Annotated in this window: 52 protein-coding genes and 1 rRNA gene (1 of these 53 only partly in view); 14 read left to right on the top strand and 39 right to left on the bottom strand. The window is 73.7% G+C overall.

Annotated features, from left to right (window positions below):
* Positions 1-229: the 3' portion of a DUF4231 domain-containing protein gene (locus ACZ5D2_RS02855; protein WP_371681322.1), read on the top strand. The gene continues 668 nt to the left of window position 1, outside the view; the window shows 229 of its 897 coding nt (coding positions 669-897); its start codon lies beyond the left edge, outside the window; the stop codon is at positions 227-229.
* 19 nt (positions 230-248) lie between these two features.
* Here the strand turns inward: ACZ5D2_RS02855 and ACZ5D2_RS02850 are convergent, their stop codons facing one another.
* From ACZ5D2_RS02850 to ACZ5D2_RS02835, 4 genes are all read right to left on the bottom strand, one after another.
* Positions 249-728 carry a hypothetical protein gene (locus ACZ5D2_RS02850; RefSeq protein WP_371679229.1) on the bottom strand — a complete coding sequence of 160 codons (480 nt, stop codon included), beginning with the start codon at positions 726-728 and terminating at the stop codon, positions 249-251.
* Positions 729-868: 140 nt separating this feature from the next.
* Positions 869-1,738, bottom strand: a complete 870-nt coding sequence (locus ACZ5D2_RS02845; RefSeq protein WP_371679228.1) for a S1 family peptidase — start codon at positions 1,736-1,738, stop codon at positions 869-871.
* Positions 1,739-1,913: 175 nt separating this feature from the next.
* A complete protein-coding gene (locus ACZ5D2_RS02840) occupies positions 1,914-2,723 on the bottom strand; it encodes a DUF1684 domain-containing protein (protein WP_371679227.1) in 810 nt (269 codons plus the stop codon).
* A gap of 93 nt (positions 2,724-2,816) precedes the next feature.
* Positions 2,817-4,157, bottom strand: a complete 1,341-nt coding sequence (locus ACZ5D2_RS02835; RefSeq protein ID WP_468926763.1) for a DUF5685 family protein — start codon at positions 4,155-4,157, stop codon at positions 2,817-2,819.
* A gap of 286 nt (positions 4,158-4,443) precedes the next feature.
* On the opposite strand from ACZ5D2_RS02835, the gene ACZ5D2_RS02830 reads away from it, so the two are divergent.
* On the top strand, positions 4,444-4,902 hold the full coding sequence (locus ACZ5D2_RS02830) for a cell division protein SepF (protein ID WP_280918095.1): 459 nt from the start codon (positions 4,444-4,446) through the stop codon (positions 4,900-4,902).
* A 36-nt stretch (positions 4,903-4,938) separates the two neighbouring features.
* Here the strand turns inward: ACZ5D2_RS02830 and ACZ5D2_RS02825 are convergent, their stop codons facing one another.
* Both ACZ5D2_RS02825 and ACZ5D2_RS02820 read right to left on the bottom strand, forming a co-directional pair.
* Positions 4,939-6,123: an acyl-CoA dehydrogenase family protein gene (locus ACZ5D2_RS02825; protein ID WP_371679225.1), complete on the bottom strand. Its 1,185-nt coding sequence runs from the start codon at positions 6,121-6,123 to the stop codon at positions 4,939-4,941.
* Between the two features lie 118 nt (positions 6,124-6,241).
* Positions 6,242-7,951 carry an MFS transporter gene (locus ACZ5D2_RS02820; RefSeq protein WP_371679224.1) on the bottom strand — a complete coding sequence of 570 codons (1,710 nt, stop codon included), beginning with the start codon at positions 7,949-7,951 and terminating at the stop codon, positions 6,242-6,244.
* Positions 7,952-8,327: 376 nt separating this feature from the next.
* On the opposite strand from ACZ5D2_RS02820, the gene ACZ5D2_RS02815 reads away from it, so the two are divergent.
* Positions 8,328-9,377, top strand: coding sequence for a glycosyltransferase family 39 protein (locus ACZ5D2_RS02815; protein ID WP_371681321.1), 1,050 nt, complete (start codon positions 8,328-8,330; stop codon positions 9,375-9,377).
* Positions 9,378-9,617: 240 nt separating this feature from the next.
* On the top strand, positions 9,618-10,664 hold the full coding sequence (locus ACZ5D2_RS02810; RefSeq protein WP_371679223.1) for a phosphatase PAP2 family protein: 1,047 nt from the start codon (positions 9,618-9,620) through the stop codon (positions 10,662-10,664).
* Positions 10,665-10,951: 287 nt separating this feature from the next.
* Here the strand turns inward: ACZ5D2_RS02810 and ACZ5D2_RS02805 are convergent, their stop codons facing one another.
* Both ACZ5D2_RS02805 and ACZ5D2_RS02800 read right to left on the bottom strand, forming a co-directional pair.
* Complete coding sequence (locus ACZ5D2_RS02805) at positions 10,952-11,923, bottom strand: helix-turn-helix transcriptional regulator (protein ID WP_371679222.1); 972 nt, start codon at positions 11,921-11,923, stop codon at positions 10,952-10,954.
* A 112-nt stretch (positions 11,924-12,035) separates the two neighbouring features.
* Positions 12,036-12,878: a LysM peptidoglycan-binding domain-containing protein gene (locus tag ACZ5D2_RS02800; protein WP_371679221.1), complete on the bottom strand. Its 843-nt coding sequence runs from the start codon at positions 12,876-12,878 to the stop codon at positions 12,036-12,038.
* A 293-nt stretch (positions 12,879-13,171) separates the two neighbouring features.
* Here ACZ5D2_RS02800 and ACZ5D2_RS02795 point away from each other — a divergent pair, with 293 nt between their 5' ends.
* Together ACZ5D2_RS02795 and ACZ5D2_RS02790 are read left to right on the top strand one after the other, a co-directional pair.
* Positions 13,172-13,987: a hypothetical protein gene (locus ACZ5D2_RS02795; protein WP_371679220.1), complete on the top strand. Its 816-nt coding sequence runs from the start codon at positions 13,172-13,174 to the stop codon at positions 13,985-13,987.
* Between the two features lie 215 nt (positions 13,988-14,202).
* A complete protein-coding gene (locus ACZ5D2_RS02790; protein WP_371679219.1) occupies positions 14,203-14,598 on the top strand; it encodes a hypothetical protein in 396 nt (131 codons plus the stop codon).
* Positions 14,599-14,614: 16 nt separating this feature from the next.
* On the opposite strand, the gene der is transcribed toward ACZ5D2_RS02790, so the two are convergent.
* The 6 genes from der to ACZ5D2_RS02760 all read right to left on the bottom strand — a co-directional run bounded on the left by der (position 14,615) and on the right by ACZ5D2_RS02760 (position 19,317).
* The gene (gene der, locus ACZ5D2_RS02785) at positions 14,615-16,078 is read right to left on the bottom strand and encodes a ribosome biogenesis GTPase Der (protein ID WP_371679218.1); all 1,464 of its coding nucleotides are present in this window, start codon (positions 16,076-16,078) and stop codon (positions 14,615-14,617) included.
* Between the two features lie 75 nt (positions 16,079-16,153).
* Positions 16,154-16,741 (bottom strand): lysophospholipid acyltransferase family protein, encoded by a 588-nt coding sequence (locus ACZ5D2_RS02780; RefSeq protein WP_371681320.1) that lies wholly within the window; start codon positions 16,739-16,741, stop codon positions 16,154-16,156.
* 56 nt (positions 16,742-16,797) lie between these two features.
* Positions 16,798-17,526 (bottom strand): (d)CMP kinase, encoded by a 729-nt coding sequence (cmk, locus tag ACZ5D2_RS02775; RefSeq protein WP_371679217.1) that lies wholly within the window; start codon positions 17,524-17,526, stop codon positions 16,798-16,800.
* 152 nt (positions 17,527-17,678) lie between these two features.
* Positions 17,679-18,767 (bottom strand): prephenate dehydrogenase, encoded by a 1,089-nt coding sequence (locus ACZ5D2_RS02770; protein ID WP_266838283.1) that lies wholly within the window; start codon positions 18,765-18,767, stop codon positions 17,679-17,681.
* Between the two features lie 116 nt (positions 18,768-18,883).
* Positions 18,884-19,144: a YidB family protein gene (locus ACZ5D2_RS02765; protein ID WP_468926750.1), complete on the bottom strand. Its 261-nt coding sequence runs from the start codon at positions 19,142-19,144 to the stop codon at positions 18,884-18,886.
* Positions 19,138-19,317: a hypothetical protein gene (locus ACZ5D2_RS02760; protein WP_468926747.1), complete on the bottom strand. Its 180-nt coding sequence runs from the start codon at positions 19,315-19,317 to the stop codon at positions 19,138-19,140. The genes ACZ5D2_RS02765 and ACZ5D2_RS02760 overlap by 7 nt, the downstream gene beginning before the upstream one ends.
* A gap of 138 nt (positions 19,318-19,455) precedes the next feature.
* Here ACZ5D2_RS02760 and ACZ5D2_RS02755 point away from each other — a divergent pair, with 138 nt between their 5' ends.
* The 3 genes from ACZ5D2_RS02755 (at position 19,456) to ACZ5D2_RS02745 (ending at position 21,116) form a co-directional block, all read left to right on the top strand.
* Complete coding sequence (locus ACZ5D2_RS02755) at positions 19,456-19,797, top strand: DUF952 domain-containing protein (protein ID WP_371679215.1); 342 nt, start codon at positions 19,456-19,458, stop codon at positions 19,795-19,797.
* Between the two features lie 97 nt (positions 19,798-19,894).
* Positions 19,895-20,386, top strand: coding sequence for a Rieske (2Fe-2S) protein (locus tag ACZ5D2_RS02750; RefSeq protein ID WP_371679214.1), 492 nt, complete (start codon positions 19,895-19,897; stop codon positions 20,384-20,386).
* A gap of 28 nt (positions 20,387-20,414) precedes the next feature.
* The gene (locus tag ACZ5D2_RS02745) at positions 20,415-21,116 is read left to right on the top strand and encodes a nucleotidyltransferase domain-containing protein (protein WP_371679213.1); all 702 of its coding nucleotides are present in this window, start codon (positions 20,415-20,417) and stop codon (positions 21,114-21,116) included.
* Positions 21,117-21,141: 25 nt separating this feature from the next.
* Here the strand turns inward: ACZ5D2_RS02745 and ACZ5D2_RS02740 are convergent, their stop codons facing one another.
* From ACZ5D2_RS02740 to ACZ5D2_RS02675, 14 genes are all read right to left on the bottom strand, one after another.
* A complete protein-coding gene (locus ACZ5D2_RS02740; RefSeq protein WP_468926741.1) occupies positions 21,142-21,894 on the bottom strand; it encodes a nucleotidyltransferase domain-containing protein in 753 nt (250 codons plus the stop codon).
* A 3-nt stretch (positions 21,895-21,897) separates the two neighbouring features.
* On the bottom strand, positions 21,898-22,938 hold the full coding sequence (locus ACZ5D2_RS02735) for an ADP-ribosylglycohydrolase family protein (protein WP_371679211.1): 1,041 nt from the start codon (positions 22,936-22,938) through the stop codon (positions 21,898-21,900).
* The gene (locus tag ACZ5D2_RS02730) at positions 22,935-23,786 is read right to left on the bottom strand and encodes an NUDIX hydrolase (RefSeq protein ID WP_371679210.1); all 852 of its coding nucleotides are present in this window, start codon (positions 23,784-23,786) and stop codon (positions 22,935-22,937) included. The genes ACZ5D2_RS02735 and ACZ5D2_RS02730 overlap by 4 nt, the downstream gene beginning before the upstream one ends.
* Entirely contained in the window at positions 23,783-24,871 is a 1,089-nt protein-coding gene (locus ACZ5D2_RS02725; RefSeq protein ID WP_371679209.1) for an AAA family ATPase, read from the bottom strand. Before ACZ5D2_RS02725 ends, ACZ5D2_RS02730 begins: the two co-directional genes overlap by 4 nt.
* On the bottom strand, positions 24,868-25,476 hold the full coding sequence (gene pnuC / locus ACZ5D2_RS02720) for a nicotinamide riboside transporter PnuC (RefSeq protein ID WP_371679208.1): 609 nt from the start codon (positions 25,474-25,476) through the stop codon (positions 24,868-24,870). The genes ACZ5D2_RS02725 and pnuC overlap by 4 nt, the downstream gene beginning before the upstream one ends.
* A 130-nt stretch (positions 25,477-25,606) precedes the next feature.
* Positions 25,607-26,944 (bottom strand): pseudouridine synthase, encoded by a 1,338-nt coding sequence (locus tag ACZ5D2_RS02715; RefSeq protein WP_371679207.1) that lies wholly within the window; start codon positions 26,942-26,944, stop codon positions 25,607-25,609.
* Entirely contained in the window at positions 26,944-27,564 is a 621-nt protein-coding gene (gene scpB / locus ACZ5D2_RS02710; protein ID WP_371679206.1) for an SMC-Scp complex subunit ScpB, read from the bottom strand. The genes ACZ5D2_RS02715 and scpB overlap by 1 nt, the downstream gene beginning before the upstream one ends.
* Positions 27,561-28,610, bottom strand: coding sequence for a segregation and condensation protein A (locus ACZ5D2_RS02705; protein WP_468926734.1), 1,050 nt, complete (start codon positions 28,608-28,610; stop codon positions 27,561-27,563). The genes scpB and ACZ5D2_RS02705 overlap by 4 nt, the downstream gene beginning before the upstream one ends.
* Before the next feature lie 446 nt (positions 28,611-29,056).
* Positions 29,057-29,569 (bottom strand): hypothetical protein, encoded by a 513-nt coding sequence (locus ACZ5D2_RS02700; RefSeq protein WP_371679204.1) that lies wholly within the window; start codon positions 29,567-29,569, stop codon positions 29,057-29,059.
* A complete protein-coding gene (locus ACZ5D2_RS02695) occupies positions 29,554-30,672 on the bottom strand; it encodes a ParA family protein (protein WP_371679203.1) in 1,119 nt (372 codons plus the stop codon). The genes ACZ5D2_RS02700 and ACZ5D2_RS02695 overlap by 16 nt, the downstream gene beginning before the upstream one ends.
* 368 nt (positions 30,673-31,040) lie before the next feature.
* The gene (ald, locus tag ACZ5D2_RS02690) at positions 31,041-32,156 is read right to left on the bottom strand and encodes an alanine dehydrogenase (RefSeq protein ID WP_371679202.1); all 1,116 of its coding nucleotides are present in this window, start codon (positions 32,154-32,156) and stop codon (positions 31,041-31,043) included.
* 152 nt (positions 32,157-32,308) lie between these two features.
* Positions 32,309-34,273 (bottom strand): tetratricopeptide repeat protein, encoded by a 1,965-nt coding sequence (locus tag ACZ5D2_RS02685; protein WP_371679201.1) that lies wholly within the window; start codon positions 34,271-34,273, stop codon positions 32,309-32,311.
* A gap of 161 nt (positions 34,274-34,434) precedes the next feature.
* Entirely contained in the window at positions 34,435-35,073 is a 639-nt protein-coding gene (locus ACZ5D2_RS02680) for an NUDIX domain-containing protein (RefSeq protein WP_285542019.1), read from the bottom strand.
* A 73-nt stretch (positions 35,074-35,146) separates the two neighbouring features.
* Positions 35,147-36,793, bottom strand: a complete 1,647-nt coding sequence (locus ACZ5D2_RS02675) for a CTP synthase (RefSeq protein ID WP_371679199.1) — start codon at positions 36,791-36,793, stop codon at positions 35,147-35,149.
* Positions 36,794-37,279: 486 nt separating this feature from the next.
* On the opposite strand from ACZ5D2_RS02675, the gene ACZ5D2_RS02670 reads away from it, so the two are divergent.
* From ACZ5D2_RS02670 to ACZ5D2_RS02660, 3 genes are all read left to right on the top strand, one after another.
* Complete coding sequence (locus ACZ5D2_RS02670) at positions 37,280-39,085, top strand: glycoside hydrolase family 15 protein (protein ID WP_371681319.1); 1,806 nt, start codon at positions 37,280-37,282, stop codon at positions 39,083-39,085.
* A gap of 69 nt (positions 39,086-39,154) precedes the next feature.
* Positions 39,155-40,537 carry an FAD-binding protein gene (locus ACZ5D2_RS02665; protein ID WP_468926726.1) on the top strand — a complete coding sequence of 461 codons (1,383 nt, stop codon included), beginning with the start codon at positions 39,155-39,157 and terminating at the stop codon, positions 40,535-40,537.
* A gap of 21 nt (positions 40,538-40,558) precedes the next feature.
* A complete protein-coding gene (locus tag ACZ5D2_RS02660) occupies positions 40,559-42,181 on the top strand; it encodes a PucR family transcriptional regulator (protein ID WP_371679197.1) in 1,623 nt (540 codons plus the stop codon).
* Between the two features lie 49 nt (positions 42,182-42,230).
* On the opposite strand, the gene ACZ5D2_RS02655 is transcribed toward ACZ5D2_RS02660, so the two are convergent.
* The 5 genes from ACZ5D2_RS02655 to ACZ5D2_RS02635 form a co-directional block, all read right to left on the bottom strand.
* Positions 42,231-43,373 (bottom strand): glycosyltransferase family 4 protein, encoded by a 1,143-nt coding sequence (locus ACZ5D2_RS02655; RefSeq protein WP_371679196.1) that lies wholly within the window; start codon positions 43,371-43,373, stop codon positions 42,231-42,233.
* A 237-nt stretch (positions 43,374-43,610) separates the two neighbouring features.
* Entirely contained in the window at positions 43,611-45,338 is a 1,728-nt protein-coding gene (gene recN, locus ACZ5D2_RS02650) for a DNA repair protein RecN (protein WP_371681318.1), read from the bottom strand.
* A gap of 93 nt (positions 45,339-45,431) precedes the next feature.
* Positions 45,432-46,331, bottom strand: a complete 900-nt coding sequence (locus ACZ5D2_RS02645; protein WP_356214615.1) for an NAD kinase — start codon at positions 46,329-46,331, stop codon at positions 45,432-45,434.
* 110 nt (positions 46,332-46,441) lie between these two features.
* Entirely contained in the window at positions 46,442-47,257 is an 816-nt protein-coding gene (locus tag ACZ5D2_RS02640) for a TlyA family RNA methyltransferase (protein ID WP_371679195.1), read from the bottom strand.
* Positions 47,258-47,264: 7 nt separating this feature from the next.
* On the bottom strand, positions 47,265-47,540 hold the full coding sequence (locus ACZ5D2_RS02635) for a hypothetical protein (protein WP_371679194.1): 276 nt from the start codon (positions 47,538-47,540) through the stop codon (positions 47,265-47,267).
* 65 nt (positions 47,541-47,605) lie between these two features.
* Here ACZ5D2_RS02635 and ACZ5D2_RS02630 point away from each other — a divergent pair, with 65 nt between their 5' ends.
* A complete protein-coding gene (locus ACZ5D2_RS02630; protein ID WP_371679193.1) occupies positions 47,606-47,953 on the top strand; it encodes an alkyl sulfatase C-terminal domain-containing protein in 348 nt (115 codons plus the stop codon).
* Between the two features lie 38 nt (positions 47,954-47,991).
* Here the strand turns inward: ACZ5D2_RS02630 and ACZ5D2_RS02625 are convergent, their stop codons facing one another.
* The 4 genes from ACZ5D2_RS02625 to ACZ5D2_RS02610 all read right to left on the bottom strand — a co-directional run bounded on the left by ACZ5D2_RS02625 (position 47,992) and on the right by ACZ5D2_RS02610 (position 52,160).
* On the bottom strand, positions 47,992-48,909 hold the full coding sequence (locus ACZ5D2_RS02625) for an ABC transporter ATP-binding protein (protein ID WP_371681317.1): 918 nt from the start codon (positions 48,907-48,909) through the stop codon (positions 47,992-47,994).
* Positions 48,870-49,961 carry a FecCD family ABC transporter permease gene (locus tag ACZ5D2_RS02620; protein ID WP_468926719.1) on the bottom strand — a complete coding sequence of 364 codons (1,092 nt, stop codon included), beginning with the start codon at positions 49,959-49,961 and terminating at the stop codon, positions 48,870-48,872. Before ACZ5D2_RS02620 ends, ACZ5D2_RS02625 begins: the two co-directional genes overlap by 40 nt.
* Positions 49,958-51,004, bottom strand: a complete 1,047-nt coding sequence (locus ACZ5D2_RS02615; protein ID WP_371679191.1) for a FecCD family ABC transporter permease — start codon at positions 51,002-51,004, stop codon at positions 49,958-49,960. The genes ACZ5D2_RS02620 and ACZ5D2_RS02615 overlap by 4 nt, the downstream gene beginning before the upstream one ends.
* 97 nt (positions 51,005-51,101) lie before the next feature.
* Positions 51,102-52,160 (bottom strand): HAD hydrolase-like protein, encoded by a 1,059-nt coding sequence (locus ACZ5D2_RS02610; RefSeq protein ID WP_371679190.1) that lies wholly within the window; start codon positions 52,158-52,160, stop codon positions 51,102-51,104.
* A gap of 137 nt (positions 52,161-52,297) precedes the next feature.
* On the opposite strand from ACZ5D2_RS02610, the gene ACZ5D2_RS02605 reads away from it, so the two are divergent.
* Positions 52,298-53,572 carry a DUF1015 family protein gene (locus ACZ5D2_RS02605; RefSeq protein WP_371679189.1) on the top strand — a complete coding sequence of 425 codons (1,275 nt, stop codon included), beginning with the start codon at positions 52,298-52,300 and terminating at the stop codon, positions 53,570-53,572.
* A gap of 70 nt (positions 53,573-53,642) precedes the next feature.
* Here ACZ5D2_RS02605 and ACZ5D2_RS02600 read toward each other — a convergent pair whose 3' ends face one another.
* Positions 53,643-55,853, bottom strand: a complete 2,211-nt coding sequence (locus ACZ5D2_RS02600) for a tetratricopeptide repeat protein (RefSeq protein WP_468926715.1) — start codon at positions 55,851-55,853, stop codon at positions 53,643-53,645.
* Positions 55,854-55,994: 141 nt separating this feature from the next.
* Positions 55,995-56,085 (bottom strand): 5S ribosomal RNA (gene rrf, locus ACZ5D2_RS02595); the annotation flags it as partial.

Here is a 56,085-nt window from a genome sequence, read left to right as displayed (position 1 = left end):
GCCGGCGGGGCTGCTGAGCGCGGCCGCGGCGGCGGCGATCGCCTGGAACGAGGTGCGGCGCCACCATCCGCTGATCGAGGCGCACACGCTGATCGAGCAGGACCTGGCGGCGATGATGGTCGTGATGCAGACGACGATCACGGAGTCGCAGTGGCCGTCGTCGGTGTACGAGACGGAGCGGTACGTCTCTCCGCAGCACACGGACTGGCTGGCCCGGCACAGCAGTTGAGGGGCGGGCGGGGCGTGGCTCAGTCCCGGGTCACGCCCGCGCGCCAGATGACGGTGACGGGTTTTCCGAGGGCCCGGGCGTAGGAGACGATCTCGGCCGTGCCGCCGTGCCCGCGTGCGGGGAGGCCGTCCCAGACGGCGACGAGCCGGTCGCAGGCGTCGGCGATGTAGGTGCCCGCCGCGTAGTAGGCCTCGTCGGTGGAGCGGGCGAAGGCCATGCGGACCTCCTGGGTGGCGCGGTGCTTGAGCCTGCGGTAGCCGGCGAGGGCGTCCGGGTCCTCGAAGGTGTCCTCGTAGTCCCCGCTGGGGATCACGACGGTGAGGTCGGCTCCGCATTCGAGGGCGATGTCGGCGAAGAGCTGGTCGGCGCCGTCGGCGAGGCTGGAGAGGGCCTCCAGCGGGCCCTGGTGGCCGCCGAGCACGGTGCGCAGGGCATCGCGGACGTGGCCCAGCAGCTCGTCGGGGATCGACCGGTGTCCGGTCACGCCGATGCGCTTCATGAGGGAACCTGCATGCGGAGACCTGCCTCCCCGTGGACCGGATGCCCTGGACATCCTCCCAGAAGGAGGGAGGACGTCCAGGGGGCCGACCGGGGCGCGTGGGCCGGCCGGACCGCGTGGACCGGGGGGGATCCCGCGGGTCAGTAGACGCTGACGCCGTAGGCGTTCAGCGCTTCGACGACGGGCTGGAAGAAGGTGGTTCCGCCCGAGGAGCAGTTGCCGCTGCCGCCGGAGGTGAGGCCGACCGCCCGGCTGCCGGAGTAGAGCGGGCCGCCGCTGTCGCCGGGTTCGGCGCACACGTTGGTCCTGATCATTCCGTAGACGACGTCGCCTCCGCCGTAGTTGACGGTGGCGTTGAGGCCGGTCACGGTGCCGCCGTGGACGCCGGTGGTGGAGCCGCGGCGGGTGACGGACATGCCGTTGGTGGCGTCGACGGCGCTGGTGATGTCCTGGCTGCCTACGGTGCCGGGCGGGACCGGGGAGTTGCTGGCGTACTTGATGAGGCCGTAGTCATTGGTGGGGAAGCTGGAGCCGACGGTGGATCCGATGGTGGTGGTGTGGGAGGAACTGGTCCACCAGGTGCCCGCGCCGTCGGTGCAGTGTCCGGCGGTGAGGACGTAGTAGTTGCTGCCGCTGCGGACGTTGAAGCCGAGCGAACAGCGCCAGCTCGTCGCGTAGATGGCGTCGCCGCCGGAGATCAGCTTGCGCAGCTTGCCGGGGGTGCGTTCGATGCGCAGGGCGCCGGCGTCGGGGCCGGCCTCGTGGCGGATTCTGGCCAGATCGGCCTTGGTGACCGTGGAATCGACCGTGACCACGAGGGTTCCGGTGGCGGGGTCGGTGTGCCAGGCGGTGCCCGCGACGTCGGCGCGCAGGACCGAGGCCCCGGCGGCGTCGAGGCGGGCCGCGCTGAAGCCCTCGTCGGCGGGGTGCGCGCCGGCGACGGCGGGCGTGGCGAGTCCGGCGACGGCGGCCAGGCCGGCGGCGACGGCGAGCAGGCGGATGCGGCTCATCTTCTTGTTCCTCACTTCACGTCCTCCCGGAAGGGGGTCGGGGGCCCGGCAGAGGTGGGGGGCGCCGGAGCCCGTGAGCGGCGGTGGGGTGGGGGCGGACGTACGGGTGGCCCCGCACGTTTTCGCCGTGCCCCTGACAAGTCCGCCGGATGACGCTGACGGGAGTGTCCTGGCGTCAGTCACCGGCGGCAAGGGCTCCTTTCAGCCTCCGCTCCCCCGCGGCGACCTCGAAGGGCAGCGTGTTCCCGGGTGGCGGGAAGGGGCAGACGAAGTGGTCGGCGAAGGCGCAGGGCGGGAGCAGGGCCCGGTTGAGGTCCACGGTGACGGCGCCGTCCGGCCCCGGGATCCCGGGCCGCAGGAATCGGAAGCGGTAGCTGGAGCGGCCCGACGTGGCGTCGGCGAAGACGGCCCACAGACTGCCGTCCCCCTCGTCGACGGCGACCTGGAGGGCGTGCTCCCGTCCTCCGTGGGAGAAGAGCAGCTCGCCCCCGAGGCCGAGCCCGCGGGAGCGCCCGTCGGCGTTCTCCACCTGGACGGTGTGCCGCTCGGGGTACGGGCGGAAGCGGCCCGGCAGGGCGTACGCCGGGTCGTACGCGGTGGCCTCGATGCCCCGGAAGGCGCTGCGGGCCGGGAAGTCGGGGTCGAAGACGCGGACCGCCCACTCCCCCTCGCGCAGGATCACCGCGAACCGGCGCCGCCCGGAGGCGAGCCGGGCCCGCGCCGGCGGCCCCTCGTCGGCGCCGAGGGCGGCCTCCCCGGCGAAGGGGCGGCCGTCGAGTTCGAGGCCGTCCTCGGGGGCGGCGCTCAGCGCGACCCCGGACCCGGTGGCGCGCCACTGCCCCGGAACGGCCGGAATTCGACCTTCCGGGTAGTTGCCGAGCCAGCGGGTACCGGTCAGCGCGAGGGGTCCGTAAGGGGCGGAGACGGTGGCCACGCGATGCTCGTGCCACTCCCGCCAGGCGTTGGTTTCCCGTTCGTCATCCATGCCGGACAAACCTTCCACGCGGGCCCGTGCGGGAATCCCCCGGTACCCCGTCCGGGCCTGTGGGCCGTACCGCGCGCGGACCCTGACGCGGGATCAGCTGCAGCCGCAGTCGCACCCGTCGCAGCCGCAGCCGTCGCAGCAGCCGCCGTCCTCGCAGCAGCTGCAGCAGTCACAGCAGCTGCCGCAGCCGTCGCATCCGCTGCAGTCCGGGCACGCGTCGCACCAGGGGTCCCGCTTGCGCCGGGACCAGGGGCCGTCGTGCTCCGTACAGCACAGCTGGCAGGTGCAGAAGAGCCCGATGGACACGGCGCAGCCGGCCAGCAGCCCGCGGCGCGGCTTCTGCGGGGGCGGCGGAGGACCGCCGAACCCGCCACCACCACCGCCACCGCCCCAGCCGGGGCCGCCGGGGCCCATCGGCGGGGCTCCGGGGCCACCGGGGGCGTAGGGGTTCGCGTTGCCGTTCCCGTACGGGCCGCCGCCGTAGGGTGCCCCGTACGCCTGCCCGGCGTACGGGCCGTAGCCCTGCGGCGGAGCGCCGTGGCCCTGCCCGACGGAGTCGGTGGCGACGTGGCCGCAGCTGCCGGTGCCGAAGGCCCGGTCCACCGAGGTGCGCAGCTCGTGCACCAGCAGCCGGTGGGCCAGCCCCGCGTCGGCGAACTCCGTCTCGCGCAGCGCCAGCCGGATCCCGTGCAGGGCGTCGTCGCACAGGCGGCGGGCCTCGGCGAGGGTGGTTCCGGTGGCGGTGAGCGGGTTCCAGGCGCCCGAGGCGGCGTCGGCGGCCTGGTCCTCGACGGCGTCCAGCAGGTGTGCGAGCCGACCGAAGTACCGGCCCGCCTCGGCCAGGGGCACGGCGTTGCCCGGCCGTCCCGCGAGGACCGCGGTATGGGCGAAGGCGGCGGCGGTGGCGGTCTCGGTGGGCTCGGTGACCACGAGGACGGACGTGCCCGGCCCGGCCAGGGTCTCGATGCCGCCCTGCCGGTCCACGGCGTCGACGAGCACGGCGGTGTCGAAGCCGAGCGAGGCCCCGGTGCGGGCGCCCGCCCGGTCCCAGCCGCGGGCCACCGTGCGCGCCGCGGCGGCTATCGGCGCCCGCGCCAACAGCCCGTCCCGGTCGGCCACGTGGTCCCGCACCTTCGCGGAGGCCAGCACGAGGGACACGGCGGCGGCCAGCCGCGCGCCCTCGCCGTTGGCCACCGGGGCGGTGCGCATGCCGCGCAGCGGGCAGGGGCCGGCGGTGCGGCGGGCGCCGGGCAGCGGTCCGGACTGAGCCTCCGTCAGAACGGAGACCAGCAGGCCGTCGTAGTTCGTGACGATCCTGGCGAACTGCCCGTGGTCACCGCGAAGTGCCAGGCAGAGACCGCACAGATGAGCCATCCACTCCGATTTGAACCGCTCACCGAGCCGGTGTGTGCAAGGTCTGACAATGCCGAACAAATTCGGTTCCCCCGTGTGTCATACGCGTGTTTCGGGGGCATCGTATCGAGCCTGGTCGTTCACTCGTCCGTCCCAGTGGCTCACCCGGTCGGCGCCAGTGGTCGTATTTTCACTCAGTCAGCAGCGGTAGCCACCGGGAACCTTGACCGTGCAACGGATGTTCTGCACCAGTCGCGTCACGAAACCCCTGCGCGGCGGCTATCCACTTGGCGCGTTGTCAGCATCATGGACGACCATAGGGGCAGCGGAGAAGAAGACAGACTGGCCACGGTGAAAGGAGGCGTCCATGGGTTCGGTACGCAAGGCGAGTGCCTGGTTGGGTCTCGTGGAGGACAGCGACGACGAGCGGTACTACGACGACGACTACGCGGAGGCGGTGGAGCGCCAGCAGGGTTCCGTCTCGGGACCCGGCGACCAGTGGGTCACCGACCCGCGGGTGAAGGTGGCCTCGGACTCCGCGGTCGAGCAGGGCCGGCGCATCGCGACCGTCACCCCCGACGGCTTCCGTGACGCGCGCGGCATCGGCGAGCTGTTCCGCGAGGGCGTCCCGGTGATCGTGAACCTCTCCTCGATGGACCCGGGCGACGCCAAGCGCGTGGTCGACTTCGCGGCCGGCCTGACCTTCGGGCTGCGCGGTTCGATCGAGCGGGTGGCGACCAGGGTCTTCCTCCTGACCCCGGCCGACACCCAGATCGTCAGCGGTGAGGCGGGCGGGCGGACCCGCGACTTCTTCAACCAGAGCTGAGCCCGGGGGCTCCTCCCGGCGCCGGCTGGGGGCCCCTCACCGGAAGGCGTCGAGCCCGGTGAGCGCCTTGCCCAGGACGAGCTGGTGCATCTCGACGGTGCCCTCGTAGGTGAGGACCGATTCGAGGTTGGTGGCGTGTCGCATGACGGGGTACTCCAGGGAGATCCCGTTGGCCCCGAGGATCGTCCGCGCGGTACGGCAGATGTCGATGGCCTCGCGGACGTTGTTGAGCTTGCCGAAACTGATCTGCTCCGCCCGCAGGGTGCCCGCGTCCATCCGCCGGCCCAGGTGGTGGGCGAGCAGGATGCCCTTGTGGAGTTCGAGCGCCATGTCGGCGAGTTTGGCCTGGGTGAGCTGGAAGCCGCCGATCGGCTTGCCGAACTGCTCCCGCGTCCTCGCGTAGTCGAGCGCCGTCTCGAAGGCGGAGCGCGCCGCGCCCATGGAGCCCCAGACGATCCCGTACCGCGCGTGGCTGAGGCAGCCCAGCGGTCCCTTGAGCCCGGTGACTCCCGGCAGCACCGCGTCCGCCGGCAGCCGCACGTCGTCCATGACCAGCTCGCTCGTCACCGAGGCGCGCAGCGACCACTTGTGCTTGATCTCCGGCGCCGAGAAGCCCGCCGCGTCGGTGGGGACGGCGAAGCCGCGGATCCCCTCGTCCGTCTGCGCCCAGACCACCGCGACGGCGGCCACCGAGCCGTTGGTGATCCACATCTTGCGCCCGTTGAGCACCCAGTCGCCGCCGTCGCGCTTCGCGTACGTGCGCATCGCGGCCGGATCGGAGCCCACGTCGGGCTCGGTCAGGCCGAAGCAGCCGATCAGCTCGCCGGCCGCCATGCCGGGCAGCCAGCGCTCCTTCTGCTCCTCGGAGCCGTACTTCCAGATCGCGTACATGGCCAGCGAGCCCTGTACGGAGACCAGCGAGCGGATCCCCGAGTCGGCGGCCTCCAGCTCCAGGCAGGCCAGTCCGTACTGGACGGCGCTCGCGCCCGCACAGCCGTAGCCGGTCAGGGACATGCCGAGCGCGCCGATGGAGCCGAGTTCGCGGGCCAGCTCGCGGATGCCGGGGAGCTCCCCGTCCTCGTACCACTGGGCGATGTGCGGCAGGACCCGGTCGGCGGCCCAGGTGCGGACCGTGTCGCGGACGGCGAGGTCCTCGGGGCTGAGCAGCTCGTCCAGCCCGAGCGGGTCGGTGGGGACGAAGGGGGTCTTCGACGCGGACAAGAGGGGCCTCCCGGCAGGCACGTGGGGCGAAACCTAGCGGTGCAAGTTTGTCGTCGGTCCCGCCCCTGGTCCACCCCCGGATTTCCGCCCTGCCCGGCCGGGCCGGGCCGGCGCGGGGTCAGGCCGTGCGGCCGGGCCGCCCGCCGACGGCCGTGTCGTGTTCCGGACCGCCCGGCGCGGGGGTCCGCGCGGCGCCGTCGGCCTGCGCGGGGAGGCGTACGGTACCCGCGGGCAGGGCGTCGGCGGCCGGGTCGCCGCACTCGGCCGGCTCGGCGCCGTCCATGGTGCGGGGCAGTTTCAGCGCCATCACGGCGCCCGCGAGCAGCAGGCCCGCGCTGACCACGAGCGTGACGTGCAGCCCGTGCACGAAGGCGTGCCGGGCGGCGGCGTGCAGGGAGTCCCCCGCCGCGCCGCCGAGGTGGGCGGCGACCTGGTAGGCCTCGCCGAGCGAGTGCGCGGCGTCGCGCGCCGCGTCGGCCGGGACGCCGGGGAGGTCGGTCAGGCCGGGCGCGTAGGCGGCGTTCATCACGCTGCCGAGCAGGGCGATGCCCATACCCGCGCCGAGCTGGTACGAGGTCTCGCCTATGGAGGCCGCGCCGCCGGCGGTGTCCGCCGGGGCCTCGCTGAGCATGGACTCGTAGGCCGCGAACAGGGTCGTCTGCAGGCCGAAGCCGAGCAGGACGAACCCGACGGTGAGCAGCACGGGCCGGTCCTGCTGGCCCATCAGCGTCAGCAGCAGCACGGCGGCGGCGGTCAGGACGAAGCCGAAGGAGACCATCCTGCGCGGGCCGACCCGCTGGAGGGTGTACGAACCGGTGGCGCCGGCGGCCATGGCGGCGAAGGTGAGCGGCAGCAGCCGCAGCCCGGTCTCCAGCGGACTCAGGCGCAGCACCAGCTGGAGGTACTGGACGGCGATCAGCTCCAGGCCGACCAGGGCCAGCATGGCGAGCACGATGCAGCCGACGGAGGTGGAGAACGCGGCACGGGAGAACATCCGCATGTCGATCAGCGGGTGCTCGCGGCGCCTCTGGCGGCGTACGAAGAGGATCAGCAGGGCCGCGCCGAGCACCAGGGGCACCAGCGCCTCGGGGTCCAGGAGGTGCCGTTCGGCGCCGAACCGCTTGACCCCGAGGACCACGCCGAGGACCCCGCCCGCGGCCATGAGGGCGCCCAGCACGTCCCAGGGTCCGTCCGCCGCGCCCCGGGATTCGGGCAGCAGCCAGCGGCCGAGCGGCAGGATCAGGGCCATCAGCGGGATGTTGATGAGGAAGACGGAACCCCACCAGTAGTGCTGGACGAGGAAGCCGCCGAGGACGGGGCCGCTGGCCGCGCCGATCGCGGCGACGGCGGTCCAGATGCCGATGGCGAGCGCCCGTTCGCGCCGGTCGGGGAAGACCTGGCGCAGGATCGACAGGGTGGCGGGCATGATCATCGCCCCGCCGATGCCGAGCAGGGCGCGCGCGGCGATCAGGACCTGGGCGTCGTGGGCGAGGGCGGCGATGGCGGAGGCGACGCCGAAGAGGCCGTAGCCGAGGAGCAGGATCCGGCGGCGGCCGACCCGGTCTCCGAGGGTGCCGAAGAGGATCAGCAGCGAGGCGCAGACCAGCGGGTAGGCGTCGACGATCCACAGGAGTTCCACGGCACCGGGGCGCAGGTCCTCGGTGACGGAGGGGACGGCCACGTGCAGGATCGTCGCGTCGAGCGCGACGAGCACGAGGCTGACGCACAGGACGGCCAGGACGACCCAGCGGTTGGCGCCGCCGGAGGCGGCGCTGACCCGCTGCCAGAGGGAAGGGTTCCCGTCGCCGGTCGTGTGCGTCCCCGACATGCGTGTACCTCCCAGGTGATCCCTCGCACTCGGCGGACCAGCGTCGTTGTGGCGCCGCAGGTGGTGCGCTGGGCGGCGTCCAACGGGGTCCGGCATCGACTCGCGAGTGAACGGTCAGCGTACGCGAGTTCGCGTGTCCGACACGTGGTCAAGCTCTCATCGCGACGGCGGCCCCGGTGTGGTGTGCGCCACTCGCCCCGCTGTGTCCTCACTCCCCCGTACACGCCCGGCCACGGCCCGTGGTTCTCGTTCGGGGCCCGGGGCCGGGGCGTCGATACTCGTCTGCGTGAGAACCGACCCCACCCACGAGGTGCCCGTGAAGGAACCCGGACCCCGCCGGGCCGCGCCCGCGCTCGCCGCCTTCGCCGCGGTCCGCATGCTCGGCCTGGGCGTCCTCGGCGTGTGGGGCGCGGTGGCCGGCAGCAGCCCGCACACACTGCTGTCGGCCCGCTGGGACTCGCTCTGGTACGCCCGGGTCGCCGGCGGCGGGTACGGGTACGAGGTGGTCCTGCCGAACGGGGCCGTCCATTCCAGCCTGGCCTTCTTCCCGTTGCTGCCGTGGCTGGAGCGGCTGCTGGCGGCGCCCACCGGGCTCTCGTACGGTTCCGCGGGCCTGGTGGTCTCGGCGGTGGCGGGGCTCGCCGCCGCGTGGGGGATCTTCGCCGTCGCGGACCTGCTGTACGGGCGCCGCGCCGGGGTGCTGGCGGCGGCGCTGTGGGCGGCGCTGCCGGTCGGGATCGTGCAGTCCATGGCGTACAGCGAGTCGCTGTTCACCGCCCTGGCGGCCTGGGCCCTGTACGCGGTCCTGCGCGGGCGCTGGATCACGGCGGGCCTGCTCGCGGCCGGCGCGGGGCTGACCCGGCCGGTCGGCGCGGCCGTGGTCGCGGCGGTGTGGGTGGCCGCGGCCCTGGCGTGGCGGCGCGGGGAGCGGTCGTGGCGGACGGCGGCCGGGGTGCTGCTGGCTCCGCTGGGCGCGGCCGCGTACGTGCTGTGGGTGGGGCGGCGGACCGGCGGCGGACTGCTGGGGTACCTGGACGTACAGGCCGGCTGGGGCAACGGCTTCGACGGGGGCTGGGCCTTCGCCCGCTTCGTCGGGGCACGTCTGGCGTCCTCCGCCTTCGCGGCCGGGCTCGGCCTGATCGCCGGGGTGCTGCTGGTGCTGTGGCTGTACCGGCTGTGCGTGCGGCAGCGGCAGCCCGCCGCGCTGCTCGTGTACGCCGGGGTCGTGGTGGCCCTCGCCCTGTGCGCCTCCGGGTACTTCGGGTCCAAGCCGCGGCTGCTGCTGCCCGCGTTCCCGTTGCTGCTGCCCGTGGCGGTGGCCCTGGCCCGGTGGCGGACCGGCCGGGCGGTGGCGGTGCTGGGGACGGCGGCCCTGGCGTCGGCGGTGTACGGAGCGTTCTGGCTGAACGGTTCGGGGCCTCCGTGATCACGGAATGGATCATTCCAATCCATGATTGCGTAAAGGAATTGAACGAAAGCAATAAATCCGAGGCGCGTATGCGGATAATTACCGGGGCGGCAGTCCCGGAGTTGAATCGGCGGAGTTCCAACAAGCGCCGGAATAGCGGCAATTAAGTTCTGCGTGAGACGCACTCCACATCACATGGTCATCACAAAGCCCGCGATTCGACCGGGCCGCCCGTCGTCGCGCGGTAACGTCGATTGAGTGCGTACCGACCAAATGCTGACCCGTCTGGAGCCGGTGTTCGCCCGGCTGGACCGGGAACCAGAGCGACCGGCTCATCTGCAAACACCGCGGATGAGCCGGCACCGCGTCGTGCTCCTCGCCGCCCTGCTCGCGTGCTACCTCGCGATCGTCGTGGCCGTGCTGACGACGTCCTGGCTCGTCCGGCTGGACTGGCAGATCATGTTCTTCCGGCCCTACGAGCAGTGGCCGCAGCTGCACGCCTTCCTCGACTACCTCGTCGTACTCGGCCAGCGCGGACCCACCGCCGTCATGGTCGCGGCCTGGCTCGGATGGCGCTCCTGGCGCCAGCACACCCTCCGCCCGCTGATCACCCTCGGCGTCGCGCTGCTGCTGCTCAACATCACCGTCGGCTCCGTGAAGCTCGGCCTCGGCCGGCTCGGTCCGCACTACGCCACCCAGATCGGCTCCGCCGAGCTCTTCGCGGGCGGCGATATATTTCCTTCCGGCCACACCGCCAACGCCGTCGTGACCTGGGGGATCCTGGCCTATCTGGCCTCCACCACCGTCACCCGGCGGGTGCTGTCCGTGTTCTCCGCCGTCGTCTCGCTGAGCGTCGGGGCCACGACCGTCTACCTCGGCACCCACTGGGTGAGCGACGTCCTGCTGGGCTGGCTCGCAGGTCTGCTGATCATGCTGGCGCTGCCCTGGTTCGAGCCGCTCATCGCCCGCGCCGAGGCCTACGTCTTCGAGCTGCGCGAGCTGTGGCGCCGCCGCCTGGAGGACGGCAGGCTCTCCGAGCCGGTCGCCGCCGCGCTCACCCCGCTGCTCTCCGCGGGCGGCAAGTGGCAGCCGAGGCGCTCCGACGAGGAGTCGGCCGCCCCGGTCACCGTGCCGGGCGGCGCGGCGGCCGGGCACTCCCCGGCGCTGCGCCCCGCCGGCCACCCAGTCGCCCGCCAGCACGTCATCCGCTCCGAGCGGACGCCGGTCACCCCGGCCGGCAGCCGCCGGCCGGCGCACACGGAACGGGCCGCCGCCCGGGGGGCCTCGGCCCGCCCGGCCGGCTGATCGGCACTCCCGCGGGGACGGTACGCACACCCCCACCCCGCACCCCCGCGACGGCGGGCCGGTTCACCGAACCGGCCCGCCGTCGCCGTTGATATGCACGGCGCGTCAGCCGGACGACCGGAGGTTCCTCCGTACCGGGTCACGCTTGTGTCACGGGTTGTCGACAGCCGGGCTCCCGATCGGCATTCTCCGCGTCCCCCGTCCGGAGCAGCCCCGGAACCCGTTCGCATTTCCGCCGGAGAACCGTCGAATTCCGACCGGGCATTCTCGTTCCCCCCGCTCCGCTCTCACTCCGCCGTGGGCTCCAGGGCACGGCCGAGAAGGTCGCGCGCACTGCGGATCCGTTCCGTCAGCTCGGGCGGCTCCACCACCTCGAACTCGCACCCGAGCAGCATGAGGTGAATGACCAGAACGTCCAGACTCACCGCCCCGGTGCGCAGCAGGCAGCCCTGCCCGTCGAGCGGCTCCAGCGCCCCGTCGGAGGGCCCGATGATCCGCGCCGCCTCCTCGGCCGGCATCCGCAGCCGCACCACGGCACGGGCCGCGTAGGCGCCCTGCGCCACGCCCCGCGAGACGTACGCGGCGAGGTCCTCGGCGGGCGGCGGACGCGGGACGAAGCGCGGGCCGTGCGGGGGGCGGGGCTCGATGCGGTCCGCGCGGAAGGTGCGCCAGTCCTCGCGGTCGCGGTCCCAGGCGACGAGGTACCAGCGCCGCTCGCTGCAGACCAGCCGGTGGGGCTCCACGGTGCGGCGGCTGACGTCGCCCCCGTGGTCGCGGTACCCGAAGCGCAGCCGCTCGGAGTCGCGGCACACCGCCGCCAGTTCCGTCAGCACCGCGGGGTCGACGGTGTCCCGCGCGGGCCCGCGCAGCATGGGCACGGTGAACTCGTTCAGCGCCGACACCCGTCCGCGCAGCCGGGCCGGCAGCACCTGCTCCAGCTTGGCCAGGGCCCGTACGGAGGCCTCCCCGATCCCCTCGACGCCGTTCCCGGCGGCCGTCCGCAGCCCGACCGCCACCGCGACGGCCTCGTCGTCGTCCAGCAGCAGCGGCGGCAGTTCGGCCCCCGCCCCGAGCTGGTAGCCGCCGCCGGTGCCCGGACTGGCGTTCACGGGGTAGCCGAGCCCCCGCAGCCGGTCGACGTCCCGGCGCACGGTGCGCGGCGTGACCCCGAGCCGTTCGGCGAGATCGGCGCCGGTCCATTCGCGGTGGGCCTGCAACAGGGACAACAGGCGCAGCAGCCGCGCGGAGGTATCGAGCATGCCCGCAGTCTCCCCCGTGACGGCCACCTGGGGTGAGGCGCGGCCGGGGTCCGGGTGGGGGCGGGTCGGGGGAAGGGCCCGGCGCGGCTGCCCGCCCCGCCCCCGCCCGGCCTCAGCTGCCCGGCGCGGCCGGACCTCGGGAAGGCGCCCCGCGGCCCGGCGCCGGCCGCACCGGGACCGGCTCCACGGCCGGCGGGGGCGCCGCCGCGGGACCCGTCGGGGCCGTGGCCGGCGCGGGGCCGGCCGGCGCGGGCACCGCGGGGGTCGGCGGACCGGCCGGGGTCTGACCGGGAGGCGGCGGACCGGTCGGGGTCGGGCCCGGAGGCGGCGGCGGGTCCGCCGGGAGGGTCAGGAAGAGGCCCGTCCTCAGACGCTCCGGCCGGTCCCCGATCGCCCCGCGGTTCGCCTCGTAGAGGGGCCGCCACCCGCCCCGCACCCGCCTCTTGCGCGCGATCCCGTCCAGCGTCTCCCCGGCCCGCACCACGTGCGCCCGCCCCGCCAGCCCGTACCGCTTCGCGCACACCGGCCACGCCCCCCACCCCTGGGCGCCGAGCAGTTCCTCGGCCACCAGGATCTGCTGGCCCCGGCTCGCCAGGTCCGCCCGCGGCGCGTGGGCGAGGCCCCCGTACTCCTCCCATGTCGGCTGCCGGAACTGCAGCCCCCCGTAGAACCCGTTCCCGGTGTTCACCGCCCACCGACCGCCGCTCTCGCAGTCGGCGACGCAGTCCCACGGCCACTGCCCGCCCGGCCCGCAGTCCCCCGCCCGGTACCCGGCGGCGACGCCCGGCGGTCCGGGCGCCGGGGGCGGCGGCACGACGGCGGCACCGGCCCGGACGGCACCACCGGCACCACCGGCACCGGCGGCGCCCACGGCACCGGCCGGCACGGGTACGAGCACCAGCACGGCCACGGCGGCGGCAGCCGACACGGCACGCCGGAGGCGGAGTTCGGGCATCGGGTCACGCTACGCAGCCCCCTCCCCGCGCCCGGCCCGCCACGCGGCGCTCCCCCGCGCCCCACCCGGACGGCCGACCGCCGGCCCCTCCCGGAAACGACCAGCCGCGACCAGCAACTGCGCACAAACAAGCAACAGTTGACACCAAGCGGAAGTGCCGCTCGCCGGGTTCACTCCTTCGGGTGGCCGGTTCGATTCCGTTCCCTCAAACGGCGTGACCCCGGCGACCGCTCCTCCGTTGAGCCCGGCGAGCCGGGAACCCCCCGGCCTCCGCACGAATGAGGAGCCACCCCGTGCCGCGCATGCTCGACGTCAGTCTTGAGGTACGTGCCGAGATCGGTGACGAAGAAGCCGACAGGCTGCTCACCGGCGACGACGCCCCGCGCAGTTACGACTGCACCTCCTGCCGCACCCCCGGCGACCCCGAGACCGACCCCACGAGCACGGTGCTGTTCGTCGGCGAGGAGACCGCGGTGCTGGCCTTCGCCCACGCCGGCTGCATCCCCTCCCAGGTGGTCACGGTCTCCGAGGAGCAGCTCCAGGGCGCCGTCCGCAGCATCACCGGCGACAGCCCCGCCCCGGAGGCCGCCGGCTCCGGCGCCGGCGCCCCGCAGGCCGTCCCCGGCGGCCAGGCCGTCCTCGGGATCACCAGTGGCCTGGTCCTGATCCGCGGCGAGCTGCACCCGGCCCTGGTCGTCGAGCCGACCGCGCCGATCGCCCGCCCCGGCACCACCGGCCCCGGCGACGACTTCCTGCCGCTCCTCATCGAGCAGGGCTTCATCCCCGTCATGGACACCAACGAGGTCCCGTCCCTGCTCCCGGGCTGGTCCGTGCTCCTGGCCGGCGGCCAGCTGCACGCCGTGCTCCAGCCCGGTGCCGAGGGCGGCCCGCAGGTGGCGTGGTGGCAGGCGCACCAGGCCCTGAGCGTCACCGACGGCTGGCGGGCCGCCGTCAACAAGACCCAGCGCGTGCTCGTCTACGCCGCCCCGGTCGGCTCCATCGGCCAGCAGCCCCGCGAGGACCTGCTCCGCGACGCCCTGGACAAGGCCGCGAGCAACGGCAAGCTGGTCGCCGCCGCGATGCCGCTCGCCGGTGCTCCGGGCGCCTGACCCGCCCTTCCCTCCCCACCCCGGAACGACCGCCCGCCCCACCCGCTGGGGCCGGGCGGTATGCGCCGGGGGTGCGCGGTCCGTCCCGCGCACCCCCGGCGATCTGCGTTTTCCGTCCCGTCACCCCGCATCCGCAGGGCCCCGGGTTCGTTGGCTGATACGTGCATTCATACGACCCCTCCCGCGCCCCGTCCTATCCGAGCAGCGTCCCCCCGATGCGCCCCGCACGGGACCGGGACGTCCCCCCGGCCGCTTCGCACACCCCGATCTACGACACGCTCTGCTCGGAGTACCTGCGCGCCTTCCGGGCGCTGCCGGGCGACCGCAGCGGCGAGGAGAACCTCGGCTTCACCGCGTTCTCGTACGGTTCCTCGTACCCGATGGTCCCGTACGGCGGTTCCTACACCGGCAGCTCGTACGGCAGCGGCTGGAACGGTTCCGCATGGCAGCAGAGCGAGCCCTGGCAGTCCTCGTACCCGCCCGCGCCGGCCCCGCAGCCCTCCTACGCACACGCCGCCGCCGGGTCCGGATACGCCGGCGGGCGGCAGCACCAGACCGGGATGCAGCACATCCCGGCGGCCCTGCCGCCCGCTCCGCGCCGGGGTTACTGACCCCGGCGGCGACCCGCTACTTCTTCTTCTTGTACTGAGCGCCGCGCTTCTCGCGCACCCGCACCGAGATGTGGATCGGGGTGCCCTCGAAGCCGAACTCCTCGCGCAGACGGCGCTCGATGAAGCGCCGGTAGCCGTGCTCCAGGAAGCCGGAGGCGAAGAGGACGAACCGCGGCGGCTTGCTGCCCGCCTGGGTACCGAACAGGATGCGGGGCTGCTTTCCGCCGCGGATCGGGTGCGGGTGCGCCGCGACGACCTCACCGAGGAAGGCGTTCAGCCGACCGGTGGGGACGCGCGTCTCCCAGCCCGCGAGGGCGGTCTCGATCGCGGGGACCAGCTTCTCCATGTGGCGGCCGGTCAGCGCGGAGACGTTGACCCGGGGCGCCCAGGAGACCTGCTGCATCTCGGTCTCGATCTCGCGTTCGAGGTAGTAGCGGCGCTCCTCGTCCAGCTCGTCCCACTTGTTGTACGCGATCACGATCGCGCGGCCCGCCTCGACGGCCATGGTGATGATGCGCTGGTCCTGGACGCTGATCTGCTCGGTCGTGTCGATCAGGATGACCGCGACCTCCGCCTTCTCCACGGCGGCGGCCGTGCGCAGGGAGGCGTAGTAGTCGGCGCCCTGCTGCAGGTGCACCTTCTTGCGGATGCCCGCGGTGTCCACGAACTTCCAGGTGACGCCGCCGAGCTCGATCAGCTCGTCGACCGGGTCGCGGGTGGTGCCGGCGAGCTCGTTGACGACGACGCGGTCCTCGCGGGCGACCTTGTTCAGGAGCGAGGACTTGCCGACGTTCGGGCGGCCGATCAGGGCGATGCGGCGGGGGCCCCCGAGGGCGGCGCCGCCGAAGGTCTGCTCGGGGGCCTCCGGCAGGGCCTCCAGGACGGCGTCGAGCATGTCACCCGTACCGCGGCCGTGCAGGGAGGAGACCGGGTGCGGCTGGCCGAGGCCCAGCGACCACAGGGAGGCCGCGTCGGCCTCGCCGCTCTGGCCGTCGACCTTGTTGGCGCACAGCACGACGGGCTTGCCGGCCCGGCGCAGCAGCTTGACGACGGCCTCGTCGGTGTCGGTGGCGCCGACCTTGGCGTCGACGACGAAGACGACCGCGTCCGCGGCCTCGATGGCGTACTCGGCCTGGGCGGCGACGGAGGCGTCGATGCCGAGGACGTCCTGCTCCCAGCCGCCGGTGTCGACGACCTTGAAGCGGCGCCCGGCCCACTCGGCCTCGTAGGTCACGCGGTCGCGGGTGACGCCCGGCTTGTCCTCCACGACGGCCTCACGGCGGCCGATGATGCGGTTCACCAGGGTCGACTTGCCCACGTTCGGGCGGCCCACGACGGCGAGGACGGGCAGCGGGCCGTGTCCGGCCTCCTCGATCGCGCCTTCGACATCCTCGATGTCGAAGCCTTCCTCCGCGGCGAGCTCCATGAACTCCGCGTACTCGGCGTCGCCAAGTGCTCCGTGGTCGTGCTGGTCGTTCATGAAGTCCGTTCCTCGTCGTTCGTGGTGATCGGTGGCATCCGCGCAGCGCGGGTCCACTACTAGGTCAAGTCTCGCTCAGCGGCCGGTGAGGCGCTTGGCGTCGGCCAGGTGGGCGGTCAGCCGTCCCTGGATGCGTTCGGTGGCCTGGTCCAGCGCGGTGCGCGTACGCCGGCCGGTGCCGTCCCCGGCGTCGAAGGCGGAGCCGAAGACGACGTCCACCCGGCTCTTCAGCGGCGGCAGGCCCTTGACGAGCCGCCCCCGGGCCTCGGTGCTGCCGAGGACCGCGACGGGCACGATCGGGGCGCCGCTGCGGACCGCGAAGTACGCGAGCCCGGCGCGCAGGGAGGCGAAGTCGCCCTCGCCACGGGTTCCCTCCGGGAAGATCCCCAGGGCGCCACCCCGCTCCAGCACCCCGAGGGCGTGGGTGATGGCGGTGCGGTCCGTGCCGGTCCGGTCCACCTTCACCTGGCCGATCCCCTCCAGGAAGGGGCCGAGGGGGCCTACGTAGGCCTCCTTCTTGATCAGGAAGTGCAGGGGCCGGGGCGCGGTGCCCATGACCATGGGGCCGTCTATGTTGTGGGCGTGGTTCACGGCCAGGATGACGGGGCCGGAGGCGGGCACCTTCCAGGCGCCGAGCACGCGCGGCTTCCACAGGCCGTACATGAGCCCGATGCCGATGCGCCTGCCGACCGCCGCACCCTTGAGGGAGGGCGTACCGCTCACCTGGGCCGCCGCTCTGTGCCGCCGGTCGCGCTCCGCCGCTCTTCGACCAGGGTCACGACGCACTCGATGACCTGGTCGAGGGTGAGCTCGGTGGTGTCCACCTCCACGGCGTCGCCGGCCTTGGCCAGCGGGGAGGTCTTGCGGCCGGAGTCGGCCGCGTCGCGCTTGATCAGGGCTTCCTTGGTGGCCGCGAGGTCCGTGGCCTCCTTGCCGCGCAGCTCGCCGCTGCGGCGGGCCGCGCGGGCCTCGGCGGAGGCCGTCAGGAAGATCTTGAGGTCGGCGTCGGGCAGGACGGTGGTGCCGATGTCCCGGCCCTCGACCACGATGCCCTCGGCCTCCCGGGCCGCCTCGGCGGCGATGGAGCGCTGGAGCTCGGTGATCAGGGTGCGCACCTCGGGGACGGCGCTGACGGCGCTGACCTTGGAGGTGACCTCCCGGGTGCGGATCGGGCCGGAGGCGTCCAGGCCGTCGACGGTGATGGTGGGCGCGGCCGGATCCGTACCGGACACGAGGGCGGGCTTGCCCGCCGCTACGGCGATGGCCTGCGGGTCGTCGGTGTCGACGCCGTTGGTGATCATCCACCAGGTGATGGCCCGGTACTGGGCGCCGGTGTCCAGGTAGCGCAGCCCGAGCTTGGCGGCCACGGCCTTGGAGGTGCTGGACTTGCCCGTGCCGGAGGGACCGTCGATGGCGACGATCACGGCGGACTGAGCGGCGGTTTCCACGGTGCGGGCACCTTCCTGGTTGCGCGTACGTGTCCGGGCGCGCCAAGAGCGCCCCTCCCCCAGGTTACCGGCCCCCGGCGCCCCCTGACTCCGCCGCGTCCCCGCCCCGTGCGGGGGCGGGACCGACGGCGGGTGCCGGGGGCGCGGTCCGGCTACTGCTGGCGCAGGGCCCAGCCCCGCTCGCGCAGCTCGGCGGTCAGGCCGGCGACGGCGCGGGGCTCCACCATGAGCTGCACCAGACCGGCCTGCTGGCCCGTGGCGTGCTCGATCCGCACGTCCTCGATGTTGACCCCGGCCCGGCCCGCGTCGGCGAAGATCCGTGCCAGCTCGCCGGGCTGGTCGCTGATGAACACCCCGACCGTCTCGTAGGCCGTGGGGGCGGCGCCGTGCTTGCCGGGGACCCGGACCCGGCCGGCGTTCCCGCGCCGCAGGACGTCCTCGATGCCCTCGGCCCCGCCCCGGCGCTTGGCCTCGTCGGCCGACTGGAGTCCGCGCAGGGCCTCGACGGTCTCCTCCAGGTCGGCGGCGATCCCGGCCAGGACGTCGGCCACCGGCCCCGGGTTCGCCGAGAGGATCTCCACCCACATGCGGGGGTCGGAGGCCGCGATCCGGGTCACGTCGCGGATGCCCTGGCCGCACAGGCGCACGGCGGTCTCGTCCGCCTCCTCCAGGCGCGCGGCCACCATGCTGGACACGAGCTGCGGGGTGTGGGAGACCAGGGCGACCGCCCGGTCGTGCGCGTCGGCGTCCATCACGACGGGGACCGCCCGGCACAGCGCGACCAGTTCCAGGGCCAGGTTCAGCACCTCGTGGTCGGTGTCGCGGGTGGGCGTGAGCACCCAGGGGCGCCCCTCGAAGAGGTCGGCGGTGGCGGCGAGCGGCCCGGAGCGTTCCTTGCCGGCCATGGGGTGGGTGCCGATGTACGCGGAGGTGTCGGCGCCGAGGGCGGCCAGCTCCCGGCGGGGCCCGCCCTTGACGCTGGCCACGTCCACGTAGGCACGGGCGAGCCCGCGTCCGATCGCGTCGGCCAGGGCCGCGGCGACGTGGGCCGGGGGGACGGCGACGATCGCGAGGTCGACCTGCCCCTCGGGGGCGTCGTCGCTGCCGGCGCCGAGGGCGGCCGCGGTACGGGCCTGCGCCGGGTCGTGGTCGACCAGGTGGACGGCGATGCCCCGGGCGGTCAGGGCGAGCGCCGCGGAGGTGCCGATCAGTCCGGTTCCGATGACGACGGCGGTTCTCACGGGGCGCTCCAGGGTGATCGCGTGACGGCGGGTCCTGACTCAGGGTAGCCACCCGGTGCACGGCGAGGGCCCGGCGGCCACCCCGTGGGACGACCACCGGGCCCTGGCGGGTCTCGCTAGAGGTTCTGCGCCCTGATGATGTCCTCCAGCGAACCGGGCGGGATCGACCCGCCGGGGCTCAGCTTGTCCACGGCCTGCGGCAGGGACCGCGCGATCTGGTCGGCGGCCTGTTCGGGGCTGACGCCGGCCTGTTCGGCTGCCTGCCGCAGGGCCCCGTCCGGCAGTGCGTCGGCCATCTGCGAGCCGCTGACCGGCTGGTTCTCCCCGGTACCGATCCAGGACTGCGCCTGGTCGGCGAGGCCGGACTTGGTCAGCATGTCCATGAGCCCGCCGAGCGGGTTGCTCCCGCCGCGCCCTGGCCGTTGCCGCTTAGGGCCCCGAGCAGCGCGCCGAGGATGTTGCCCGCGCCGCCGCCCTGGCCGCCTTGACCGCCCTGACCGCCGCCGCCGAGCAGGCCGCCGAGAAGGGAACCGAGGTCATTACCCGCCATGGTCACGCCTTTCGCAGAGGGACCGGGCCGCACTCAGGCGTCACACCCGGCTTCGAGACACGGACAATGTCACCCGTATCAGGGCATGTCGCCACCTGGCGCACACCCTTCGGCGCCCCTTGCGGTAGAACCACCGGCATGATCTTCCACATCGTCCCGCTCGCCGACTGGAGCGCCGCGCCCGGGCTCCCGTACGCCCCGCCCTCCCTGGCCTCGGAGGGGTTCGTGCACTGTTCGGCCGACCGCCCCACCGCCCTCGCCATCGTGGAGGCCCACTACCGGAACACGCCCGGCACCCTGCTCGCCGTGGAGCTCGACGAGGCGGCCCTGAGCGCCGAGGTCCGCAGGGAGTCCGGTTCCGACGGCCGCTACCCCCACGTGTACGGGCCGTTGAACCGGGAGGCCGTGGTACGCGTGTGGGAGGTGGTACGCGTCCCGGACGGCCCTGCGGACCTTCGCCCGTGGCAGTCGGCGGGATGAAGCGGGACCGGAGCGTGTGGCGGGCTTCTCCCGGAGCCCGGCACGCGCCAGGATGCTGCTCGCCATCGCCGTCCCCGCCCCCCATCGAGGAGTCCCCATGACCGACACGCATCCGATGAGCGACACCGCGTCCGCCGCACGCCGCACGGTACTGGCGGCCGGCGCGGCCGCCCTCGCCGGCGGCACGCTCGCCGCCTGCGGCGGTGGCGGCGGCGGCACGGAGAAGCCCGCCCAGGACACCGGCAGCGCGCCGAACGCCGACCGGTCCCCCGGCGAGGCCTCCGGCTCCGCCACGGGCAAGATCCTGATGAAGTCCTCGTCGGAGGTCCCGGTCGGCGGTGGCGTCGTGCTCAAGGAGCAGAAGCTGGTGGTGACCCAGCCTACGGCCGGGTCCTTCCGCTGCTTCTCCGCGGTGTGCACGCACCAGGGCTGCCTCGTGAACAAGCCCGAGAACGGCGTGATGCACTGCCCCTGCCACGGCAGCGAGTTCCAGGCCTCGGACGGCGCGGCGATCAAGGGTCCGGCCACGAAGCCGCTCCCGGAGAAGAAGATCACCGTGGCGCCCGACGGCGCAATCTCGCTCGCCTAGCGCGGGCCGGGGCGCCTAACCTCCCCGGATGGACGACCTCACCCTGGTACGGGACCACACGATCTACGCCTGCGTGATGGGCTCCCGTGCCTTCGGGCTGGCGACGGAGGCGAGCGACACCGACCGGCGCGGTGTCTTCCTCGCCCCCACCCCGCTGTTCTGGCGGTTCGAGAAACCGCCGACGCACGTGGAGGGGCCCCGGGAGGAGGAGTTCTCCTGGGAGCTGGAACGCTTCTGCGAACTGGCCCTGCGCGCCAACCCGAACATCCTGGAGTGCCTGCACTCCCCCCTGGTCGAACGGCTCACCCCGGCCGGCGAGGAACTCCTCTCCCTGCGCGGGGCGTTCCTCTCCCGCCGGGCCCACACCAGCTTCAGCCGCTATGCCGCCTCCCAGCACGGCAAGCTCCTCGCGGACGTCCGTCTGCACGGCGCCCCGCGCTGGAAGCACGCCATGCACCTGCTGCGCCTGCTGATCTCCTGCCGCGACCTGCTGCGCACCGGCCGCCTGACGATCGGGGCGGGCCCGGACCGCGAGAGCCTCCTCGCGGTCAAGCGCGGCGAGCGGACCTGGGAGGAGGTCGACGCCTGGATGGCCCGCCTCACGGAGGAGACCGACACCGCCCTCGCCACGACCCCGCTCCCCGCGGAACCGGACCTCCCCCGCGTGGCGGACTACCTCCACCGCATCCGCCGCGCCTCGGCCGCCCGGGACCTGCCTCCGAGGGGCTAGGACCCGGCCCCCGGGGGCCCGCCGCTCACACCGCCAGCGGCTCCCGGCACCGCACCACGAACGCGTCGAGCGCCCCGTACGCGCCCGCCTCCCCCGGCAGCCCCGTCGCCGCCTGCGCCGCGTCGAGCACCGCGTGCAGCGCCTCGTAGGGCGCCGCCACGGCGGGGCCGTCGTACCCGCCGTGCTCGGCGGCCACCTTGGCCTCGACCAGCCCGGCCAGCCACGCGGGGGCCTCGGCCACCTCCCCGAGCAGCGTGGGCAGGTGCGCCTGCACCTCGCCCGAGCGCATCAGGTGGATGCCGGTGAGCAGGGCGCGGAAGGCGTAGAGGAGCGGCTTCAGTTCCCCGCTCCTCTCGAACAGCCGCCACTGGGTGGCGGCGAACCCGCGGTAGTGGTGGGCGTGGTGCGAGGTGAGCACGCCCGGCGCCAGCGCCACCAGCTCCTCGTGCTCGGGTGTCGTGTGGACCACGAGCGGGGAGAGCAGCTGCTCCAGTACGTAGCCGTTGCGCTTGAGCATCAGGCGGACGAACTTGCGCAGGTCGTGGGTGACGAGGTCCATCTCCACCCCGTCGTGGTCCCACATCCGGGTCCGGGTCTCCTCCGGCTCGCGCAGGCCGAGCAGCGCGGCCGCCGGCAGCAGGTGCGCGCCGCGCAGGTCGACGTCCGAGTCACGGGAGGGGAAGCCGTACACGTGGGCGCCCGAGACCGTGGCGAAGAGCAGCGGGTCGGGCTGACGGGTCACGACGGGCGTCAGGTCGAGGGTCATCGCGTCGAGCACGGATCACGCGTCCCAGAGGGTGCCGAAGGACAGGAGTTCGGCGCGGTACTCGATGCGGCCCTCCCAGTCCCGGGGCCAGACGTCCGCGCCGAGGTGGGCGCCCGCGAAGGCGCCGGCCAGGCAGGCGATCGAGTCGGAGTCGCCCGCCGTGCAGGCGGCGCGGCGCAGCGCGAGGAGGGGTTCGTCGGGGAAGAGGAGGAAGCAGTGCAGGGCGGTGGCCAGGGCCTCCTCGGCGATCCAGCCCTCGCCGGTGGCCAGGCAGGGGTCGGTTTCCGGGGAGGGGGTGCGCAGGGCCGCCGCGAGGCGGTCCAGGACGGCCAGGCACTCGTCCCAGCCGCGGGCCATGAAGGACTCCGGCGAGGCGTCGGAGGCGGTGCGCATCCAGAGGTCGCCGAGCCAGCGCTCGTGGTAGCGGGTGCGGTTCTCCAGGGCGTACGAGCGCAGCCGTCCGACCAGGCCGGTCACCTCGGTGCCCTGCGCGAGCAGGTACACGGCCCGCGCGGTCAGGTCGGAGGCGGCGAGGGCGGTGGGGTGGCCGTGCGTGAGGGCGGACTGGAGCTGGGCGGCGCCCGCCCGTTCCTCCTCCGTCCAGCCGGGGACCAGCCCGACCGGCACCACGCGCATGTTCGCGCCGCAGCCCTTGGAGCCGGTCTGGCTGGCGTCGCGCCAGTCCCGCTCCGGGTGGTCGAGGAGGCCGCAGGCCACCAGGCAGGTGCGGCCGGGGGCCCGGTTGTTCTCCGGGGAGTGGTACCAGTCGACGAACTCCTCGCGGACCGGCCGGGTGAGCCGCAGCGGGCCGACCGGGCCGCGTTCGGCGGCGGTGCGCATGCCCCGTGCCAGCGCCAGGGTCATCTGGGTGTCGTCGGTGACGAGGGCGGGGCGGGGCAGGGCCATCTCCCGCCACGGCCCGGTCTTGGCCAGGATGGACGGCACGTCGTTGAACTCGGTCGGGAAGCCGAGGGCGTCGCCGAGGGCGAGGCCGATCAGGGCGCCGGTGGCGGGGCGCTTGCCGGCTATCGGGCGGGGCGGCGTCGGGCTGGTCATCGGGCAGGACCTTCCGTGGGGCGGAGCAGGGGCGGGTGGAGGGCGGTCGCCGGTCCCGCCCGGTAGAGCGCGGCGGGTTTGCCGCGGCCGCCGGTCAGGCGGGCGGCTCCGGGGACGGCCTCGACGAAGCCGGGCGTGGCGAGGACCTTGCGGCGGAAGTTGGGGCGGTCCAGGGCGGTGCCCCAGACGGTCTCGTACACGGCCCGGAGCTCCCCGAGGGTGAACTCGGGCGGGCAGAAGGCGGTGGCCAGGCAGGTGTACTCCAGCTTGGAGCCCACCCGCTCCCGCGCGTCCGCCAGGATCCGCGCGTGGTCGAAGGCCGGCTCCGTCACCTCCCCGACGGGGATCCAGCTCGCCCGGTCGGCGTCCCCGCCGCCCTCCGCGGCCGGTTCGGGCATGTCGGGGACCAGCGCCGTGAAGGCCACCGAGACGACCCGCATGCGGGGGTCCCGGTCGGGTTCGCTGTAGGTGCGCAGCTGTTCCAGGTGGAGGGAGGCGACCAGGGAGGGGTCCAGGCCCGTCTCCTCGGCGAGTTCGCGGCGGGCCGCGGTCTCGGCGGACTCGCGCGGCAGGACGAAGCCGCCGGGCAGGGCCCAGGCGCCCGCGTACGGTTCCTGCCCGCGCCGGATCAGCAGGACGTGCAGGACGCCGCCGCGCACGGTGAGGACGGCGAGGTCGACGGTCACCGCGAACGGCTCGAAGGCGTACGGGTCGTAGGGCGCGGACCCGTCCGGCCCCGGCTCCCCGGTGCCACCCTCACCCCCCGTGCCCGTGCCCCCGATGCCCGCACCCGCGGCGCCCGGATCACCGGCACCGCCGCTCCCGCGGCCCGCCGCGCCCGCGCTCATCGCCGCTCCGGGAGGGGGGCCGCGAACTGCCAGCCTTCCTCCAGCAGGGCGTCCACCGCCGCCACGGCCGTCTCCAGCCGGGTGCGCCGGTCCCCGCTCACGACCAGGAAACGCCTTCCGGTGCGCGCGAGTTCCTGCCGGAACCGGCCGGTCATCCACGGTCTCAGCTGCGGTCCGTCGCGCAGCCCGTCGTCCTCGAAGGGCACCCCGGCGTCGTCCGTCAGCAGGTACAGGTCGCGCCGGGTCAGCTCGGCGATCTTCTCGACCTCCCGGCTGCGGCCGCCCGTGTACCGCTCGTGCCAGATACCGGTCGCGAAGGAGTCGGTGTCGCAGAACAGCACGGGCGAGCCCAGCCGGGCCGCCCCTTCCTCGGCCGCGTCCTGGCGGCGGGCGATCACCGGGAACTCCTCCGAGGCGAAGGTCACGTCCGCCCAGGAGGCGGCCGGGTCCGCCGCGCGGGCGGCCGCGAGCTTCTCCTCGCTGTACTCGCGCCCGTACTCGGCGACCCATCCGGTCTTCGCCCACACCCCGCCGCGCCGCCGGTAGTGCGCGGCCAGTTCGCGGGAGAGGGTCGTCGTCCCGGTGGACTCGGCGCCGAGGACCACGACCCGCCGGGTCAGGGCGGCCCGTACGGCCGGCCCCAGGAACTCCCAGCATCCGGCCGGGTCCGCGCGCACGGCCGTCCCCGAGACCGGGAACAGGGTGCGCGCCGGGTCCACGCAGACCTCCTCGGCGCCGAACCTCCGCGCGAGCTCGGTCCCGTAGGCCTCGGAGGTGAAGACGGCGTCCACGCGCCGGCCCACCGCGCCGCGGAAGATCGCCATGTGCGCCTCCCAGACCGCCGGGTCGTGCAGGTCCACGGGGATGTCGTCCACCGCGCCGACCACCTCGGCGCCAGGGTGCGCCTCGCGCATCCAGGCCACCCGGTCGGCGAGCGGCACCGACTCCACCGAGGCGGCGCACACCAGCACGGTGAGCCGCTCGCACTGGTCCTGGGCGGTGCGCACCAGGTGGTGGTGTCCGGCGTGCGGCGGGTAGAACTTGCCCAGCACCAGCCCGTGCCGGTAGCGCTTGCCGCCGCTCACGCCGCCGCCCCCACTGCCGTACGGGCGCCGGTCGCCGGGAGGCTGCGCCGCCAGCCGACGAGGCCGGCCACGCACAGGGCGAGGAAGGCGACGTACAGGACCGAGGTCAGGTACAGGCCCTTGTAGGCGTAGAGCGGGATGTAGACGAGGTCGGCGGCGATCCACAGCCACCAGGACTCCAGGAGCTTGCGGCACTGCCCGTAGGTGGCCATGAGCGAGAGCCCGGTGGTGAGGGCGTCGGAGAAGGGGACGGTGGAGTCGCTGACCCCGCCCAGCAGCAGGGTCAGCCCGGCGACCCCCACCGCCCCCGCCGCGAGCAGCCAGGCCCATTCGGTGGCCGTCGTGCGGCGCACCGGCAGGGCTCCGGCGGTTCCTGGTCCACCCCCGTGGGTCCAGGACCACCAGCCGTACGCGGCGAGGGCGATGAAGACGACCTGCAGCCCGGCGTCGGCGTAGAGGCCGGACTGCACGAAGAGCACGATGAAGAAGACGTTGTTGGCGATGCCGACCGGCCAGTTCGCGATGTGCTGCCGGGCCACCAGGACGACGCACACGGCTCCGGTGACGAAGCCGAGCACCTCGGTCCAGCTGGTACTCCACCCCATGGCGGTTGCCCCACTTCCTTTAATAGTCACTCTGACTATAAACAGGTTCGGGGGGCCCGGACAAGACGGAAGCCCGCGGCGCCTGGGGCGCCGCGGGCTTCCGGAGTACTGCGGGGGTACTGCGGGGGTCCTACAGACCGACCTCGCGCATCAGCATTCCGACCTCGGTGTTGGTCAGGCGGCGCAGCCAGCCCGACTTCTGGTCGCCCAGCTCGATCGGGCCGAACGAGGTGCGCACGAGCTTGTCCACCGGGAAGCCGGCCTCGGCCAGCATGCGGCGGACGATGTGCTTGCGGCCCTCGTGGAGGGTCACCTCGACCAGGTAGTTCTTGCCGACCTGGTCGACGACGCGGAAGTGGTCGGCGCGGGCGTAGCCGTCCTCCAGCTCGATGCCGTCCTTGAGGCGCTTGCCGATGTCGCGCGGCAGCGCGCCGGTGATCGCGGCGACGTAGGTCTTCTTGACGCCGTACTTCGGGTGCGTGAGGCGGTGGGCCAGCTCACCGTGGTTGGTGAGCAGGATGATGCCCTCCGTCTCGGTGTCGAGCCGGCCGACGTGGAAGAGACGGGTCTCACGGTTGGTGACGTAGTCGCCGAGGCACTGGCGGCCGTCCGGGTCCTCCATCGTGGAGACGACGCCCGCGGGCTTGTTCAGCGCGAAGAACAGGTACGACTGGGTGGCCACGGTCAGGCCGTCCACCTTGATCTCGTCCGACGGCTGGACGCGCTTGCCCTGCTCCAGCACGATCTCGCCGTTGACCTCGACGCGGGCCTGCTCGATGAGCTCCTCGCACGCGCGGCGCGAGCCCATGCCGGCCCGGGCGAGCACCTTCTGCAGGCGCTCGCCCTCCGCCTCGGCACCCGGGAAGGTCTTCGGGGTCTTGATCACGGGCTTGTCGGCGTACCGGTCGCGCACGCGCTCCTCGATCCGCGCGTCCAGCTCGCGGGGACGGGATTGGCCGCTGCGGCTGCCGGGGCCGCTGCGCGGGCCGCCGGCCCCGCCGATGCCGGGGGTCCTGGAGGTCTTGGGGCCGCCCTTGGCACCGCCGCGCGCCGCCGCGCCACGGGCGCCGCCGCCACCGGCGCGGGGGCCGCTGCGGCCGCTGCGCTCGCCCTCGGGGCCGACGTCGTAGCGGCGCTCCTCGGGGCGGGGGTTGCGGGGGCGCTGGGGCGCCTGGTCACGGTCGCGGTCGTAGCCGCCACCCTGGGACCCGCCGGAGGAGGAGCCGCCGCGGTAGCCACCACCGCCGGAGGAGGAGCCGCCGCGGTAGCCGCCACCGCCGGAGGAGGAGCCACCGCGGTAGCCACCCCCACCGGAGGAGGAGCCACCGCGGGAGTTGCCGCCGGAGGAGGAGCCGCCGCGGTAGCCACCGCCGCCGGAGGAGGAGCCGCCGCGGGAGTTACCGCGTCCGCCACCACCGCCGCCGCTGTTCCTGTTGCCGCCGCCGTTGCCGTTGCCGCTGCTTCGCATCAAAGTTCCGTCGTCTTGTCGTCTTCATCGGTATCCGGTGCGTCCGGATCGAACGACGGAACACCCTCTTGCGTCTCTGCTTCGATCGCGTCCGCCTCGGGGAGGAAGGGCGCGAGCTCCGGGAGCTCGTCCAGGCCGCGCAGGCCCATCCGCTCCAGAAAGTAGTTCGTCGTCCTGTACAGGATCGCACCTGTTTCGGGTTCCGTGCCCGCCTCGGCCACCAGACCCCGCTGCAGGAGGGTCCTCATGACCCCGTCACAGTTGACCCCGCGGACCGCCGAGACCCGCGAGCGGCTGACCGGCTGGCGGTACGAGACGACCGCCAGGGTCTCCAGGGCCGCCTGGGTGAGCCGGGCCTGCTGGCCGTCCAGGACGAAGGCCTCGACGGCGGCGGCGTAGGCGGGCCGGGTGTAGAAGCGCCAGCCCCCGGCGACCTCGCGCAGCTCGAACCCGCGCCGCTGCGCCGTGTACTCGTCGGCCAGTGCCACGAGGGCCGAGGCGACCTCGCGCGGGGCGCGCTCCAGCACCTTGGCCAGGTGCGCCACCGTCGCGGGCTCGTCGACCACCATCAGGACGGCCTCCAGGGCCCCCCTCAGGTCCAGCTCCTGCGTCGTCGTCATTCGCGTACCTCCACGACCTGGTCGAACTCGTCGGTCACCGTCGGCATCCCGTCGCCGTCCCCGCCGCTCCACCGGACCGTGAGCGTGAGCAGGGCGTCCTCCTGGTCGAGGACCACGGCCTTCTCCCGGTAGAGCTCCAGGAGGGCCAGGAAGCGGGCGACGACCGTGAGGGTGTCCGGGGCGTCCTCGGTCAGCTCCTGGAAGGTGGCCTCGCCGCGCGCCTTGAGCAGGCGCACGACGAGCCCCGCCTGTTCCCGCACGCTGACGAGGGGGGCGTGGATGTGGTCGACGTAGACCTCGGGCTTCGCCTTCGGCTGCATGGCGCGCACCGCGAGGCGGGCGAAGCCCTCGGCGCCGATGGCGATGACCACGTCGGGCAGCAGCTCGGCGTGGTGCGGCTCCAGCCCCACGGTGCGGGGATAGCGCCTGCCCTCGTCCTCGGCACGGGTCTCGAAGATCGCGGCGATCTGCTTGTACGCCCGGTACTGGAGCAGCCGGGCGAAGAGCAGGTCCCGCGCCTCCAGCAGGGCGAGGTCGGCCTCGTCCTCCACCTCGGCGGCGGGCAGCAGGCGGGCGGCCTTGAGGTCGAGCAGGGTGGCCGCGACCACGAGGAACTCGGTGGTCTGGTCGAGGTCGCCTTCGGGTCCCATGGCGCGGAGGTGCGCCATGAACTCGTCGGTGACCTTGGACAGCGCGACCTCGGTCACGTCCAGCTTGTGCCGGGAGATCAGCTGCAGCAGCAGGTCGAAGGGGCCCTCGAAGTTCGCGAGCCGCAGCGTGAACCGCCCGTCGCCGCCCGCGGGGGCGTCCGCGCCGGCCGGCCGGCGCGGCGGTCCGTCGGCACCGTCCCCCTCGGCCTCCTCCGGGAGCGTGGCGGGCCCGTCAGCGGCCCCCGGGGCCCCTACGGCCCCGTCCCCGCCCACGGTCCGCCCGGGGCCCTCAGCGGACTCCTCGGCGGTTTCCGCCGGCTCCGGCTCCTCGGCCGCTCCTGGGCCGCGCCCCAGGCTCCGGCGGGCGGGGCGGGCGGCGGGGTGGTTCGGGGGCATCGCGGTCCAGGGTGGTACGGAGGACGGCCGGGCGGCCACGAGCAGCCTAGGCCCTGTCCGGGCGGATGTACGGGTACGCCGGGTCCGTGCGGACGACGGATCCACGGGGTGCCCGGTCCGGGCGGTTGTACGGGGTACGGGCCACGCCCGTCGGGGCGGACGCACGGGGCACGCCGTGACGGGCGGCTGTACGGGCGCACCCGCGCCCGGGGGTTCCCGCGAGGCCCCCTTCCCGCACGGCCCGGCGGCGGCGGCGCGGACGCCCGCCGGAACGCGGGGGTGATCACCAACCGCCCCCGAGGGCGTCCGGCCCCCCGGTCCGGCCGACGGGACGGAACACCGTCGGGGCGGAGCGTGCGAGGGCCGCGGTCACCCGGCCACCCGCGTTCCCGGGCCGGGGACGCCGGGCGGGTGGCACCGGCACCCGGACCGGGCGGCGCGGAGGGTCAGCGGCCGCGCAGGCGGCGGACCAGGATGCTCGCGTCGCCGCGGGACTCCAGGTCAGCGAGGACCACCGCCACCGCCTCGCGCACGATGCGCCCGCGGTCGACGGCGAGCCCGTGCTCCCCGCGCAGCACCAGCCGGGCGTGCTCCAGGTCCATGAGCTCCTCGGCGGAGACGTAGACCGTGATCTTCTCGTCGTGCCGTTCACGTCCGCTGGGCCGCCGGTTCGCTCCCCGGCCCTGCCCCTTGCCGGGCCGGGGCGAGGACGCCCCGGCGGCGGTGGCAGAACCTTCCTGCGGCCTGCGCTGCGCGCCCACCGCCGGATCGCCGGCCTCCCGGCCGCCGCGTCCGTCGCCCGTCGTCCTCGTCGTGCCGTCCGCCGGTGCCGCGTGCTCCGTCCCTCCGGCCGCGGGCGCCTCCTCGGCGCCCCGCCGCGGCGAGGACGACTGGAGGGCCATCCCCCCGGTCGTACGGAACAGTTCGTCCGCTCCGGGCAGACTCACTCGGCGGGACACCGGGCGAGCACCTCCCTGGCCAGCTGGCGGTAGGCGGCGGCGCCGACGGAGTTGGAGGCGTACGTGGTGATCGGCTCACCGGCGACCGTGGTCTCCGGGAAGCGCACCGTGCGGCCGATGACCGTGTGGTAGACGTGGTCGTCGAAGGCCTCGACGACGCGCGCGAGCACCTCGCGGCTGTGCACCGTGCGGGAGTCGTACATCGTGGCGAGGATGCCGTCGAGCTCCAGCTCCGGGTTGAGCCGCTCCTGCACCTTCTCGATCGTCTCGGTCAGCAGCGCGACACCGCGGAGGGCGAAGAACTCGCATTCCAGCGGCACGATGACCTTGTGAGCCGCCGTCAGGGCGTTCACGGTCAGCAGGCCGAGCGAGGGCTGACAGTCGATCACGATGTAGTCGTAGTCGGCCATCAGGGGCTTGAGCGCCCGCTGGAGCGTCGACTCGCGCGCGACCTCGCTGACCAACTGCACTTCGGCGGCGGACAGGTCGATGTTGCTCGGCAGCAGGTCCATGTTGGGGACCGCGGTCTTGAGCAGCACCTCGTCGGCCGACATGCCCCGCTCCATGAGCAGGTTGTAGACCGTCAGGTCGAGTTCCATCGGGTTCACGCCGAGACCCACGGACAGCGCACCCTGCGGGTCGAAATCGACGAGCAGCACGCGGCGCCCGTACTCGGCGAGCGCGGCACCCAGGTTGATGGTCGACGTGGTCTTTCCCACGCCGCCCTTCTGGTTGCACATCGCGATGATCTTCGCGGGACCGTGGTCGGTCAGCGGACCCGGGATCGGGAAGTACGGCAGCGGGCGTCCGGTCGGGCCGATCCGCTCACGGCGCTGGCGGGCAGCGTCGGGGGCGAGGGTGGCCGCGTACTCGGGGTCCGGTTCGTACTCCGCGTCGGGGTCGTAGAAGTGCCCTTCGGGCACGTTTTCGTAGTCGGCGAAACCAGTGGGCTTTGCGCCGCTCAGGTCGCCGGCCCTGGAGTTCACGTCTAGGCCGTCCATGCTCTTTTGGGGCGTCGTCATGTGCTGGTGGTTTGCGAAGGTGCGGACTGCGACGGAGCCGACAGCTTCGAGCCCGGCAGGACCCTGGCCCCGCTCGGGCACGGTTGCTCGACCACCCCCAGGAGCAAATGTCGACTCATTCACAAGTCGTCTTACCTCCTCGGACGTGACCAGGACACTTATCGATAGGTCAGCGTTGCACCATGCCGACGGTTGGCGACTCTATGGCGTGTCACCGCCCAGCGGCAACACAATCCGCCGGACCCGGCACGATGTGTCGGCAACCGAACACCACTCTGTCAAGGGCGTGCGAGCTGTCGCTGCGAAGTTTCGCGGGTGTGCGAAAGGGTTAAAGGGTTACGTTCGAGGCGAGTTGAGCCGGGTCGTGGGCGACCCCGCAAACGCCTCCGGCCGGACCTTGCGAGCAAGGTCCGGCCGGATACGTGAGATTGACGTCAGTCGTTGACGACTCAGCCGAGCAGCGTGCCCAGCTCAAGGGTCTGCAGGCCGTGGGCCTCGGCGACCGGACCGTAAACGACCTGGCCGTCATGGGTGTTGAGACCCAGCGCGAGCGCCGGGTCACGACGCAGCGCCTCGACCCAGCCGAGGTTCGCGAGCTGCACGATGTAGGGCAGGGTCGCGTTCGTCAGCGCGTAGGTGGAGGTGTTCGGCACCGCGCCCGGCATGTTGGCGACGCAGTAGAAGACCGAGTTGTGGACCTGGAAGGTCGGCTCGGCGTGGGTGGTCGCGCGGGAGTCCTCGAAGCAGCCGCCCTGGTCGATCGCAATGTCGACAAGGACACTTCCGGGCTTCATCTTGGCGACGAGCTCGTTGGTGACCAGCTTCGGGGCCTTCGCACCCGGGATCAGCACCGCGCCGATGACGAGGTCGGCCTCGACGACGGCCTTCTCCAGCTCGTAGGCGTTGGAGACGATCGTCTTGATCTTCGTACCGAAGATCTTGTCGGCCTCGCGGAGCTTGTTGATGTCGCGGTCCAGCAGGGTCACGTGGAAGCCCATGCCGATGGCGATCTGCGCGGCGTTCCAGCCGGAGACGCCGCCGCCGATGACCACGCACTCGCCGGCGTGGGTGCCGGGGACGCCGCCGGGGAGGACACCGCGGCCGCCGGCCGAGCGCATCAGGTGGTAGGCGCCGACCTGCGGGGCCAGACGGCCCGCGACCTCGGACATCGGGGCGAGCAGCGGGAGGGCGCGGTTGGCCGTCTCGACCGTCTCGTACGCGATGGCGGTGGTGCCGGACTCCAGCAGGGCGTCCGTGCACTCGCGGGAGGCCGCGAGGTGCAGGTAGGTGAAGAGCGTCTGGTCCTTGCGGAGGCGGTGGTACTCCTCCGCGATGGGCTCCTTGACCTTCAGCAGCAGGTCCGCGGTCGCCCAGACCTCGTCGGCGGTGCCGAGGATCTCGGCGCCGGCCGAGACGTACTCGGCGTCCGTGATCGAGGAGCCCACACCGGCGTTCTGCTCGATGAAGACCTGGTGGCCGTTGCGGACCAGCTCATGCACGCCGGCGGGCGTGATGGCGACCCGGAACTCGTTGTTCTTGACCTCGCGGGGGATGCCGACCTTCATCGTCGATCACGGTCCTTGGCTCAGGGGATATTACGGGTCACTTCCATACATACCCGCCCACAAGAACGCGCAACGGGATGCACCACGGGAAGCCGCGGTGAACCCAGTCTAATGAAGGATGAGTCGCTGTCTAGCCTTGCAAACCAATAATCTCAGTCGGAAGCACTACGGATTTCGCAGGCTGCGGGGTCATCTCCCAGCAATCTGTCGGCCGCCGACCGGTGCAGCCTGGCGGCCGCCGGGTCGCCCAGCCGGTCCAGCGTGTCGGCCAGCCTGACCTGGAGCGCGGCCTGAAGCCGCAGGTCCCCGGCCCGGCGCGCGAGCTCGATCGCGTCGCGGCAGGTGTGCAGCGATTCCGAGGGCCGTCCGGCGTACTCCTGGACCCGCGCCATCTCGCTCAACGCCTTTGCCTGGCCCGGGACATCGGCGAGCCTGCGGTACCCCGCGGCGGCCGCCCGCCAGCTGCGCAGCGCCTCCCCGTAGCGGCCGGCGTAGGTGTGCACGTTGCCGAGCCGCCCGTACAGCCTGGCCTCGTCCGCGCGCTCCCCGCGCGCGAGGGCGTGGGACAGGGCCCGGCCGAACCAGTCGGAGGCCCGCGGCCAGTCCGCCAGCTCCTGGTACGCGCCGCCTACGGATTCCATCGCGCGGCCCGTCGCGTACGGGTCCGCCGCGGCCTTTCCCGCGTCCAGCGCGGACCGGTACCGCTCCAGGGCCTCCTCGGTCCGCCCGGTCGCCGCGTCCAGATCGGCCAGGTTCAGCAGCGCGGCGGCCCGCTCCCGGTGCAGGCCGCGCCGCTCGGCCACGTCCAGGACCAGCCGGTGCAGGCCGTAGAGCTCGGGGGCGGCGGCCCCCGTGCCGCGGTGCTCGGCCAGCGCCCGCACCAGCGCGGCGACCAGCCTGCGGGCCAGCGTGTCCAGCCCGCCGTCGGCCACCGCCAGGTGGGCGGCGGCGGTCAGCGCGGGCAGCCGGGTGTCCAGCCAGGTGGCGGCGGAGCGCCGGTCGGGGAAGCGCAGGGCGCGCGGCAGCCCGTCGAGGTGCTCGCGCAGCAGGTCCTCGTCCTCTTCGGCCGTGGCCCGGCAGGAGGTCAGCAGCCGTACGGTCCGCTCCAGCATCCGGGCCCGGGCCAGCTGCACCTCGGCGGGGCGCTCCTTGGCCTCCAGCAGGGCCTGGATGAGGGGGGTGAGGCAGCCCGGCAGCAGGAACATGCCGTCGGGTGCGTGCCGTACGAGGCCCAGCCCGACGAAGTCCTCCAGGGTGGACTGCGCCGCGGCCACCGAGCAGCCGGCGAGGGCCGAGGCGGTGTGCGAGTCGAGGATCCCGGCCGGCGCGAGCGGCAGCAGCCTCAGGGTGCGCTGGGCGGGCTGCGGAAGGGACTCGTAGACCAGCCGGAAGGAACGGGCCAGCGGCCCGGCGGTGCCGACGGGCATGTCGTGGAGCTGCTTGGCCACGTCGGCGACGGCGGCCTTCGGGTGCGCGGCGAGCCAGCCCCCCGCGAGGGCCAGCGCCGCGGGCTGCCCGCCGCACTCCTCGGCGAGGCCCTCGGCGGCGCGCGGGTCGACGGTGACCCGGGTGTCCCCGATGAGCCGGGACAGCAGCTCGACGGCGGAGGGGGTCTCCAGGCCGCCCAGGGTGCAGGGGCGGACGTCGGGGATTCCCGTGAGCGGCCCTTCGGCGGTGACCACCACCAGGCACTCGGGGGTGTCCGGGAGCAGGGCGTCGACCTGGTGCGGGTCGGCGGCGTCGTCGACCAGGAGGATCACCCGCCGCCCGGCGAGCGCCTCCCGCAGGACCGCGCTCAGATCGTCCTCCCCGGCCCCGGGCGGGGTGGCGTGTCCGAGCCCCTCCAGCAGGGTCCGCACCGCCCGCTCGGTGGCGACGGTCTCCCCGCCGGGGGTGGTGAGCCGTACCCGGAGCAGACCGTCGGGGTACTGGGGGGCGACCTCGCGCACGAACGCCTCGGCGAGGGCCGTCCGCCCGGACCCGGGCCGCCCCGCGACGAGCAGCACCCGCGCGCGGGGCGCCTTGGCCTTGCGGCCCGAGAGGGTGTCGAGCCCGGTCCGTGCGATGTCCTCGCGCAGCTCCTTGAGCTCACGCCGCCGCCCGACGAAATCCGCCACGGATCCGCTCCTCTCCCTGCCTTCGGGTTGCGAGCGTAGTTCACGCAGAGCGACGACCCGTGGGGAGCGCGGCTGACAGATCGCCCGATCGGATCAGCGGATGGGCCTATTTTCCGACCTGCCCCTTTGCGGGGGGCGCCCCGGCCGGGCGCGACGGGGGGCTACGCCGTGTACGGGCGGGCGGGCCACGGGGACAGGGCCGGGCGCAGCGAGTCCAGGCCGCCCTCGGAGGCGAGGGCGGCGGAGGCCGCGAGGACCCCCGTCACCAGTCCCGGGTTGCCGAGCTCGCCCGCCAGGATCCCCCGGACCAGGTCCGCGAGCGGCACCCAGGCGACCTCCATGTCGGCCTCCTCCGAGGAGGACTCCTGGTACCGCTCCCCCTCCGCTTCCGCGACCCCGCGTGCCACGAAGATCCGGATCGCCTCGTCGGAGCCGCCGGGCGAGGCGAAGAAGTCGGCCAGCACCCGCCAGTCCTCCGCCTTGACGTGCGCCTCCTCGTACAGCTCGCGCTGCGCCGCGTGCAGCGGGTTCTCGCCGGGGACGTCCAGCAGGCCCGCCGGCAGTTCCCACAGCCGGTGCCGCACCGGGTGGCGGTACTGGCGGATGACCAGCACCCGCCCGTCCTCGTCCAGCGCCAGCACGCACACCGAGCCCGGGTGCACCTGGTAGTCGCGGCGCACCACCGAGCCGTCCGGCATCCGCACCTGGTCCGAGGCGACCGCCGTCTTCGCCCCCTCGAACGGCCGCCGGGTCGCCAGCGTCTCCCAGGTCTCGGACGTGTCCTTGATGACGTTGCCCATGCCGAATGCCCTCCACAACGCACGACAGCCGGGGTACGGATCTTCGTACCCCGGCTGCCTACGTTACCGAGCGTCAGGCCTTCTGCTGGCGCTCCACCGCGGCCTTGACCAGGCCCGCGAAGAGCGGGTGCGGCCGGGTCGGGCGGGAGCGGAGCTCCGGGTGGGCCTGGGTGGCCACCAGGTAGGGGTGGACCTCGCGCGGGTACTCGACGTACTCGACGAGCTTGTTGTCCGGGGAGGTGCCGGAGAAGACCAGGCCGGCCTTCTTCTCCAGCTCGCCGCGGTAGGCGTTGTTGACCTCGTAGCGGTGGCGGTGGCGCTCGTCGACGTACGCGTCGCCGTAGACCTCGCGGACGATGGAACCCTCGGCCAGCTTGGCCGTGTACATGCCCAGACGCATGGTGCCGCCCAGGTCGCCCGCGCCCTCGACGAAGGCCAGCTGCTCCTCCATGGTCGAGATGACCGGGTGCGGGGTGGAGGCGTCGAACTCGGTGGAGTTCGCCTCCTCGATGCCCGCCAGGTTGCGCGCGGCCTCGATGACCACGCACTGCAGGCCCAGGCACAGACCGAGCAGCGGGATCTTGTTCTCGCGGGCGTACGTGATCGCGCCGACCTTGCCGTTGACACCGCGGTCGCCGAAGCCGCCGGGGACGCAGATCGCGTCCACGTCGCCGAGGACCGCCGCCGCGCCGGCCGGGGTCTTGCAGTCGTCGGAGGTGACCCACTTGATCTGGACGCGGGCCCGGTTGGCGAAACCGCCGGCGCGCAGCGCCTCGGTCACCGACAGGTAGGCGTCGGGCAGGTCGATGTACTTGCCGACGAGCGCGACCTTGACCTCGTGGTCGGGGTTGTGGACCCGGTCCAGCAGGTCCTCCCACACCGTCCAGTTGACGTCGCGGAACGGCAGGTCGAGCTTGCGCACGACGTAGGCGTCCAGGCCCTCGGTGTGCAGCACCTTGGGGATGTCGTAGATCGACTTGGCGTCGATCGCGGCGACCACGGCCGCCTCGTCGACGTCGCACATCAGCGAGATCTTGCGCTTGATCGAGGTCGGGACCTCGCGGTCGGCGCGCAGCACGATGGCGTCGGGCTGGATGCCGATGTTGCGCAGGGCCGCGACCGAGTGCTGGGTGGGCTTGGTCTTCAGCTCGCCGGACGGGCCGATGTAGGGCAGCAGCGAGATGTGCACGACGAAGACGTTGTCGCGGCCGACCTCGTGGCGGACCTGGCGGACGGTCTCCAGGAACGGCAGCGACTCGATGTCGCCGACGGTTCCGCCGACCTCGGTGATGACCACGTCGACGTCCGCGGTCGCCATGCGGCGGATGCGGTGCTTGATCTCGTTGGTGATGTGCGGGATGACCTGCACGGTGTCACCGAGGTACTCGCCGCGCCGCTCCTTGGCGATGACCTGCGAGTAGACCTGGCCGGTGGTGACGTTGGCCGAGCCGTCGAGGTCGACGTCGAGGAAGCGCTCGTAGTGGCCGATGTCCAGGTCGGTCTCGGCGCCGTCGTTGGTGACGAACACCTCGCCGTGCTGGAACGGGTTCATCGTGCCGGGGTCGACGTTCAGGTACGGGTCGAGCTTCTGCATCGTGACCCGCAGGCCGCGCGCCTTCAGCAGCGCACCCAGGCTGGAGGCCGTCAGCCCCTTGCCGAGGGACGAAGCGACACCCCCGGTGACGAAGATGTGCTTGGTCGTCATGGATTTGGGCGGCATCGCCAAGAGGGGGCTCCCGTGGTCGCGAGGTGAGGTGCGTCCGGCGCCGTTCCGCGGAGATCCCGGGAGGGTCTCAGGGGGCGCCGAAGCTGCGGTTTCGGGGCTCCTGATTCGCACAGGCAGACCACCGGTCCACGGGGTACCAGCCTATCAGCGCCTCGACGGGTCTGCCTCCGGGCGCGCGGCGCGAGCGCCTCCCACGACTCCCCCATTACCGCCTCAAGACCGCCCTGACCTGCGCATTACCCCAGCTCACCCGTTCAGCCGAGTCACATTGTCCCAAGACTTCAGGAGATCACTAGGGTGCCGTCATACCCTGCTCGGATACCGCTGCACATCGCCGCCGAGCAGCCCGGCAAACGGCGTAACCGCGCCACTTCCGGCAATCTAGGGCTCAACGCGGGGATCCCTGCGCACAGGAGACCGCGCAACAGCGCATTGCAAGCGCCCTACGGGGCGGACGTGGCCGTTCGACTGGAGAGCAACGTGTCCGGGCGCATCGAGGATTACGCACTGATCGGGGACATGCAGACCGCGGCGCTGGTCTGCCGGGACGGGGCGGTGGACTGGCTGTGCCTGCCACGCTTCGACTCCCATGCCGTCTTCGCGAGCATTCTGGGCACCGAGGAACACGGGTTCTGGCGCATCGGCCCGGCCTTCGCGCCGGGCACGGAGCCCCCGCGGGCCGCCCGCCGCCGCTACCGGGGCGATTCGCTGGTGCTGGAGTCGGAGTGGGACACCCCCCGGGGGACCGTCCGCGTCATCGACTTCATGCCGCCCCGCGAGGACCACGCGCCGCAGCTGATCCGCATCGTGGAGGGGGTCAGCGGACGCGTCCCGATGCGTTCGGCCCTGCGGATGCGCTTCAGCTACGGCCGGGTCGTGCCCTGGGTGCACAAGGTCGACGGGCGCACCGTGGCCGTCGCCGGACCGGACTCCGTGTGGCTGGACTCCGGTACGGAGACGTACGGCAAGAACCTGACGACGTACTCCGACTTCACCGTCGGCCCCGGCGACCGGGTGGCCTTCGCCATCAGCTGGCAGCCCTCCCACAAGGGGGCCCCGGAGACGCCCGACGCCGAGGCGGCCCTTGAGGCCACCAGCGACTTCTGGCGGGAGTGGGTCTACCACTGCACGTACCACGGCCCCTACCGGGAGGCCGTGATCCGCTCCCTGATCACCCTCAAGGCGCTGACGTACGCCCCCACGGGCGGGATCGTCGCCGCGCCGACCACCTCCCTCCCGGAGGAGATCGGCGGCAGCCGCAACTGGGACTACCGCTACACCTGGCTGCGCGACGCGGCGATCACCCTGTCCTCGCTGCTGCGCACCGGCTACCGCGAGGAGGCCTCGGCCTGGCGGGACTGGCTGCTGCGCGCGGTGGCCGGCGACCCGGAGAACCTGCAGATCATGTACGGGATCGCGGGCGAGCGGGAGCTGGGTGAGACCGAGCTGGACTGGCTGCCCGGGTACGAGAACTCGGCCCCCGTACGCGTCGGCAACGGCGCCGCGCACCAGCTGCAGCTGGACGTGTACGGCGAGGTCACCGAGGCCCTGCACCTGGGCCACATGACCGGCCTGGCCCGCAACGACTACGCCTCGGTCCTCCAGCTGAAGCTGATCCGCTACCTGGAGGTCCACTGGAACGAGCCGGACGAGGGCATCTGGGAGGTGCGCGGCCCGCGCCGCCACTTCGTGCACTCCAAGGTGATGGCGTGGGTGGCGGTGGACCGCACGATCAAGCTGATCGAGAGCGGGGACGCGGACGGACCTCTGGAGCGCTGGCGCGAGCTGCGCGACGAGATCCACGCGGACGTCTGCGAGAAGGGCTACGACCCGGAACGCAACACCTTCACCCAGTCCTACGGCTCGCGGGAGCTGGACGCCTCGCTGCTGCTGATCCCGCAGATGGGCTTCCTGCCCCCGGACGACAAGCGGGTCATCGGCACGATCGAGGCGATCCAGCGCGAGCTCTCGACCCCGGACGGCTTCATCCTGCGCTACCCGACCGCCGGCGAGGAGGCCGGTGTCGACGGCCTGGAGGGGGACGAGGGCGCCTTCCTCGCCTGCTCGTTCTGGATGGCGGACGACCTGGCGATGATCGGCCGGGTCGACGAGGCCCGCCGCCTGTTCGAGAAGCTGCTGGCCCTGCGCAACGACCTGGGACTGCTCGCCGAGGAGTGGGACCCCAAGCTCCAGCGCCAGGTCGGGAACTTCCCGCAGGCCTTCAGCCACGTCCCGCTGATCGACACGGCCCTGCGGCTGACGGCGAGCGGGGCCTACGGAGGCTGACGCGCGGTCCCGTACGTGCCCGCCTAGTGTGGAAGGATCCAACGCCCCTCTCGGGAAGGGGGGGTGGCCATGGCACCCCTCTCGAAGGCGGGCACGGCTCTTGCCGCGCTCCGCGAGGATCTGGCCGGCGCGGTCTTCACCCCGGACGACGGCGGGTACGACGAGGTCCGCAGGGTGTTCAACGGCATGGTCGACCGGCGTCCGGCCGTCATCGCCCAGTGCGAGGACGAGGCGGACGTGGTCACGGCGGTCCGCTTCGCCCGTGAGCTGGACCTGCCGGTAGCGGTCCGCGGCGGCGGTCACAGCGTGGCCGGCATGGCCCTGGGCGACGGGGCGCTGGTCGTGGACCTGCGCCGGATGCACGAGGTGACGGTGCATCCGGCGGCGAAGGCCGTCCGGGTCGGCGGGGGCGCCACCATGAGCCATCTGGACCGGGCCTGCCAGCCGTACGACCTCGCCACCACCGGCGGCCGGGCCTCCACCACCGGCATCGGCGGGTTCGTGCTCGGCGGGGGCTCGGGCTGGCTGGACCGGACGTTCGGGCTGGCCGTGGACAACCTCGTCGGGGCGGACGTGGTCACCGCCGACGGCACGTGCGTGACGGCGACCGCCGCCGACCACCCGGAGCTGTTCTGGGCACTGCACGGCGGCGGCGGCAACTTCGGGGTCGTCACCTCGCTGACCCTGCGGCTGCACGAGCTGCCCGCGATGTCGATCGCGATGCTGCTGTACGCGCCCGAGCGGGGAGCCGAGGTCACGGGCGCGTACCGGGAACTCATCGCGTCCGGGCCGCGCGAGGCGAGCGGCGGCGTGATCTTCCTGACCGCCCCTCCCGAACCGTTCGTCCCGCCCCACCTGGTCGGCAGCCTGCTCTGCGCGGTCCTGCTGACCTACGCCGGCCCGGAGGAGGCCATGCGCCGGCTCGCCGCGCCCCTGCTGGCCGTGCCGCACGAGGCCGAGGTCGTCACGGCCATCCCGTACGCCGACCTCCAGTGCATGCTCGACGACCCTCCGGGCCTGCGGAACTACTGGTCCGCCGAGTACCTGACGGGCCTGCCCGACGAGGCGGTGGACGTCTTCTGCTCCCGGGCCGGTTCCATGCCGGTCCCCACCGGCACCCAGCACATCCTGTTCCCGCTGGGCGGGGCCATCGCCGACGCGCCGGACGGGTACCCCGTCCCGTACCGGGACTCGCCGTGGGCGGTGCACCCGTTCGCGATCTGGGAGGACCCGGCCGACGACGAGCGGTGCCGGCAGTGGGTGAAGGGCGTACGGGCCGACATACGGCCCTGGAGCAGCGGGGCGGTCTACCTCAACTTCACCGGCGACGAGGGCGAGGAGCGGGTGGCGGCCGGGTTCGGCGCGGACAACCTGCGCCGGCTCCGCGCGGTGAAGCGGCACTACGACCCCGACAACGTCTTCCGCTTCAACCACAACATCAGGCCCGCCTGACCCTTTGGTAGCGTCCGCGATATGGACAATCAGGGCGGGATCACGGTTCAGCGGGCACTGGAGCTGCCGGGGCTGCGCGGCGGTCTCCCGGAGGTGGTGGCCTGCGCCGACCGGCTCGGCCGGACCGTCCGCTGGGTGCACGCCGGCGAGGTCCCCAACATCGCCTCGCTGCTCAAGGGCGGGGAGCTGCTGCTGACCACCGGACTGGGGCTGGGCACCCGGCCCGCCGAGCAGCGGGCCTTCGTACGCCGTCTCGCGGACCGGGGCATCGCCGCGCTGGTGGTGGAACTCGGCCCGCGGTTCACGCGGCTGCCGGCCACCATCGTGGAGACCGCGAAGGCCGCGGGACTGCCGCTGGTGCAGCTGCACCGCGAGGTCCCGTTCGTGGCCGTCACCGAAGAGGTCCACACCGAGATCGTCAACGGGCACTACGCGCTGCTCCAGCGGGCCGAGGAGGTCCACCGGCGCTGCACCGAGGCCCTGCTGGGGGGCGGCGGGATCCCGCAGGTGCTGCGCGTCCTGGCCGACTTCACCGCGAACCCCGTCTTCCTGGAGACCGCGGACGGCCAGCTGCTGTACGCCGCCGGGCCGGGGACCGGGGACGCCGCCGCCGACCCCCTCCAGGTGTGGGAGGGCCTGCGCGGTCAGCGCGCCGCCGAACCCTCGGCGACCGCGGTCGTGGTCGACGTGCCCGGCGGTGGCCACGGCACGGGGTCGGTGCGGGCCCGGGTCGTCCTGGCCGGGGTGTCGGCGCCGCTGCTGCCGGTCCACCGGATGGCGGCGGAACGCACGGCCGGGGTCCTGGCGGTCGTCCTCATGCAGGCCCGTCAGGAGGAGGAACTGGCCGCGCGCGGCCGGGGCGACTTCCTGACGGACCTGGCGGAGGGCCGCATCTCGGCGGAGGACGCCCCGGCGCAGGCCCGGGTCCTGGGTTTCCGGCCCGGGACGGGCCCGCTGCTGCCGATCGTCATGAGGCTCTCCACCGACCTGGGGGCCTCGGGGAACTGGGCCGTGCTGGCCCGTGCGGTCCTGGAGGAGCTGTCGTCGGTCGGGGTCCCGGTGCTGCTGGGCGTCCGCCCGGTGGAGGGGCGGGTCCCGCTGCTGGTCTCGCTGCGCGCGGAGTCGGAACGCGCGGCGGTCGCCGACCGGGTCGCGGCCGCGCTGCGGGCCGGGGTGGAGCGGGCCGGCCTCGACCGGGCCGGGGCCCCGCCGGCGGTGGTCGTCGGCGTCTCGGGCAGCTGGGCGGCGGCCTCGGCCGGGCTGCGGCACGCCGCCGAGACGGCCACGGCCGCGCACGGGCTGCCGGCCCGCCCCTGGTACGACGCCCGGCGACTCGACATCGACCTGCTGCTGTGGCGGCTGCGCGAGCACCCCGACCTGGCGGCGTTCGTGGACCGTGCGATCGGGGCGCTGCGGGTCCACGACGCGAACTCGCGGCCGCCGCTCCTCCCGACCCTGGAGACGTACCTGGCCCACGCGGGCCGCAAGGCGGAGACGGCCCGGGAGCTCCACCTGAACCGCCAGACCCTGTACAACCGCCTGGCCCGCATCTCGGAGCTGCTGGGCACCGACCTCGACGACCCGGAGACGGTCCTGTCCCTCAGCCTCGCCCTCCGCGCCCGCCGCCACGCCACGCCTTCCTGACTCTCCTCCGCCGGGCGGCGCGGGTCGGGCAGGATCCGTCAGACACCCCCTAGCCCCGCAGCCGTTCCATCAGCTCGTCGTACACCGACAGCACCTGCGCCACCGTGTCGTCCTCCGAGGGCCAGGTCGCGGCCTGGGCCCGGCCCGCGGCGGCGAGTTCCGCCCGCTTCCCCGGGTCGTCCAGCAGCCCGGCCACCGCGCCGGCCAGCGCACCCGGGTCCCCGTACGGCACCAGTACCGCCGCGTCGCCCACCAGCTCCGGTACTCCGCCGACCTCCGTGGCCACCAGCGCCACCCCGGCCCGCAGCGCCTCCTGGGCCAGCAGCGAGCGGCCCTCCCAGCGGCTCGGCAGCACCGCCACGTCGGCCGCGGCCAGCAGCCGGTCCGCGTCCCGGCGGCGGCCCAGCAGCCGTACGGGGAGGCCCTCCGCCTCGATCCGCCGGGCGAGTTCGGCCCGCAGCGGCCCCTCCCCCGCGATCACCAGCAGCGGGAGCGGGTCCAGCACCCGCCAGGCGCGGGCCGCGTCGAGCAGCAGGGAGTAGCCGCGGCGCGCCACGAGACTGCCCACGGCGATCACCAAGGGCCGCTCCACGGCCCCCAGTTCCGCCCGGGTCTTGCCGGCTTCGGCGGCCGGTTCCCCGACCGGGGCGAGGGAGACGGCCGCCGCGACGGGTACGGCCGGGGCGGCCAGCCGGGCGTCCCTGGCCCCGCGCCGCCGCGCCAGGTCGACCTGGTCGGTGGAGGCGCCCAGCACCACGGCGGCGGCCCGTGCCACGCGCCGCTCCAGCAGCCGGCTCAGCCGCCCGAGCGCGCCCGCGGGCTCCGGGGCGCCCCCGTGCCAGGTCACCACGAGCGGTACCCGCCGCGCGCCGCCGCGCAGCGCCAGCGCGGCCCGCATCCCGGCCCGCAGGCCGTGCGCGTGCACCACGTCGGCCCCGGCGCAGGCGGCCCGCAGGGCGCTCACCGCGTCCGGGGTGAACTGCGCGCCCGCGCCGGTGAAGTCGTACTCGCCTTCGGCCGCGACGGGGGCGCACACGGTCACCCGCACGCCCCGGGCGGCGAGCCCGGTCGCGAGGGACCGCACGTGCGCGCAGCTGCCCGCGCCGGCGCCGCCGAGGACCTGGACGGTACGCAGCGGGGGCCGCCCGTACGGCTGTGCGGGGACCGGAAGGGAGACCGGGGAGCTGCTCACGGGCCGAGGCTCCAGGGTGAGGGGTCAGAGACGTCGCCCAGGATGCCAGTCCGCACGCGCGTTCCGGGACCATACGGGTGCGGATCCCGTGCGAGATACCGCCGCACGCCCCCCAGCCTCACCCACACGGGCTAGTTTCGCGTCACCCCGATGCCCTTTCGGACGCCGACGGGGGTCCGGAACGCCCTGCGTTCCGGACCCCCGTCGGCGTCCGTCCCCGTGCGGGCGCGCGTTGGCTCACGCGTCCGCGCGCGCCGCCTCCAGGAGTTCCTCCGCATGGGCGCGGGCCGTCTGCGAGTCCTCCTGGCCGGCGAGCATCCGCGACAGCTCGCGGATGCGGTCCTCGCCTTCCAGGACGGTCACGCCGGAGCGGGTCACCGATCCGTCGACGGTCTTCTCCACGAGCAGCTGCCGGTCCGCGAAGGCCGCCACCTGCGGGAGGTGGGTGACGACGACGACCTGGGCCGACTTGGCCAGCTTGGCCAGCCGTCGCCCGACCTCGACGGCCGCCTTGCCGCCGACGCCCGCGTCGACCTCGTCGAAGAGGTACGTGGGCACCGGGTCGGAGCCGGCGAAGACGACCTCCACCGCCAGCATGACCCGCGACAGCTCACCGCCCGAGGCGCCCTTGGCGATCGGCCGCGGCTGGGCACCGGGGTGCGGTGCCAGCAGCAGTTCGACCTCGTCCGCGCCCGAGGGCCCGTACGCGACCGGGCGGCCGCCGACCTCGACGCCCTCGGCGTCCTGCGTCTGGCGGATGTCGAAGGTCACCCGCGCGTGCGGCATGGCGAGGGAGGCGAGCTCGGCGGTCACGTCCGCGGCGAACCGCGCGGCGGCCTCCGTCCGGGCGTCCGTCAGGGCCTGGGCCAGGGCGGACAGTTCGCCGCGCAGCCCGTCGCGTTCGGCGGTGAGCTCGCCGATCCGCTCGTCGTCGCCGTCCAGTTCCAGCAGCCGCTTCGATCCCCGCTCGGCCCACTCCAGTACGGCTCCCAGCCCGCCGTCGGCGTCGCCGTACTTGCGCACCAGCTGGGTCAGCGCCGCCCGCCGCTCCTCCACGGCGGCGAGCCGCAGCGGGTCGGCGTCGAGGTCGTCGGCGTACCCGGCGAGTTCCCCGGCCACGTCGGCCAGCAGGATCCCGAGCTCCCCGATCCGGTCGGCGAGCCCGCCGAGCACCGGGTCGTGGGAGCGTACGGATTCCAGGGCGCGGTGGGCACCGGCGACGAGCGTGTTGGCGTCGACGCCCTCCGGGTCCTCCACGTCTCCGGCGAGCGCCCCGTGCGCCGCCTGCGCGGCGGAGGCCAGCGATTCGGCGTGCCCGAGCCGCTCCGCCTCCGCGGCCAGCTCGGCGTCCTCGCCGGGCAGGGGTTCCAGGGCGGCGATCTCGTCGAGTCCGAAGCGCAGCAGGTCCGCCTCCTGAGCCCGCTCCCGGGCCCGGGTGGTGATCTCGTCCAGCTCGACGGCGACGGCCCGCAGCCGCCGGTAGGCGCCCGCGTACTTCTCCAGGGGGACGGCGACCGCGTCCCCGGCGTACCGGTCGAGGGCCTGCCGCTGCCGGGCGGGCCTCAGCAGCCCCTGCTGGTCGGTCTGTCCGTGGACGGCGACCAGGTCGTCGGCGAGCTCGGCGAGCAGGCCCACGGGGACGGAGCGGCCGCCGACGTGGGCGCGCGAACGCCCCTCGGCGGACACCGTCCGGCTGATCAGCAGGGCACCCTCGTCGAGTTCGGCGCCGGCCTCCTGCGCGCGCAGCGCGGCGGGCGCGTCGGGGCGCAGCACGACGCGCCCCTCCACGACCGCCGCCTTGGCACCGATCCGCACCAGGGCGGGGTCGGCGCGACCGCCGAGCAGCAGCCCGAGGCTGGTGACGACCATCGTCTTGCCCGCGCCGGTCTCGCCGGTCACCGCGGTGAAACCGGGCGACAGCTCGACCACCGCGTCGTCGATGACCCCGAGCGACCGTATCCGCATCTCCTCAAGCACGGGACGACGATACCGAGGTTTCCCGGGTGCCATGTGACGTCACCCGCCCGGAGTTCTCCGAACGCATGTGCTATTACATGATCAGCTGGTCTCGTGCGGGGCGCCCCGCCAGCCCGACACCGGCAACGCGAACTTCGCGACCAGCCGGTCCGTGAACGACGCGTGGTGCAGGCGGGCGAGCCGCACCGGCACCGTGCCCCGGCGCACCTCGACCCGCGCCCCCGACGGCAGCTCCAGCGTCCGGCGCCCGTCGCACCACAGGGCCCCGTGCGGGGTGCCGTTCTGCACCTCCACCGCCAGCACCGAGGTGGGCGAGGTCACCAGCGGCTTCGCGAACAGGGCGTGCGCGCTGATCGGCACCATCAGCAGCGCCTCCACCTCCGGCCAGACCACCGGCCCGCCCGCCGAGAAGGCGTACGCCGTCGAGCCCGTCGGCGTCGCGCAGACGATCCCGTCGCAGCCGAAGCCGGTCACCGGGCGCCCGTCGATCTCCAGGACCACCTCCAGCATCCGCTCAGCGGAGACCTTCTGGACGGCGGCCTCGTTCAGCGCCCAGTCCCGGTGGACCACGTCACCGTTGGTCCGCACCAGGACGTCGAGGGTCATGCGCTCCTCGACCTCGTACGACTTCGACACCACCCGGTCCACGACCTTGTCCAGGTCGTCGCGCTCGGCCTCGGCGAGGAAGCCCACCCGGCCCAGGTTGACGCCCAGCATCGGCACCCCCGAACCGCGCGCGAACTCAGCCCCGCGCAGCAGGGTCCCGTCCCCGCCCAGCACGATCAGCAGCTCGCACCCGTCGAACACCTTCGGCGTGCACTCGGCGACGAGCTCCACCTCGGGCGGCAGCGGCAGATCCCGCGCCTCCTGCTCCAGCACCCTGACCCGCAGGCCCGAGCGCAGCAGACCGAGCACGACCAGCTCCGCGCTGCGGATGGCCGCCGGCCGCCCGGTGTGCGCGAGCAGGAAGACGGTCCGCACCTCCCCCTCCCGGTCCCCCGGGCCCCCCGAACCTGCTGAACCTGCTGAACCTGCTGAACCTGCTGAACCTGCTGAACCTGCTGAACCTGCTGAACCTGCTGACGCGTCTGTCACTGCGGCCCCTCCGCCACTGCACGATCGACATCCCCCGGGTCGAGCGCGGGTGCCCCCGCCCGGAGCCACAGAAAGTACTCGACGTTCCCCGACGGCCCCGGCAGCGGGCTCGCCGTCACCCCGAGCACGCCCAGCCCCAGCTTCCAGGCCTGCGCCGCGACCTCCCGCACGGCCTCCGCCCGCAACTCGGGGCTGCGCACCACTCCGCCGCTGCCCAGGCGCTCCTTGCCGACCTCGAACTGCGGCTTGACCATCAGCACCAGGTCCGCGCCGGGCGCCGTGCAGCGCACCAGCGCCGGCAGCACCAGCCCGATGGAGATGAAGGACAGGTCGCCGACGACCAGGTCGACGGGGGTCCCGTCGATCAGCTCGACCGTCAGCTCGCGGACGTTCGTACGGTCCTTGACGGTGACCCGCTCGTCGCTCTGCAGCGACCAGGCGAGCTGCCCGTAGCCGACGTCCACGGCGACGACGTGGGCCACGCCCGCGCGCAGCAGCACGTCGGTGAAGCCCCCGGTCGACGCCCCCGCGTCCAGCGCCCGCCGGCCCTCGACCTCCAGCCCCCGCGGACGGAACGCGGCGAGGGCGCCGGCCAGCTTGTGGCCGCCCCTGGAGACGTAGTCGGGGTCGCTGTCGTCCTTGAGGACGACGAGGGCCGCGCTGGTCTCGACCTGCGTGGCCGGTTTCGTCGCGGTGGTGCCTCCCACGGTGACCCGTCCCGCGGCGATCAGCTGGGCCGCGTGCTCTCGCGAGCGGGCCATGCTGCGGCGTACCAGTTCGGCGTCCAGGCGGCGGCGTGCCACTCCTGCCACGTTCGGTTCAGCTCCTGTTTTCGTAAGGTCCGGGGACGGGCGGTGCGTCCAGCGCGGTCAGCGCCTCGCGCAGTCCCCCGTGGACATCCTCGTACACCGCGGCGTGCTCGTCCGCAGGCAGGTGGTCGGCGTCCGCCAGCCGCTCCAGGTGCGCGTCGACCCCGGCGTGGCCGGTGGGGGTGCGTACGAGGCCCAGCGCGGCGGGGCCCGCGGGCTCCCCGGCGGGCTCTGCCCCGGGCTCCTCGGGGACGTCCGGAAGGCCCCCGGACACGTCGTCGGTCATGCCCCGACGCTACCCCGAAGCGCGGGTCCGGCCACGCAGGGCTCTGCGGTACGGTCGTGATCACCATGGCTACGATCCAGGAGTGCCGCGACGCACTCGACCGACTCTCCGACAACCTGGCGCGGGCCGATGACGGCGTGCGCGGCGCGGCCGCCTTCGACCGGTCCCTGAGCTGTCACGTCACCGACCTCGACCAGACCTTCTCCGGCCGCCTCGACAACGGCCGGATCCGGGTGGACGCCGTCGCCCCGGGGCCGCCGCGCGCCAAGGCCGAAATCCGGCTCGCGATGTCGGGTGACGACCTGCTCGCGCTGGTCGCCGGCGAACTGAAGTTCGCCAAGGCCTGGGCCTCGGGCCGGGTCCGCCTGGAGGCCGGCTTCCGTGACCTGCTGCGGCTCAAGAGCCTGCTCTGAGGCGCCGGGCCCGCCGGACCGGCGGGCCCGCGGTGGACTCAGACGGCCGCCCTGGCGCGGGCCTGACGGGCGGCCGGGACCACCAGCGGCGTCCCGGTCTCCGGGTCGTCGATGATCTGGCAGCGCACCCCGAAGACCTCCTCCACCAGCTCGGCGGTGACCACCTCCGCGGGCGGCCCCTCGGCGACGACGACGCCGCCGCGCAGGGCGATCAGGTGGGTGGCGTAGCGGGCCGCGTGGTTGAGGTCGTGCAGCACCGCCACCAGGGTCCGGCCCTCGTTCTCGTGGAGCTCCGCGCACAGGTCGAGCACGTCGAGCTGGTGCTGGATGTCCAGGTAGGTCGTCGGCTCGTCCAGGAGCAGCAGCGGGGTCTGCTGGGCCAGCGCCATCGCGATCCACACCCGCTGGCGCTGCCCGCCCGACAGCTCGTCCACGGCCCGGTCGGCCAGTTCGGCGACCCCGGTCGAGGCCATCGACTCGGCGACGATCCGCTCGTCCTGCTCCGACCACTGGCGCAGCAGCCCCTGGTGCGGGTACCGGCCGCGCGAGACCAGGTCGGCGACGGTGATCCCGTCGGGCGCGATCGAGGACTGCGGGAGCAGCCCCAGCATCCTGGCCACCTTCTTCGCCGGCATCGAGGAGATGGCCTGACCGTCCAGCAGCACCCGCCCGGCGGACGGCTTCAGCATCCGCGACAGGGCCCGCAGCAGCGTGGACTTGCCGCAGGCGTTGGGGCCGACGATCACGGTGAAGGAGTGGTCGGGGATCTCCACCGACAGGTTCTCGGCGATGACCCGCCGGTCATAGCCGAGGGTGACGTTCTCCGCGGTCAGCCGCTGCACTTGGGTACTCCTCGTGTGGCCCGGCGCCGTGCCGGGCTCGTTGCCGGGCGCGGGGAGCCTGGCGCCCCGCGCGCTCATATGCGTCCCGCCCTGCGCTCTGTGACGAGCAGCCAGAGCAGGTAGACGCCGCCCACCAGGCCGGTCACCACGCCCACCGGCAGCTGGTCGGCGCCGAAGGCCCGCTGCGAGGCCAGGTCGGAGGCCAGCAGCAGGACGGCACCCATCAGCGCGCCGGTGAGCAGGTTCGGGCCGGGCGAGCGCGTCAGCCGCCGGGCCAGCTGGGGCGCGGCCAGGGCGACGAAGCTGATCGGGCCGGCCGCGGCGGCCGCCGCGGTGGTCAGCAGGACCGCGGCGAGCATCAGCAGCATCCGGGTCCGTTCCACCGGCACGCCCAGCGCGTACGCGCAGTCGTCGCCCATCTCGATCATCCGCAGGGCCCGGTTCTGCCCGAGGACCAGCGGGAACAGCAGTGCGCAGGTCGCCAGCAGCGGCCAGACCTGGGACCAGTCGCGGCCGGCCAGCGAGCCGGTCAGCCAGACCATGGCCCGGGTGGCGTCGACGAGCTGCGCCTTGGCGATCAGGTACTGGATGACGGCGACGAGGACGGCGGAGGACCCGATGCCGACGAGCACCAGCCGGTAGCCGTGGACCCCCTGCTTGTACGCGAGCAGGTAGACGGCGGCGCCGGCGAGCACCCCGCCCGCCACCGCGCCCGCCGCGACCTCGGCCGCACCGCCCTTGAACAGGATGATGACGGCGAGCGCGCCGACCGCCGAGCCGTACCCGAAGCCGAGCAGGTCGGGGGAGCCGAGCGGATTGCGCGAGACGGACTGGAAGACCGCCCCGGCCATCCCGAGGGCCGCGCCGACCAGCACCGCGACCAGCACCCGCGGCAGCCTCAGGTCGTTGACGATGAAGTCGTCGGCGGGACTGCCGTTGCCCAGCAGCGTCCGTACGACGTCCGCCGGGGCTATCTCGAAGTCGCCGGTGCCGATGAGCACGACCGCCAGGGCCAGCGCCACGGCGGCCAGCACCACCCCGGTCACCAGGGCGCGGCCCTCGACGCGCAGCGAGACGCCGCCGGGTCCGCGCAGCGCGCGCAGCCGGGCGCCCTTCGCCGGCGCCTGCGCGGTCGTGTCCGCCGGGGCGAGGGGGGTCGCGGTCACAGCTGGGCCATCCTCTTGCGCCGAACCAGGTAGATGAAGACGGGACCGCCGATGAGCGCGGTGACGATGCCGACCTGGAGCTCGCCGGGCCGGGTGACGACCCGTCCGACCACGTCGGCGCCCAGCAGCAGCACGGGCGACAGCACCGCCGAGTACGCGAGCACCCAGCGCATGTCGGGCCCGGTGACCAGGCGCACCAGGTGCGGGATCATCAGCCCGACGAAGACGATCGGCCCGCACGCGGCGGTCGCGGCCCCGCACAGCAGGGTGATGGCGACCATGGCCGCGACGCGGGTCCGGGTCAGGTGCGCGCCGAGCGCCCGCGCGGTGTCGTCGCCCAGGGCCATCGCGTTGAGCGGCCGGCCGAGCGCGAGCGCGAGCACGGCCCCGGCCAGCAGGAAGGGCGCCACCTGCGTGACGGTGTCCATGGTGGCGGAGGCGAGGGAACCCACCGTCCAGAAGCGCAGCTTGTCCAGGGCCTTGCTGTCCATCAGCTGGACCGCGTTGATGTAGCCGACGAGCGCCGCGCTGGCCGCCGTACCCGCGAGCGCGAGCCGCACCGGCGTCGCGCTGCGGCTGCCGCCGAGCACGTAGACGAGGACCGAGACGAGCGCGGCGCCGAGGAAGGCCCACCAGACGAACTCGTCCAGGGAGTCCGCCCCGAGGAAGCTGATCGCCGAGACGACGGCCGCCGCGGCGCCCGCGTTGACGCCGAGGATGCCGGGCTCGGCCAGCGGGTTGCGGGTCAGCGCCTGCATCACCGCTCCGGAGAGGCCGAGGGCCAGTCCGACCATCACGCCCAGGAGGGTGCGCGGGATCCGCAGGTCCCGTACGACCACGTCCTCGGTGGTCCCCGTGAAGTGGAAGAGGCCGTGCCAGACCTGTTCCAGGGGCATCGCCCTGGCGCCGACGGCGATGCTCGCCACCACCACCAGGGCCAGTACGACGAGGGCGGCCAGCAGACCGGCCGCACGGGCGCCGTGGCGCGTACGGGCGGCGGCGGGCGGCGCCACGCTCTGTTCGGGGGGACTCTCGACCAACACGGAGGTTAGGTTAGCCTACCCTCCGGTCGAAATGATTCCCTCGAACGGCCGAACGCTCCCGGCACCGCCGCCGGCCGTGCCCGACGGTCCTGCGGCGCTATGCCCCCTCAAGCCCCTGGAACCCCTGGAGCCCCAGCAGGTCCAGGGCCTTCCCCGCGTCCAGCGCGCAAGAGCCCTCCCCCGCCCGCGTCCACGCCGCCGCGCACAGCGCCCGCAGCCCGTCCAGGGCCTCCCCCTCGCCCCGCAGCTCCAGTACGTCGTCCAGCGCGACCGCCGTCCACCCGCCGCAGCGGAAGCCGTCCCCGGCCGGCTCCACCTCCGGCTGCCCGGTCAGCAGCCCGCGCAGGTCCCGGTCCACGTACGTCGGCCGGTGCTTCGGCACGGCCCGCAGCAGCTGCGCCGCGTCCGTCACCCCGGTCAGCACCAGCAGCGAGTCCACCTCCCCGTTGAAGGCGCCCTCGATGTCGGTGTCCAGCCGGTCCCCCACCACCAGCGGCCGCTCCGCCCCGGTCCGCAGCACCGTCTCCCGGTGCATCGGGGGCAGCGGCTTCCCCGCCACCTGCGGCTCCGCTCCCGTCGCGATCCGTACGACCTCCACGGCGGCCCCGTTGCCGGGCGCGATCCCCCGCGCCCCCGGGATCGTCAGGTCGGTGTTCGACGCGAACCACGGCACCCCGCGGTTGACCGCGTACGCCGCCTCCGCGAACCGCCCCCACGCCAGGTCCGGCCCCCCGTACCCCTGCACGACGGCCGCCAGCCCCTCCTCCTCGGCCGAGTCCACCGGCACCAGCCCCCGCTCGCGCAGCGCGACCCGCAGCCCCTCGCCGCCGATCACCAGCACCTTCGACCCCGGCTCCACCTGCTCCGCGATCAGCCGGGCCACCGCCTGCGCGGAGGTGATCACCTCGGCCGGATCCGTCGGGATGCCGAGCTCAGCCAGGTGCCCGGCGACGGCGTCCGGGGTGCGCAGCGCGTTGTTGGTGACGTACGCGAGGTGCATCCCCGCGGCCCGGGCCGCGGCGAGTGACTCCACGGCGTGCGCGACGGCCAGACCGCCCGCGTACACCACCCCGTCCAGGTCCAGCAGAGCCGTGTCGTAGGCCTGGTGGAGACCGCGCTGACTGCCGGCGGGGGTGGTCCTGCTCTGCGGGGTCATCTGGCCGCTCCTCATTCGCTGATTCCGCGCCCCGCGTACTTCCAGGGCTTCTTTGGATCGATCTTGTCCGATTTTGCGCCGGTCCCGGTCCTTCACCCGATCATCCCGCATCGCGAGACGGGTCTTACCATGCACCAATGACCACACCTGGCAACGCGGAGCACGGGCTGCGCCTGATCCCCTTCCACGGACTGCGCTACGTCCCGCAGCGCGTCGGCAGCCTCGCCGCCGTGACCTCCCCGCCGTACGACGTGGTCGTGCGCCCCGACGGAGTCGACTACCTCGAATCCGCCGATCCGCACAACATCGTGCGGCTGATCCTGCCGCAGGCCGAGACCCCGGCCGCACGCAACGAACAGGCCGCCCGCACCCTCCGCGACTGGCTCGCCGAGGGCATCCTCAGCGCCGACCCGCGGCCCGCGCTCTACGTCTACGAGCAGCGCAAGGCCGGGGTCCTCCAGCGCGGCATCATCGGCGCCCTCGCCCTGTCCGACGCCGGGGCCGGCATCGTCCTGCCCCACGAGGACGTCATGCCGGACGTGGTCACCGACCGGGCGGGCCTGATGCGCGCCACGTCGGCCAACCTCGAACCCCTCCTCCTCACGTACCTGGGCGACGGCCCCGGCACGGGAGCGGCCGCGGTCGTCGAGGCCACCGCCGCCCGTCGGCCCCCGCTGCTGTCGACCGTCACCGAGGACGGCTTCTGCCACAGCCTGTGGGCCATCACCGACCCCGACGAGCTGGCCGCCGTCACCGCCGACCTCGGCCACCGCCAGGCCCTGATCGCCGACGGCCACCACCGCTGGGCCACGTACCTGCGCCTCCAGCAGGAGCACGGCTCGCCCACCCCCTGGGACTTCGGCCTGGTCCTGCTCGTGGACACCGCCCGCTACCCGCTCCAGGTCCGCGCCATCCACCGGATGCTGCGCCGGCTGCCGCTGTCGCGCGCGCTGGCCGCCCTCGACGGCTCCTTCCGGGTCCGCCCGGTCGACGGCCCGCTCCCGCTGGCCCTGGAGGCCCTCGCCGACGCCTCGGAACGCGGCAACGCCTTCCTGCTCACCGGCGACGGCACCTTCCACCTGGTCACCGACCCGGACCCGGCCCTCATCGAGCGGACCGTCCGCCACGACCGGCCCGAGGCCTGGCGCCGACTGGACGCGACCGTGCTGCACGCGACCCTGCTCGACGCGCTGTGGCAGATCCCGGACGCCCCCGACCAGATCACGTACATCCACGACGCCCCCGCCACCGTCGCCATGGCCGAACGCCACGGCGGCACGGCCGTCCTGCTGCACCCCGTACGGGAGGCGGTGGTCCGGGACCTGGCCCGCCAGGGCGTCACGATGCCCCGGAAGTCGACCTCCTTCGGCCCGAAGCCGGCCACCGGGCTGGTCCTGCGCAGCGTGGACTGACCGGGGGCTCACGGCTCCGGACATGCGAAAGGGCGGCACCCCCGAGGGGGTGCCGCCCTTTCGTCACGGCTTACGCCTTGTCGCGCTCGTCGTCCTCGACGACCACGATCTCGTCGGTCGCGTCGACGTCGGCCTCGTCGAGGGGCTCGTACTCCTCGTCGTCCTCGTCGTAGTACTCGGCCTGGTCGGTGGCCCGCTCGGCGGCGGCCACCTCGGCCTCGTCCTCGTCCTCGTCGTCCTCGTCGAGGTCGAGGTCGTCAGCGAGGTCCGCTGCCTCTTCCTCCTCCTCGACGGCGGCGTCGACGAACTCGACCCCGTCGATCTCGGCCAGGCGGTCCGAGGCGTCGGTCGCCCCGTCCTTGTCGGCCTCCAGGGTCTTCGCGAACCACTCGCGGGCCTCGTCCTCACGGCCGGCGGCCAGCAGGGCGTCGGCGTAGGCGTAGCGCAGGCGCGCGGTCCAGGGCTGGACGCTGTTGGAGGCCAGCTCCGGGCTCTGCAGGGTCACGATGGCGGCGTCGAGCTCGCCCATGTCCCGGCGGGCACCGGCCGCGACGAGGCGCATCTCGACCTGGCCGGCCTTGTCCAGCTTCTGCACCTCGGGCTCGCCGGCCATGGCCAGGGCCCGCTCCGGACGGCCGAGGCCGCGCTCGCAGTCGGCCATGACGGGCCACAGCTCGACGGAGCCGGTCATCCGCTTGGAGGCGCGGAACTCCGCGAGGGCCTCGCTGTACTTCTGCGTGGCGTACGCGGCGAAGCCGGCGGCCTCACGGACGGCGGCGACGCGGGAGGCCAGACGCAGGGCGATGCGGGCGTACGCGTACGCCTGCTCCGGGTCCTCGTCGATGAGCCGGGCCACCATGACCAGGTTGCGCGAGACCTCCTCGGCCAGGCCCTTGGGCAGGCTCAGGAGCTCCTGACGCACGTCGGCGTCGATCTCGTGCCCGGTGACGTCGTCGTCGATCGGGAGCCGCTTGACCGGGTCGCGGTCGGCGCGGAAGTCGCGGTCGCCGCCACGGTCATCGCGACCACGGTAGCCACCACGGTCATCGCGACCACCACGGAACCCACCACGGTCTCCACCGCGGTCGCCGCCACGGTCGTCACGGCGCGGGTACGACGGACGGTCGCCACCACGGTCGTCACGACCGCCACGGAAACCACCGCGCTCGTCGTCACGACGCGGGTAGGACGGACGCCCACCACGGTCGTCATCACGACGGAACGACGGACGGTCCCCACCACGGTCATCACGACGCGGGTACGACGGACGGTCGCCACCACGGTCGTCACGACCGCCACGGAAACCACCACGGTCATCGTCACGACGCGGGTACGAGGGACGGTCGCCGCCACGGTCGTCGCGACGCGGGTAGGACGGACGGTCGCCGCCACGGTCGTCACGGCCACCGCGGAAACCACCGCGCTCGTCGTCACGACGCGGGTAGGACGGACGCCCACCACGGTCGTCATCACGGCGGAACGACGGACGGTCCCCACCACGGTCATCACGACGCGGGTACGACGGACGGTCGCCGCCACGGTCGTCACGACCGCCACGGAAACCACCACGGTCATCGTCACGACGCGGGTACGAGGGACGGTCCCCACCACGGTCGTCGCGACGCGGGTACGACGGACGGTCGCCACCACGGTCATCACGGCCACCGCGGAAACCGCCACGGTCATCGTCACGACGCGGGTACGAGGGACGGTCGCCACCACGGTCATCACGACCGCCGCGGAAACCACCGCGCTCGTCGTCACGACGCGGGTAGGACGGACGCCCACCACGGTCGTCATCACGACGGGGGTAGGACGGGCGGTCGCCGCCACGGTCGTCGCGGCCGCCACGGAAGCCACCGCTGACGGGACGGCCGCCACGGTCGTCATCACGGCGCGGGTAGCTGGGACGGTCCTCGCGACGCGGGTACGAGGGACGGTCGCCACCACGGTCGTCACGACCGCCACGGAAACCGCCGCCACCACCGGTGGGACGGCCGCCACGGTCGTCGTCACGGCGCGGGTAGCTGGGACGGTCGCCACCGCGGTCGTCACGACCACGGAAGCCGCCGCCGCTGGGACGGTCGCCGGCGGGGCGCCCACCACGGTCGTCACGGCGGAAACCGCCGCCACCACCGGTCGGACGGCCACCGCGGTCGTCGCGGCGGAAGCCACCGCGGTCACCGCCACGGTCGTCACGGCCCCCGCGGTAGCCGCCCCTGTCACCGCCGTCGTTGCGACGAGGCTCGCGCTCCGGACGATCGTCGGGAGAGTTGGACATGGGTGTGACTCCTGTCTTCGGGGTACCGCTAGTCATTCTCGCGCAACCAACCCATGGCCGCGCTTCGGCGTAAAGAGGTGAAAAACAAAAAGGACCCTTGGTCCAGCGTTGAACGCTGGACCAAGGGTCCTTTGAAAGATTGTTCGGCGGCGTCCTACTCTCCCACAGGGTCCCCCCTGCAGTACCATCGGCGCTGAAAGGCTTAGCTTCCGGGTTCGGAATGTAACCGGGC

This window comes from Streptomyces sp. NPDC031479, from assembly GCF_055581065.1.
The sequence above is the reverse complement of the archived record's forward strand: the minus strand, read 5'-3'. Positions and strand labels throughout refer to the sequence as shown.

Bases quoted from the DNA above. Each gene is read 5' to 3' on its own strand.
- ACZ5D2_RS02730 (WP_371679210.1), bottom strand. From the start codon at position 23,786: ATGAGCGCGGGCGCGGCGGGCCGCGGGAGCGGCGGTGCCGGTGATCCG.
- ACZ5D2_RS02630 (WP_371679193.1), top strand. From the start codon at position 47,606: ATGGCTACGATCCAGGAGTGCCGCGACGCACTCGACCGACTCTCCGAC.
- ACZ5D2_RS02735 (WP_371679211.1), bottom strand. From the start codon at position 22,938: ATGACCAGCCCGACGCCGCCCCGCCCGATAGCCGGCAAGCGCCCCGCC.
- ACZ5D2_RS02605 (WP_371679189.1), top strand. From the start codon at position 52,298: ATGACCACACCTGGCAACGCGGAGCACGGGCTGCGCCTGATCCCCTTC.
- pnuC (WP_371679208.1), bottom strand. From the start codon at position 25,476: ATGGGGTGGAGTACCAGCTGGACCGAGGTGCTCGGCTTCGTCACCGGA.
- ACZ5D2_RS02610 (WP_371679190.1), bottom strand. From the start codon at position 52,160: ATGACCCCGCAGAGCAGGACCACCCCCGCCGGCAGTCAGCGCGGTCTC.
- ACZ5D2_RS02845 (WP_371679228.1), bottom strand. From the start codon at position 1,738: ATGAGCCGCATCCGCCTGCTCGCCGTCGCCGCCGGCCTGGCCGCCGTC.
- ACZ5D2_RS02750 (WP_371679214.1), top strand. From the start codon at position 19,895: ATGACCGACACGCATCCGATGAGCGACACCGCGTCCGCCGCACGCCGC.
- ACZ5D2_RS02765 (WP_468926750.1), bottom strand. From the start codon at position 19,144: ATGCTGACCAAGTCCGGCCTCGCCGACCAGGCGCAGTCCTGGATCGGT.
- ald (WP_371679202.1), bottom strand. From the start codon at position 32,156: ATGAAGGTCGGCATCCCCCGCGAGGTCAAGAACAACGAGTTCCGGGTC.
- ACZ5D2_RS02660 (WP_371679197.1), top strand. From the start codon at position 40,559: ATGGACAATCAGGGCGGGATCACGGTTCAGCGGGCACTGGAGCTGCCG.
- ACZ5D2_RS02680 (WP_285542019.1), bottom strand. From the start codon at position 35,073: ATGGGCAACGTCATCAAGGACACGTCCGAGACCTGGGAGACGCTGGCG.
- ACZ5D2_RS02780 (WP_371681320.1), bottom strand. From the start codon at position 16,741: ATGTACGGCCTGTGGAAGCCGCGCGTGCTCGGCGCCTGGAAGGTGCCC.
- ACZ5D2_RS02760 (WP_468926747.1), bottom strand. From the start codon at position 19,317: ATGGCGGGTAATGACCTCGGTTCCCTTCTCGGCGGCCTGCTCGGCGGC.
- ACZ5D2_RS02675 (WP_371679199.1), bottom strand. From the start codon at position 36,793: ATGCCGCCCAAATCCATGACGACCAAGCACATCTTCGTCACCGGGGGT.
- ACZ5D2_RS02755 (WP_371679215.1), top strand. From the start codon at position 19,456: ATGATCTTCCACATCGTCCCGCTCGCCGACTGGAGCGCCGCGCCCGGG.
- ACZ5D2_RS02600 (WP_468926715.1), bottom strand. From the start codon at position 55,853: ATGTCCAACTCTCCCGACGATCGTCCGGAGCGCGAGCCTCGTCGCAAC.
- ACZ5D2_RS02850 (WP_371679229.1), bottom strand. From the start codon at position 728: ATGAAGCGCATCGGCGTGACCGGACACCGGTCGATCCCCGACGAGCTG.
- scpB (WP_371679206.1), bottom strand. From the start codon at position 27,564: ATGACGACGACGCAGGAGCTGGACCTGAGGGGGGCCCTGGAGGCCGTC.
- ACZ5D2_RS02820 (WP_371679224.1), bottom strand. From the start codon at position 7,951: ATGTCGGGGACGCACACGACCGGCGACGGGAACCCTTCCCTCTGGCAG.
- ACZ5D2_RS02815 (WP_371681321.1), top strand. From the start codon at position 8,328: ATGCTCGGCCTGGGCGTCCTCGGCGTGTGGGGCGCGGTGGCCGGCAGC.
- ACZ5D2_RS02800 (WP_371679221.1), bottom strand. From the start codon at position 12,878: ATGCCCGAACTCCGCCTCCGGCGTGCCGTGTCGGCTGCCGCCGCCGTG.
- ACZ5D2_RS02790 (WP_371679219.1), top strand. From the start codon at position 14,203: ATGCGCCCCGCACGGGACCGGGACGTCCCCCCGGCCGCTTCGCACACC.
- recN (WP_371681318.1), bottom strand. From the start codon at position 45,338: ATGCGGATACGGTCGCTCGGGGTCATCGACGACGCGGTGGTCGAGCTG.
- ACZ5D2_RS02715 (WP_371679207.1), bottom strand. From the start codon at position 26,944: ATGCGAAGCAGCGGCAACGGCAACGGCGGCGGCAACAGGAACAGCGGC.
- ACZ5D2_RS02805 (WP_371679222.1), bottom strand. From the start codon at position 11,923: ATGCTCGATACCTCCGCGCGGCTGCTGCGCCTGTTGTCCCTGTTGCAG.
- ACZ5D2_RS02665 (WP_468926726.1), top strand. From the start codon at position 39,155: ATGGCACCCCTCTCGAAGGCGGGCACGGCTCTTGCCGCGCTCCGCGAG.
- ACZ5D2_RS02840 (WP_371679227.1), bottom strand. From the start codon at position 2,723: ATGGATGACGAACGGGAAACCAACGCCTGGCGGGAGTGGCACGAGCAT.
- ACZ5D2_RS02635 (WP_371679194.1), bottom strand. From the start codon at position 47,540: ATGACCGACGACGTGTCCGGGGGCCTTCCGGACGTCCCCGAGGAGCCC.
- ACZ5D2_RS02705 (WP_468926734.1), bottom strand. From the start codon at position 28,610: ATGCCCCCGAACCACCCCGCCGCCCGCCCCGCCCGCCGGAGCCTGGGG.
- ACZ5D2_RS02745 (WP_371679213.1), top strand. From the start codon at position 20,415: ATGGACGACCTCACCCTGGTACGGGACCACACGATCTACGCCTGCGTG.
- ACZ5D2_RS02830 (WP_280918095.1), top strand. From the start codon at position 4,444: ATGGGTTCGGTACGCAAGGCGAGTGCCTGGTTGGGTCTCGTGGAGGAC.
- der (WP_371679218.1), bottom strand. From the start codon at position 16,078: ATGAACGACCAGCACGACCACGGAGCACTTGGCGACGCCGAGTACGCG.